This is a genomic window from Mycobacterium sp. UM_WGJ (assembly GCF_000455125.1).
GTDB lineage: Bacteria > Actinomycetota > Actinomycetes > Mycobacteriales > Mycobacteriaceae > Mycobacterium.
Map to the genome: position 1 here is coordinate 1 of NZ_AUWR01000035.1, position 57,671 is coordinate 57,671.

Consider the following 57,671-nt stretch of genomic DNA (forward strand, 5'->3'; position numbering starts at 1 on the left):
GCTAGGCGGCCGCGACAATCGTTCGAACATACGTTCGATTATAGCTGAATCCACTGACAAGATGTGGGCGAAGCAGGGCGAGGGGGTCTAGCTCAGCTCCCAGACCGCGGTGACGGTGAAGCTCACGGTCTGCTGGCCCGGCTCGACCGGGGGAGCGGCGGCCATCGCGCGGGGCATCGGCATCCCGACCGGCGTCGGCGGCGCCTCGCCGGCGATCTCGGAGATTGAGATCACCTGACCGAGCCGCAGGCCCGACAATTGGGCGTACTGCTCGGCGCGGTCCCTGGCGTCGTTGAAGGCCCGCTCCCGCGCGCCACGCACCAGCGCCGAATCGTCCTCGATGGAGTAGCTCACCCCGTTGATTCGGGTGGCGTCGCCGCCGGCTCGCACGATCACCGCCAGCACCTGGGAGGCTGAATCGCGCTCAACCTTGACCCGGATGGTGTTGGCGGCCCGGTAGCCGGTGATGTTGGCCGACCCGCTGGCGTCGGTATTGCTGTACTGCGGCTGCAGGCTCACCTGGGTGGTGCTGATGTCCTTGCGGTCCACGCCGGCATCCACCAGCGCGTCGATCACCGCTTGCTGACGCTCGCTGGTCTGGTTCATCGCGCTGGTGACATCTGCGGCGACGAACTCGATACCCGCCTCGGTGGTCAGCGTGTCGGGAACCCCCTGGACCTCGCCGGTGCCCACGACGGTCACCTGACGCGGTATGTCCGTCCCGCCACCGCCCGGCGCGGCATCGCAGCCGGCCATCGCGAGGGCGGCCACGCCGGCCAGGGCCGTCGTCATCGACCAGCGGAGAACCATCCGGGCACTGTGTGTCGGCATGCCTGGCACCCTATCGGAGTCGATGCAGACACCGGCGAAAAAGACTCATGCGGCACACTGAGGCGATGACCACCGCGCCGTCGCGAGTACTGTCCAACGCCATTGAGCCGTTCGCGGGCCAGGTGTACTTCTCCCCGGAGTGTCACCGCGGTTATGCGGCACTCGGTTTCGGCGCCAGCCCCGCAACAACCGGCGGGGTCGAAATGCCGGACGGGCCGGCCTACTTCTGTAGTCGCGGTTCCGCGCTGGGGCAGGCGCCCGGCGACGTGATCGCCGCGACATTCGGAGTGTTCAATCCGGCCGTGGTCGTTCCCGCAGTCGGCTACGGCTGGAAGCTGACCGACGCGCCGACCATTCGGGCGGCGCGCACCGAAGGCGCGGTGGCGCAGCTGCGCCGGGTCTTGGGGGCGGCCCCCGACGGCATCGAGCGCGCGGTGGAATTGCTGCGCGGCGCTACGGATGGCCTCTCGGTGGCGGGCAAGCCGCTGTTCGCCGGGCTGGTTGCCGGTGGGCTGGTCGGTGAGCCGCTGACCGATGCTTGGCTGCTGGCGGACCAGCTCCGCGAATTCCGCGGCGACGCACACATCAACGCCTGGGTCGCAGCGGGATTCGATGCGGTCGAGATCGGGCTGATCACCGAGCTCTATCGCGGATTCCCGCCGCGCACCTACGTCCGGTCCCGGGCGTGGAGTGATGAGCAACTGACCGCCGGTGAGGAGCGACTGGCCGAGCGTGGCCTGGCTCGTGACGGGGTGCTCAGCGATGCCGGGCGCGCCGCCCGCGAGGCGGTAGAGACCGCAACGGATGCGGCCTGTGCCCCCGTCGTCGCCCGTCTCGGCGACGACTTGGGCGAACTGGTCGAGCTGGTCGGCGGGTGGTCGAAGCAGCTGGTCGACGCCGGCGGCTTCCCGGCCTGAAGCCTAGGGCGTAACCAGGATCTTGCAGTGCCGGTCGGGGTCGGCCAGCTCATCGAAAGCGGTACCCACGCCGTCGAGTCCGACCTCGCCGGTGATCAGCGGAGCTACGTCGATCCGGCCCTCGGCGATGTCCCGCAGGGATGCGGCGAACTCCTCCGGCTTATAGGCCAGGACGAACTGCACGCTGATCTCCTTGGCGATGCCGAAGAACGGGTGCACGGTGTCGGGTTCCATGCACACTCCGGCCACCACCAGCCGGCTGCGCGCCGGCGCCCGCCGCAACACGTCGTCGATGATCCCCGGCACGCCGACCGCCTCGAAGATCACGTTCGGAGTGACGGCGTCGAACGGCGACCCCTGCGCAGGGTCGAGAGTGCGATGCGCGCCCATGATCGTGGCAAGGTCCCGCCGGGTGCTCGAATAATCAGCGGCCACAATGTCTTCCACCCCTGCGTTCCGCAAAGCTGCGACGATCGCCATCCCGATCGGTCCGCAGCCCAGCACCAGCGCAGTCTCGCCGGCCACGATGCCGGATCTGTTGACCGCATGCAGGCCCACGGCCATCGGCTCGGTCAGTGCGGCGTGGCGGGGATCCAGCCCGTTGGGGATCGGCACCAGCAGCGGAGCCGACAGCACCATCTTCTCGGCGTAGCCGCCCAATGTCGTGTTGGAGTAGACGATCGGTTCAATACCCTTGGCGGCCAACAAGACCGGGATGGAGGTGACCGGCGTTCCGGCGGGAAAGGTCTCGGTTCCCGGGCCGGCCTGCAGCACGGTTGCGCTGAACTCGTGGCCCATGAAGATGTCGGCGTCCAGGTCGACCGATGCCCGCGAGGACGGGCTGCCGGACATGGCCTGCGTCGCGGCCAGTACTTGCTCGCCATGTGAGGCGAAGTGCAGGTCAGACCCGCAGATGCCGCATGCCGTCACTGCGACGAGCACCTGGCCCGGACCCGGGGTCGGCTCCGGCACGTCGTCGCGGTAGATCATCCGCCCGTTGCGCAGCACCGCCGCGCGCATCACTGTGCACTATTCGTGTCGGGGGGCGCGGACTCGGCCACATGCTCGACGACGGCGTTCGTGATCGCCTCGCCGACCCGGCCGAACAACGTGTCGCGCATGCCCCGGGCCCACTCGTGTGATGCCCTGGGTGCGGTCAGTTGGCCCTTGAAGTGCGGAATCACCTTGCGGGCCAACAGCTCGTAGCTGTGATAGGTGGCCTCGGGTGAGGCCCAGTCGTGCCCCAGGAACAGCAAGGTGCCGAAGCCGCCGGAGCGCTCCAGCAGGCCGGTGATGTGTTCGATCGCGTCATCGGGGGTGCCGATGCAGCTACTCCCGGCAGAGGCGTAGGCCTCGACGAACTCGGTCGGCGTCTGCGGTGAGCCTTCGACTTCGCTGGCCAGCGGTACGAACCCGGCCGCGCCGAAGTAGTTCGCGAAATCCTGCAGCCCGTAGGTGCAGTCGGCGATCGCCTGCTCCCGGGTGTCGGCGATGTGCATGATGCTCAGCACCCGCCAGTCGTTGCGGTCCGGTTCGTCGCGCCCGGCTTTCGCGGCTTGATCGCGCACCACTTCCCAGGTGTTCTCCAGAGCCGCAAACCCGCCCGGCACCGACATCGACAGCGACAGCAGTGAGGTGCCCAGCGCGCCGGCCAACCGCGGCCCGGACGGCGAAATCATGGCGGCCGCGGACACTTCTGGGTACGGCCAGGTGTAGGGGCGAATGTGCAGGGACGCGTCACGCAGGGTGAACCAGTCCGAATGCCGGGTGATCAGCTCACCCGGCTCGGCTCGGAACAGCGCCAGGATCGCCTCCAGGGACTCCTGCATCATCCGGCGCTGTTCTACGGGATCGATGCCCATCATGTGGGCGTCGGTGGGCAGCGCGCCCGGTCCGGCGCCGAACATCACCCGGCCGCGAGTCAGGTGATCCAGCAGAACCCAACGGTCGGCCACCATCAACGGGTGGTGATACGGCAGCGAAACCACGCCGGTGCCCAGCCGGATGTGCTTGGTGCGCTCCGCGGCCGCGGCGATGAAGACCTCGGGACAGGCGATCAGTTCGTAGCCGCCCGAATGATGCTCCCCGAACCAGGCTTCATCGAAGCCTAGCCGGTCCAGCGCGACGACGCGCTCCAGGTCGTATTCCAATGCGACCGTGGGTGATTGACCCAACGCGTGAAACGGGGTGATGAAGACCCCGAAACGCAACGGCCGGGCGGTCACAGCTGCACCCCGCTCACGAATTCCAGCAGCTCCGCGTTGACCTCGTCGGGCCGCTCCTGCTGCAGCCAATGGCCGGCGCCGTCGATGATCACCTCGCGGTAGGGGCCGGTCACCAGCTCGGCGGCCCGATCGCGGCGGGTGAAGGCCAGCACCGGATCTGCCGATCCGGCGATGAACAGGGTGGGAATGTCGATGGTGGCGGCGGGTGGAGTGGTCATGATCTCCCAGTTGCGGTCGAGGTTGCGGTACCAGTTCAGTCCGCCGGTGAACCCGGTGCGGGTGAACTCGGCGACGTAGTGATCCAGTTCGTCGGCGCTGATCCAGTCCGGGCGCGCCGCCGGCTCGGCGAGTCGATCGATGAAGCCCATCGGCCCAGGCGCCGTCATCAGCAAAGCCGATTCGCGATCGCCTGGACTGAGGCTGCCCATCATCCGGCGCATGGTGCGGGCCGGATCGGAATCCAATTCCGCGTCGGCCACACCCGGCTGCTGAAAATAGAGCATGTAGAAAAAATTCTCGCCGAAGATATTGCGAAACGCCTCCGTCGGAGGAACCTGTGGGCGGGGCACCGGCGGCACACTGAGCCCCACCACGCCGGCCACCCGTTCCGGGTGCAGCTGCGCGGCGCTCCACACCACCGGGCCGCCCCAGTCGTGGCCGATCCAGATCGCACTCTGGGCGCCGACGTCGTCCAACAGCCCGACCAGGTCACCGGTGAGCAAGGCGATGTCATAGGCCGCGATTTCGTCCGGCCGTGACGAGCCGCCGTAGCCGCGCTGATCGGGGGCCAGAACGTGGAATCCCGCGTCGGCCAGCGCCGGAATCTGATGGCGCCACGAGAAGGCCAATTCGGGGAATCCGTGGGCCAGCAACACCACGGGGGCGCCACGCTCACCCGCCTCGGTGACCCGCAGGGTCACGCCATTGGTGTCGACAAAACGTTGAGTTGCTCGTTCGATTACGGGAGCCACCGTCACACCAAAGCACAACCGGGCCGCGATCGAACAGGGTTCCCGAGTCCGGCCAGGCAGGTTAACCGCAAGGGGCGGTAGCCTGAACATGCCCAGCTGCACGTATTGGAAGGATTTGGCCGCGTCCGGCCGATGTCTGATGAATCGCAAAAACGTGATCCGCACCGTAACCGCGATCGCAGTGGTGTTGCTGCTCGGTTGGTCGTTCTTCTATTTCAGCGATGACACCCGCGGATACAAGCCGGTCGACACCTCGGTGGCGGTGGCCCAGATCCACAGTGGCAACGTCAAAAGCGCGCAGCTCGACGACCGCGAGCAGCAGCTACGCCTGGTCCTGAAGACCCCGCTCACCAGCGTTGAGGCGACCGACAAAGCCGGCAAGGCGGGCAAGGCCGACAAGCCCGGCCGGTCCGAGAAGGTCGACAAGCTGATCACCAAGTACCCGACCGGGTACGCCGTTCCGCTCTATACCGCGCTGACGGCCAAGAAGGCCGAGATCAACACCGTGGTGAACCAGGGCAGCCTGCTCGGATCACTGCTGATCTACATGTTGCCGATGTTGCTGCTGATCGGCTTGTTCGTGATGTTCTCCCGGATGCAGGGCGGCGCGCGGATGGGCTTCGGTATGGGCAAATCCCGGGCCAAACAGCTGGGCAAGGACATGCCCAAGACCACCTTCGCCGACGTCGCCGGCGTGGACGAGGCGGTCGAGGAGCTCTACGAGATCAAGGACTTCCTGCAGAACCCGGGCCGCTACCAGGCACTGGGCGCCAAGATCCCCAAGGGCGTACTGCTCTACGGCCCGCCCGGTACCGGTAAGACGCTGCTGGCCCGTGCGGTTGCCGGTGAGGCGGGCGTGCCCTTCTTCACCATCTCCGGCTCGGACTTCGTGGAGATGTTCGTCGGTGTGGGCGCCTCCCGGGTGCGGGACCTGTTCGAGCAGGCCAAACAGAACAGCCCGTGCATCGTGTTCGTCGACGAGATCGACGCGGTCGGCCGCCAGCGCGGCGCCGGCATGGGCGGCGGGCACGACGAGCGTGAGCAGACCCTCAACCAGTTGCTGGTGGAGATGGACGGGTTCGGCGAGCGCGCCGGGGTCATCTTGATCGCGGCCACCAACCGGCCAGACATCCTCGACCCGGCGCTGCTGCGGCCCGGTCGGTTCGACCGTCAGATCCCGGTGACCAACCCCGACATCGCGGGGCGGCGGGCAGTGTTGCGGGTGCATTCGGCGGGCAAACCGATCGGCCCTGACGCTGATCTGGACGGGCTGGCCAAGCGCACCGTCGGCATGTCCGGCGCTGACCTGGCCAACGTGATCAACGAGGCGGCGCTGCTGACCGCTCGCGAGAACGGCACCGTGATCACCGGCGCGGCACTGGAAGAAGCGGTGGACCGGGTGATCGGCGGTCCGCGCCGTAAGAGCCGGATCATCAGCGAGCACGAGAAGAAGATCACCGCCTACCACGAGGGCGGACACACCTTGGCGGCCTGGGCGATGCCCGACATCGACCCGGTCTACAAGGTGACGATCCTGGCTCGCGGCCGCACCGGCGGGCACGCGGTGGCCGTGCCCGAGGAAGACAAGGGACTGCGCACTCGCTCGGAGATGATCGCCCAGCTGGTCTTCGCCATGGGCGGGCGCGCCGCCGAGGAACTGGTGTTCCGTGAGCCGACCACCGGTGCGGTCTCCGACATCGAGAAGGCCACCGCGGTGGCACGCGCCATGGTCACCGAGTACGGCATGAGTGCGAAGCTCGGTGCGGTTCGCTACGGCACCGACCACGGCGACCCCTTCGTCGGGCGTGCGATGGGCAGCCAGGCCGACTACTCCCACGAAGTGGCCCGCGACATCGACGACGAGGTCCGCAAACTGATCGAGGCCGCGCACACCGAGGCCTGGGAGATCCTGTCCGCATACCGTGACGTCCTCGACGTGCTCGCCGGCGAGCTGTTGGAGAAGGAGACGCTGCACCGCGCCGACCTGGAGAAGATCTTCGGCGACGTGACCAAGCGGCCCCGGCTGACGGCGTTCGACGACTTCGGTGGGCGAGTTCCATCCGACAAGCCGCCGATCAAGACCCCCGGTGAACTGGCCATCGAGCGGGGCGAGCCGTGGCCGCAGCCGAAGCCGGAGCCGGCGTTCAAGGCCGCCATCGCTCAGGCGTCGCGGGAGGCGGCGGCCCGGGCGGGTGAAAACGGCCCCAACGGCAGCAACGGTGTACCCGCCGGCGGTGAGGCGGGCACCCAGCCCGACTACGGCGCCCCGGCGGGCTGGCGCGCACCCGGTTGGCCGCCCTCGCAGCAGCAGGCGCAGCCCCCGCAACAGGGCGGCTACTGGTACCCGCCCCAGCACTGGCCGCAGGGTGGTTACCCGCCCGCCCAGCACTACCCGCCCTATCAGCACCAGCCTCAGCCGTACCCCGGCGCGGGCCAGCCGCCGGCACCGCCGGCACCGTCCGGTGAGGCAGACGGTGGTCACGGCACGGAGAACAACCGGTCCGAGCAGCCGTCGGGTGACTGAGAAAGCGGGGTCGACGATGACGTCGGCAATCTTCGATCAAGCGCGGGCCGAGGCCGCCGTGCGCGAGCTGCTGCTCGCCGTCGGCGAAGACCCCGACCGGGCGGGTCTACTCGACACCCCGGCGCGGGTCGCACGGGCCTATCAGGAGATGTTCGCCGGGCTCTACACCGACCCGGACGCGGTGCTGGAGACCACCTTCGACGAGCAGCACGAAGAGCTGGTGATCGTCAAAGAGATCCCGCTCTACTCCACCTGCGAGCACCACCTGGTGGCCTTTCACGGTGTCGCGCACGTCGGCTACATCCCCGGCTACGACGGCCGGATCACCGGTCTGTCCAAGCTGGCGCGGGTGGTCGACCTCTATGCGAAGCGCCCGCAGGTGCAGGAGCGGTTGACCGCGCAGGTCGCCGACGCCCTGATGCGCAAACTCAATCCGCGCGGAGTCATCGTGGTGGTCGAGGCCGAGCATCTCTGCATGGCAATGCGCGGAGTGCGTAAGCCCGGCGCGATCACCACCACGTCGGCGGTGCGCGGGCAGTTCAAAACCGACAGCACGTCGCGCGCTGAGGCCCTGGAACTCATTCGGCGCAAGTGAGCCCGACACGCGTGCTGGTCGTCGGGGTGGTCAACGTCACCGCCGATTCGTTCTCCGACGGCGGGCGCTACCTCAACGTCGATCGCGCCGTTGAGCACGGTCGCGAGCTCGCGGGCCAGGGTGCGGCGATCATCGACGTGGGGGGCGAATCGACCCGGCCGGGCGCGGTGCGCAGCGACCCGCGGGCGGAAGCGCGGCGAGTCATTCCAGTGGTGAAAGAACTTGCCGACCAAGGTATTACGGTCAGCATTGACACGATGAACGCCGCCGTCGCTGAAGCCGCGCTGGACGCCGGTGCCACGATCGTCAACGATGTGTCCGGCGGAGCGGCGGACCCCGCCATGGCTCCGCTGCTGGCCTCTTCGGGTGCCCGATGGGTGCTGATGCACTGGCGGCCGGTCGATCCCGACAATCCGCATCGGGTGCCGTGCTACGGCGACATCGCCGCCGAGGTTCGCCGGGATCTGCTCACCGCCGTCGACGCGGCGGTAGCCGCCGGTGTGGACCCAGCGCGGTTGATCATCGATCCCGGTCTGGGCTTCGCCAAGACCGCGCAACACAATTGGGCCCTGCTGCATGCGTTGCCGCAATTGGTCGACCTCGGCATGCCGGTGCTGGTCGGCGCGTCACGCAAGCGGTTTCTCGGTACGCTGCTGGCGAGCGCGGACGGCATGCCGCGGTCGCCCGACGAGCGCGAAACGGCGACCGCGGTGATATCGGCGTTGTCCGCGCTGCACGGCGCCTGGGGCGTGCGGGTGCACGATGTGCGGGCCTCGGTCGACGCGCTACGAGTCCTGGAAGCCTGGAGTCAAGGAGGCGCAAGCGATGACTGATCGGATCGAGTTGCGCGGCTTGAAGGTTCGCGGCAACCATGGGGTTTTCGCGCACGAGCGTGCCGACGGCCAGGACTTCGTCGTCGACATCACGGTCTGGATGGACCTCGCCGCCGCGGCGGCCAGCGACGACTTGGCCGACACCTACGACTACGGACAGCTCGCACAGCGCGCCGCGGATATCGTCGCGGGCCCGGCTCGCGATCTCATCGAGACCGTCGCCGCCGAGATCGCTGAGGAGGTGATGGGCGACGCGCGAGTGCAGGCCGTGGAGGTGACGCTGCACAAGCCGCACGCCCCGATCCCGCTCACCTTCGCCGACGTCGCGGTGGTGGCGCGGCGTTCGCGCACCGACCGGCGCGGCAAGGTGGTGCCGGCATGAGTCGCGCGGTTCTGTCGGTGGGATCCAACCTGGGGGACCGGTTGGCCCTGCTGCAGTCGGCAGTCGATGGCCTGGGCCCCGGGGTGCGCGCGGTATCGGGGGTGTACGAGACCGAAGCGTGGGGCGGAGTCGAACAGGGACCCTTCCTCAACGCCGTGCTGATCGTCGACGACCCCGCTGCCGACGGCGACGCCTGGCTGCGCCGAGCACATGAACTGGAGCAGGCCGCCGAACGCGTGCGCACTCAGCGCTGGGGGCCGCGGACCCTGGACGTCGACGTGATCAGCTGCCACGACCTGCAGGGGACGGAGGTGCTGTCCGACGACGACCGGCTGACCCTGCCCCATCCCCGAGCCCACCTGCGGGCGTTCGTACTGGTTCCCTGGCTATCGATCGAGCCGGAGGCGCGACTGACCGTAGCCGGCCGGCCGCGTGCGGTGACAGATCTGCTCGACGAGCTGGAGCCGGCGGAGCGTGCCGGAGTGGCGCTGACCGATTTGGTGCTGACGCTCTGATGGGCCCGACTCGAAAACGTGACGTGGCAGCCGCGGCGGCCGCGGTGGCCCTCATCAGCTATCTGGCGGTCCCATTGCTGTACCGATGGTTCCCGCCCATCACCGTGTGGACCGGGATATCGCTGCTGGCGGTCGCGATCGCCGAGGTGGCCTGGGGCCGCTACGTCGGGGCGAAGATCGACGACGGGCAGATCGGCGCCGGGGCCGGGCGGCTGCATCCGCTCGCGGTGGCGCGCACCGTGGTGGTTGCCAAGGCGTCGGCCTGGATGGGGGCGCTGGTGCTGGGCTTCTGGCTGGGTGTGCTCGGCTATCTGCTGCCGCGCCGGCCCACGCTGCAGGTCGCGGCCCAAGACACCGGCGGCGCAGTGGTCGCTGCGGCCAGTGCGCTGGCTCTGCTCATCGCCGCGCTGTGGCTGCAGAACCGCTGCAAGTCGCCGCACGATCCGGGCCAGCCCACCGAGCTGACCGGAAATCAACCCGGGTAAGAATCGCCGGAGCGGGGCGACACGCGGATTGACCTCGTACAGGTACAGTCGGGCAATGCGCGCCAGCAACAGTACGGGACATAGCGGCGAGGAGGGTGCGCCTCCCGCTTGCGGGGGAGAGCGGCGCAGATGAATTCGGTCCTGTCCCGCGCCCCGGGTCGGCGTGGAGTTCGCAGGCCGGGTTGGACATTGATGACGGCGCTGTTGATCCTCGCGATCGCCGCGAGTTCGGCGCTGGTGTTCACCAGTCGGGTGGAACTGCTCAAACTCGCCGTCATCATCGCGCTGTGGGCCGCGGTCGCGGCGGCGTTCGTCTCGGTGATCTACCGGCGGCAAAGCGATGTGGACCAGGCTCGGGCCCGAGACCTGAAGCTGGTCTACGACCTCCAACTGGATCGGGAGATTTCCGCACGGCGCGAATACGAGCTGACGGTGGAGTCCCAGCTGCGCCGCGAACTGGCCTCCGAACTGCGGGCACAGGCCGCCGACGAGGTCGCGGCATTGCGCGCCGAGTTGTCGGCCCTGCGCACCAACCTCGAGATCCTCTTCGACGCCGACCTGAACCATCGCCCGGCCCTCGAGCCCGAGCGCACCCCGGTCCGGGCCTACAGCGACTGGGCGCGCTCCGCTGAGCAACCCAACACCGGCGCCACCCGGGTCGCGTCGTCGACCACCACGAGCTACCCGCCGGACTCGGTCACCCAGACCGCGGAGAATCCGATCATCGACGTTCCCGAAGTGCGGATTCCGCCCGCCGGGAGTCCCTCGCCGCAGGCGCCGCAGACACCGCAGGCGCCGCACGCCGAGGGCCGTCGCGGTTCGCATCGCCGCAGCGCCGAGCCGCCCCGGCGGGCCCCCGAGGAGAACCCGCAGCCGCAACCGGCGGCCGCTCGCTGGGCGCAGCCGCCGCAGCCCTTCAGCGCGCCCGAACCGCGCCGCGAGCCGGAGCCGCCGCAGCCACCACCGGCTTCGCAGCCTCCTCCCTGGGCCGCAGCGCCGAGCCCGTCCTGGAAACCCGTTGGCGCCGAGGGCGAATGGCTTCCGCCGGGCGCACCGGGCAGCCACTGGTCCGCGGATGTTCCGGCGGATGCCGGGCGGCACGGCGTCCCCGAGCCGGGCCCCGAAGCGCCGAGCCGCCACGGTCGCCACTCCGGACCGGCCGAATCGGCCGCAGGTCCGGTGAACGGATCCGAACAGGCACGCCCCGAGGGAGGGGGTCGCCGGCGGGCGCGTTCTCGGCACGCGGCGGAGCCGGCCGGCGACCAGGTCCAGTCGACGCCGATCAGCCCGGCCCCACCGATAGTCACCGAACCGGCGGCGCAGGAGCCGGCAGCGCCGGCCCACGCCCGTTCGGACGCGGCCCGGCATTCCGCCGGCGCCGACGGGAGCGGCGACGGCCCCAGCACCGGCGGTCAGTCGGTGGCTGAACTGCTGGCCCGACTGCAGCCCGCCCCGACCGAAGGCCGTCGGCGGCGCCGCCGCGAGGACTGATCCGGGCTCAACTGCGACCAACGTCACTCGCAGCGCCGGGGCCGATCGGGATAGACTCACCGGCGACCGTCCGGTACCCGCAACGCGGGACTGGAACGAAAACCAAGAGAACCTGTGAGGTCGTCTGCATGGCGCAGTTCGACGGACTGCGGCCCGCCCGGCTCAAGGTCGGCGTCATCTCGGCCGGCCGCGTCGGCACCGCACTCGGTGTTGCGCTCGAGCGCGCCGAGCATGTCGTGGTGGCGTGCAGTGCGATCTCCGAGGAGTCGCGGCAGCGCGCCCAGCGCCGGCTGCCCGACAGCCTGATCCTGCCGGCACCCGATGTCGCCGCGGACGCGGAACTGCTGCTGCTCGCCGTCCCCGACACCGAGCTGGCCGGCATCGTGTCCGGTCTGGCTGCCACGGGCGCGGTGCGCGCCGGCACCATCGTGGTGCACACCTCCGGGGCCATCGGGGTCAGCGTGCTTGCGCCGCTGGGCGAGCAGGGGTGCCTGCCGCTGGCCATCCATCCCGCGATGACCTTCACCGGCTCGGATGAGGACATCGACCGGTTGTCGGAGAGCTGTTTCGGTATCACCGCTGCCGACGAGATCGGCTTCGCCATCGCCGAGGCACTGACCCTTGAGATCGGCGCTGAGCCGTTCCGGGTCGAGGAATCCGCCCGCACCCTCTACCATGCCGCGCTCTGCCACGGCGGAAACCACGTGGTCACCGTGATCGACGATGCCCTGGCGGCGTTGCGCGCGGCATTGCCGAGACCGCTCGGCTCGACCGTGGCCGACGACCCCGACGGCATCGCCGAGCGGGTGCTCGGACCGCTGGTGCGCGCCGCGCTGGCCAACACCCTGCGGGACGGCCGGGCCGCGCTGACCGGGCCGGTGGCCCGCGGCGACTCGGCCACCCTGGCCCGGCACCTGCGGGCGCTGGCCGCCGTGAGCCCCGACCTGGCCGAGGCCTATCGCACCAACGCACTGCGCACCGCGCACCGCGCCGGTGCCGCCGACGATGTGCTGGAGGTGCTGGCCCGATGAACTCGAACACTGGCCGGGGCCCGCAGCCCACCTTCACCGCCGGCGGGTTCAACGTCTATGAGCGGCCTGACGATGTCGCCCGGGTCAGCCGCGCGCTGCGGTCGACCGGTCGTCGGGTGATGTTGGTGCCCACCATGGGCGCCCTGCACGAGGGTCACTTGTCGCTGGTTCGCGCGGCGCAGCGGGTGCCGGGTTCAGTGGTCGCGGTGTCGATCTTCGTCAATCCGCTGCAGTTCGGTGCCGGAGAAGACCTCGACGCCTACCCGCGCACCCTGGACAGCGACCTGGCCGCGCTGCGCGCCGCCGGGGTGGACCTGGTTTTCACGCCGGCTGCCGCGGCCATGTACCCGAACGGTCCGCGCACCGCCGTGCACCCGGGACCGCTGGGCACCGAACTCGAAGGGGCCGCGCGCCCGACTCACTTCGCCGGCATGCTCACCGTGGTCGCCAAATTGCTGTCGATCGTCAACCCTGACCGGGTGTTCTTGGGGGAGAAGGACTATCAACAGCTGGTTCTGGTGCGCCAGATGGTCACCGACCTCAACCTTGGCGTGACGGTGGTGGGCGTTCCCACCGTGCGCGAAGCCGACGGTCTGGCGATGTCGTCGCGCAACCGCTACCTCGATCCCGCGCAGCGCGAAGCCGCGACGGCCCTGTCGGCCGCCCTGGCTGCCGGTGAGCGCGCGGCTGCGGCCGGCGCCCAAGCCGCCCTGGACGCCGCCGCCGCGGTGTTGTCCGCGGTGGAGGACGTCGACGTCGACTATCTGGAGGTTCGCGGCGTCGACCTCGGCCCGGCGCCCGCCGACGGGTCCGGCCGGCTGTTGATCGCCGCCCGGGTGGGCACCACCCGACTGCTCGACAACGCGGCGATCACGCTGGGAGCTCCCGCCGACGCCGAGGTGGCTTTAGCCGGTTCGGAGGCCGGTTCAGATGGATATCACGTCTCAACCCGGAGGAATTGATGTTTCGGACGATGCTCAAGTCGAAGATCCACCGCGCCACGGTCACTCATGCTGACCTGCACTATGTCGGCTCGGTGACCATCGATGCGGATCTGATGGACGCCGCGGACCTGTTCGAGGGTGAGCAGGTCACAATCGTCGACATCGACAACGGTGCCCGACTGGTCACCTACGCCATCACCGGCGAGCGGGGCAGTGGTGTCATCGGGATCAACGGTGCGGCAGCGCATCTGGTGCACCCCGGCGACCTGGTCATCCTGATCGCCTACGGCACCATGGAGGACGCCGAGGCGCGCCGCTACCGGCCCCGGATCGTGTTCGTCGACGCCGACAACAAGCAGGTGGACCTCGGTGACGACCCGGCCTTCGTGCCCGATGACGTCTCGGATCTGTCCCCCACAAGTGGGAGGTACCCCCACTCGCCCCGGATGAGGGTGCACTAACCGTGCTGCTGGCGATCGACGTCCGCAACACCCACACCGTCATCGGCCTGATCTCCGGTTCCGGTGACAACGCAAACGTTGTGCAGCAGTGGCGGATTCGGACCGAGGCGGAGATCACCGCCGACGAGCTGGCACTGACCCTGGATGGACTCATCGGCGACGACGGCGAACAACTCACCGGTGCCGCCGCGCTGTCCACCGTCCCGTCGGTACTACACGAAGTTCGGCTGATGCTCGACCAGTACTGGCCGTCGGTGCCAGCCGTGTTGATCGAGCCCGGCGTGCGCACCGGGATTCCGCTGCTGGTGGACAACCCCAAAGAAGTGGGGGCTGACCGGATCGTCAACGGGCTGGCCGCGTTTCACAAGTTCAAGACGGCGGCGATCGTCGTCGACTTCGGTTCGTCGATCTGCGTCGACGTGGTATCGGCCAAGGGGGAGTTCCTGGGCGGTGCCATCGCGCCCGGCGTCCAGATCTCATCGGACGCCGCCGCTGCCCGCTCCGCCGGCCTGCGCCGGGTCGAGCTCACCCGGCCCCGTTCGGTGATCGGCAAGAACACCGTCGAATGCATGCAGGCCGGCGCGGTCTACGGGTTCGCCGGGCTGGTCGACGGTCTGGTTCGCCGGGTTCGCGAGGAGGCGGCGGGCGCCGGCGATGACGTGACCGTGGTGGCCACCGGCCACTCCGCACCGCTGTTGCTGGCCGATCTGCAGACCGTCGACCATCACGACGCCAATCTCACCCTGGACGGGCTGCGGCTGGTGTTCGAGCGCAACCGGGACAGTCAGCGGGGCAGGCTCCGCCCGGCGCGCTGAGCGCCGCCCGGCTTTTCGTTCTGTAGCCCCTGTTCCTCTAAGCTGGCGGGTCGTGAGCTCCGCCGACGTTTCCCCCGCCACGCAGGACGAATCCGACCTCCCTGAGCAGTTCCGGATCCGCCGCGACAAGCGGGCTCGGTTGCTGGCCGAAGGCCGCGACCCCTACCCCGTGGCGGTGGACCGCACCCACTCGCTCGCCCAGATCCGGGCCGCTTACCCCGACCTGGTTGCCGACACCGCCACCGGTGACGTCGTCGGCGTCGCGGGGCGGGTGGTATTCGCCCGCAACTCGGGCAAATTGTGCTTCGCCACCCTGCAGGAGGGCGACGGCACCCAGCTTCAGGTGATGATCAGCCTCGCCAGTGTCGGGGAGCAGGAGCTTGAGGCGTGGAAGGCCGATGTCGACCTCGGTGACATCGTCTACGTGCGCGGCGAGGTGATCAGCTCCCGCCGCGGCGAGTTGTCGGTGTTGGCCGATTCCTGGCAGATGGCCTCCAAGTCATTGCGTCCGCTGCCGGTAGCGCACAAGGAGATGAGCGAGGAGTCGCGCGTTCGACAGCGCTACGTCGACCTGATCGTGCGGCCGGAGGCGCGTACGGTGGCCCGCCAGCGCATTGCGGTCATTCGCGCCGTGCGAAACGCGCTTGAGCGTCGCGGGTTTCTCGAGGTCGAAACGCCGATGCTGCAGACGTTGGCAGGTGGAGCGGCCGCCCGTCCTTTCGTAACCCATTCGAACGCCCTTGACGCGGACCTTTTCCTGAGAATCGCACCAGAACTGTTCCTGAAACGGTGCGTGGTCGGCGGGTTCGACCGGGTCTTCGAACTGAATCGGGTCTTCCGGAATGAAGGCGCCGATTCCACGCATTCGCCGGAGTTTTCGATGCTGGAGACCTACCAGGCCTACGGCACCTATGACGACTCGGCAGTGGCTACCCGCGAGATTATTCAAGAGGTCGCCGATGAGGTGATCGGAACCCGGCAACTGCCGCTGCCTGATGGCAGCATCTATGACATTGACGGCGAATGGGCGACGGTGGAAATGTATCCGTCGCTGTCGGCCGCGCTCGCCGAAGAGATCACCCCCGCGACCTCGGTGGCCGACCTGTGGGCTATCGCGGATCGACTCGGCGTGGAGATTCCCAAAGACCGCGGTTACGGTCACGGCAAACTCGTCGAAGAACTCTGGGAACATGCTGTCGGTCAGGATCTGAACGCCCCGACATTTGTTCGGGATTTCCCGGTCGAGACGACGCCGCTGACCCGCCAGCACCGCAGCATCGACGGTGTCACCGAGAAGTGGGATCTCTATATGCGCGGCGTCGAACTCGCTACCGGATATTCCGAGCTCATCGACCCGGTGGTGCAGCGCGACCGCTTCGCCGAACAGGCCCGTGCGGCAGCCGCGGGTGATGACGAGGCGATGGCGCTCGACGAGGACTTCCTGGCGGCGATGGAACATGCGATGCCGCCCTGCACCGGCACCGGAATGGGTATCGACCGCCTGTTGATGGTTTTGACGGGTCTATCAATTAGAGACACCGTTTTGTTTCCGATTGTTCGCCGTCAAGGCAACTGAACTGCGCCGTAGCCTGTTGTGTTGAAGCAGGCGTATTTTTATGGCAGATTAGTCGACGAGGTCGAATACGGCTGGCGCACCGATTGCGCGCACGAAAGCTAACCAAGGGGTACCAATGGCGAAAAAAGTGACCGTCACCTTGATCGATGATTTCGATGGTGAGGGTGCCGCCGACGAAACGGTCGAATTCGGCCTGGACGGGGTGACCTACGAGATCGACCTTTCGAGCAAGAATGCTACAAAACTTCGTGCCGAACTGAAGAAGTGGGCTGACGCGGGTCGTCGGGTCGGAGGGCGCCGGCGTGGCCGCTCCGGTGGCGGTCGCCGTGGCACCATCGACCGCGAACAGAGCGCCGCCATCCGCGAATGGGCCCGCCGTAACGGGCACAATGTGTCCACCCGCGGGCGCATCCCGGCCGACATCATCGACGCGTTTCACGCCGCCACCTAGGCCTGCTGGAACCAGTTAGGTTTCGCTGCTGGCGAACCCGGCGCCCGTCGGAACACATTCGGTGGGTCCAGACGTTGGTCCCTTGCATCCGGTGCCAGGTCTTTCGGGACGGGCCATCGGATGGTCGATTCAGTACGCACTGCAAGGCAGGTCACAGCGCGCTGCGCCGCCCACTAGAGTGGACAGCAGGCACGCCGGCCGAGCCGAGGCCGATCAAGTGCCGATCGCGAGGGAGAGCAGGTAGCCACCGATGTTCGAGAGATTTACCGACCGCGCCCGCAGGGTCGTCGTCCTGGCTCAAGAAGAGGCCCGGATGCTCAACCACAACTACATCGGGACCGAGCACATCCTGCTGGGCCTGATCCACGAGGGCGAAGGTGTAGCCGCCAAGTCGCTGGAGTCCCTGGGCATCTCTTTGGAAGGGGTGCGCAGCCAGGTCGAGGAGATCATCGGCCAGGGCCAGCAGGCGCCGTCCGGGCACATCCCGTTCACCCCGCGTGCCAAGAAGGTGCTCGAGCTGAGCCTGCGTGAGGCGCTGCAGCTCGGCCACAACTACATCGGCACCGAGCACATTCTGCTCGGCCTGATCCGCGAGGGTGAGGGCGTCGCCGCCCAGGTTCTGGTGAAGCTGGGTGCTGACCTGACCCGGGTTCGCCAGCAGGTGATTCAGCTGCTGAGTGGCTACCAGGGCAAGGAGACCGCGGAGGCCGGTACCGGCGGACGGGGCGGCGAGTCCGGTTCCCCGTCCACCTCGCTGGTGCTCGACCAGTTCGGTCGCAACCTGACGGCGGCCGCCATGGAGGGCAAGCTCGACCCCGTCATCGGCCGCGAGAAGGAAATCGAGCGGGTCATGCAGGTGTTGAGCCGGCGCACCAAGAACAACCCGGTGCTGATCGGTGAGCCCGGAGTCGGCAAGACCGCTGTGGTCGAGGGTCTGGCGCAGGCCATCGTGGCCGGCGAGGTCCCCGAGACGCTGAAGGACAAGCAGCTCTACACCCTGGATCTGGGGTCGCTGGTGGCCGGCAGCCGTTACCGCGGTGACTTCGAGGAGCGCCTGAAGAAGGTGCTCAAAGAGATCAACACTCGCGGCGACATCATCCTGTTCATCGACGAGTTGCACACCCTGGTGGGTGCCGGAGCGGCCGAGGGCGCGATCGACGCGGCCTCGATCCTCAAGCCGAAGCTGGCTCGCGGTGAACTGCAGACCATCGGCGCCACGACTCTCGACGAGTACCGCAAGTACATCGAGAAGGACGCCGCCCTGGAGCGCCGGTTCCAGCCGGTGCAGGTCGGTGAACCCACCGTCGAGCACACCATAGAGATCCTCAAGGGTCTGCGGGACCGCTACGAGGCCCACCACCGGGTCTCGATCAGCGACTCGGCGATCGTGGCGGCGGCCACCCTGGCCGACCGCTACATCAACGACCGGTTCCTGCCGGACAAGGCGATCGACCTGATCGACGAGGCCGGCGCCCGGATGCGAATCCGCCGGATGACCGCGCCGCCGGACCTGCGTGAGTTCGACGAGAAGATCGCCGACGCACGCCGCGAGAAGGAGTCCGCGATCGACGCGCAGGACTTCGAGAAGGCGGCCAGCCTGCGCGACCGGGAGAAGCAGCTCGTCGCGCAGCGCGCTGAGCGGGAAAAGCAGTGGCGCTCCGGGGATCTGGACGTGGTGGCCGAGGTCGACGATGAGCAGATCGCCGAGGTGCTGGGCAACTGGACCGGTATCCCGGTGTTCAAGCTCACCGAGGCCGAGACCACTCGCCTGCTGCGCATGGAAGACGAGCTGCACAAGCGGATCATCGGCCAGGGGGACGCCGTCAAGGCGGTCTCGAGGGCGATCCGGCGTACTCGCGCCGGGTTGAAGGACCCCAAGCGGCCGTCGGGCTCGTTCATCTTCGCCGGCCCGTCCGGTGTCGGTAAGACCGAGCTGTCCAAGGCGCTGGCCGAGTTCCTGTTCGGCGACGACGACGCGCTCATCCAGATCGACATGGGCGAGTTCCACGACCGATTCACCGCCTCAAGGCTGTTCGGTGCCCCTCCGGGCTACGTCGGCTACGAAGAGGGCGGTCAGCTGACCGAGAAGGTGCGGCGCAAGCCGTTCTCGGTGGTGCTGTTCGACGAGATCGAGAAGGCCCACGCCGAGATCTACAACAGCCTGTTGCAGGTTCTCGAGGACGGTCGGCTCACCGACGGGCAGGGTCGCACGGTGGACTTCAAGAACTGCGTGTTGATCTTCACCTCCAACCTGGGCACCTCCGACATCTCCAAGGCGGTCGGACTGGGCTTCACCCAGGGCGGCGGGGACAACAATTACGAGCGGATGAAGCTCAAGGTCAACGACGAGCTCAAGAAGCACTTCCGCCCGGAGTTCCTGAACCGCATCGATGACATCATCGTCTTCCACCAGCTCAGCAAGGAAGAGATCATCGAGATGGTCGATCTGATGATCGGTCGGGTGGCCAAGCAGCTCAAGGCCAAGGACATGGACATCGCGCTGACCGACAGGGCCAAGTCACTGCTGGCCAAGCGCGGCTTCGACCCGGTGCTGGGGGCGCGCCCGCTGCGGCGCACCATCCAGCGCGAGATCGAAGACCAGCTCTCGGAGAAGATCCTGTTCGAAGAGTTGGGTCCTGGTCAGCTGGTCACCGTCGATGTGGAGAACTGGGACGGCGAGGGTGCGCATGAGAACGCGGTGTTCACCTTCGCCGGCAGCCAGAAGCCGGCTGAGGAGTCGGCCGACCTGGCCAAGGCCGGCGCACCGACCGCGGAATAATTGCCGAGTAGTCGCGAAAGCCCGCCTTTTCCGTAAGGAATTGGGGGCTTTCGCGACTGCCCGCTGCTAGTGCTGCGTTGGCAGCAGGCCGAACGCCTGCTTGGCGACCTGCAGCATCCAGCTGCCGACGCTCTTGCCGTGATCACGCGGCCAATTGAGCTGGAAGCTGACCACCCACGGCTGACCGCCTCGGTCGACGGCGTACCAGCTGAAGGTCAGATCGCCAGGAAGGCCGCCGGCTTTGGCGCCGATATAGGGCCAGTCGGCACGCGGCAGATCGATGCCACGTACCGCCGACAGGATCTCCCGGACCGGTGCTGCCTTGCCCACCGCAGCGCTCTGCAGGGCGACATGTACCCGGCAGATGTCCTCGGCGCTGCCGTACCACTCGGCGCCGTAGGCGGACGCCGGGATGTGCGCGCGAATCGGGTCCGGCTCATAGGGCCGGGAATCGGCTTGCTTCAGCAGCTTTGCCCGTTCCTGCGGTGAGCCGTGCTGCCACTGCTCGCGCAGATCGGGCTTGCCCCAGCCCACCGAGAACAGTTCGTACATGGTGGGAAACGGCGTCATGCTGGCCGGGTCGTGGTGACCGGCCGCGGCCAGGGCACGCTCGACCGCTCGGGTGCCCACCCGGCCGATGAGCAGATCGGTGGCCATGTTGTCGCTGGTGGCGATCATCTTCTCGGCCGCCCTGCGCACCGAGACATGGGCGCCGTCGGGCAGCTCCTCCAAGCCGGACGAGCCGACCGCCTTGGCCCGGGCGGTGATGGTCAGCGGGTCGTCCCACGACAACGTCCCGGCCGTCACCTCGTTGGCCACCGCCAACAGCACATACAACTTGAAGATCGATGCCAGCGGCAGGGATTGGGTGGTGTTGGCGCCGGCGATCGGCTCACAGAGGCCACCTTCGATCCGCGACGCCTGGTAGGAGTAGCGTGCGCCGGTCTTGTTCAGCACCGCATCGAGGTCGTGCCAGGAGCCGATGGTCGGAGCCTCGGTGGTCGGTTTGAACAGGTCCACCATGCCGTTGTCGTCGGTGCGAAGCCTGATGTCTTGGCGGGCACCGTACGAGGTGGTCAGGTGCAGGGTCGCCGCGCCGGCTCGAATGTCGACGCTGTCGAGGTGAAACGGCCGGTCCCACCACAGCGATTCCATGGTCGCGACCACCTGCTCGACCTTGTCCGGTGCGGCCAGGGTCGCCACCCCGATCGGACCGATCGGCCAATCGGAGTTCAGCATGTCCATGGTCTGCTTAGCGCGCAGGCCCGGCGGAGTCTTGGTCGAAATCGTCACGCCGCTGTCGGAACCGGCGTCGGCGGGAGATGCCGGTGAAGGAGCGCAGCCGGCGGCTGCACCGGCGGCAAGGGGAACCAGGGTCAGTGCGGTCGTCCATGCCGCCAGGTGGCGCCACACGGGGCTATGCCTGTGCGGCGGTTCCGGCGACGTCAAGCACGACCTCGAACTCCAGCAACGATGCTCCGGTCGCCACCGGCTTGGCCCGCTGCCCGGCGTGAGCCTCGACGGCTGGTCCCTGTGCCCAGGCCTGGAACGCTTCGTCGGACTCCCAGTGCGTCACGACGAAGTAGCGGTCGTCGCCCTTGACGGGGCGCAGCAGCTGGAAGCCAAGAAAACCGGGCTGGTTCTCCACCGCGTGCGCGCGATTTGCGAACCGTTTCTCCAGTTCGGGCCCGGCGTCGGCGGGCACCTCGATTGCATTGATCTTCACCACTGACATGGGCCTAGGCTACCGTGCCCCGGGTGGGGATCGCGTCGACGGAGCTGCTGACCTACCGCGGGGGACACGGGGCGCCGCTGGTGCTGGTCCACGGATTGATGGGCCGTGGCACCACCTGGCCGCGGCAACTGCCGTGGCTGACCAGGCTGGGTGCCGTCTACACCTACGACGCCCCCTGGCATCGCGGTCGTGAGGTCGCCGACCCACATCCGATCTCCACCGAACGCTTCGTCGCCGACCTGGCCGTCGCCGTCGAGCAGTTGCCCGGCCCGGTGCGGCTGATCGGTCATTCGATGGGCGGATTGCACTCGTGGTGCCTGGCCGCCCGGCATCCCGAGCTCATCTCCGCGCTGGTGGTCGAGGACATGGCGCCGGACTTCCGGGGCCGCACCACCGGTCCGTGGGAGCCGTGGGTGCATGCCCTGCCCATCGAGTTCCCCAGTGCCGAGCAGGTGGTCGCCGAATTCGGTGATATCGCCGGGCGGTACTTCCTGGAAGCCTTCGACCGCACCGAGACCGGGTGGCGGCTGCACGGCCGGCCTGAGTGGTGGTTGCGGATCGCCGCCGAGTGGGGCACTCGCGACTACTGGGAGCAGTGGCTGAACGTGCGCTGCGAAACGTTGTTGATCGAGGCCGGCAACTCGGTGACCCCGCCGGGGCAGATGCGCGAAATGCACCGTCTCGGGGTCGACAGCACCTATCTGCACGTCCCCGATGCGGGCCACCTGGTGCACGACGAGGCGCCCCAGATCTACCGCGAAGCCGTCGAGTCGTTCCTGTCCTGACCGGGCAGCGCGAAGCGGCCGTCGGCGAGCTGCTCCACCAGGCCGTCGCCCAGCAGTGAGGTCAGGGCGCGTTCGCGTTGCACCGCGTCTACCGGCCAAGCCAGGTCAAGGTCGGCGCGTGTCACCGCAACGGCGTTGTCCCGCAAGACATCCAGTAGTCGCCCGCGGGCCTGACGATCGGTGCCGGCATAGCGTTGAGCCGGCCTTTTGGGGCCGGTGCCTGGCGGCGAACCGGCAAGCCGCCAGCTGCAGCTGTGTTGCAGCGGGCAGCCGTCACAGCGTGGCGATCGCGCGGTGCACACGATGGCGCCCAACTCCATCAGCGCCGCGGAAAACCTGGCGGCCCGGTCGGGCTCGGGCAGCAGGGCGGCCACATCGGCGTTGTCGCGCTTGGTCGAGGGGGCTGCGGCGTCAGCCTGACCGTGTACGGCGCGCGCCACCACCCGGCGCACATTGGTGTCCACCACCGGAACGGGCTTTCGGTAGGCGAAGCAGGCGACGGCGCGTGCCGTGTAGTTGCCGATCCCGGGTAGCTGCTCCAGGGTGTCGACGTCGTCGGGGACCGTATCGGCGAAGTCGCGGGCGATCACGGTGGCGCATTCGTGGAGCCGTTTGGCGCGGCGGGGGTAACCGAGCTTGCCCCAGGCCCGCAGTACATCGGCCTGAGTCGCGGCAGCCGTGGTCGATGGCGTGGGCCAGCGTGCTACCCAGTCCGGCCAGATCGGCAGCACTCGCGAAACCGGGGTCTGTTGCAGCATGAACTCACTGACCAGGATCTGCCACGGCGTGACATCGCCTGCCCGCCAGGGCAGATCACGTTCAGCGGCCGCGAACCAGTTGAACAGCTGGTGAAATTCGATCCTGGGGGCGCTCTGCGAGCGATTCACAGGCAGAATGTCGGGCATGCCCAATTCAAACCCGATCTCAGCGTGGAAAGCACTCAAGGAGGGTAACGAGCGCTTCGTCGCGGGCGAGCCCAGCCATCCCAGCCAGGATGTCGCGCGGCGCGCTGCCCTGGCCGGCGGCCAGAAGCCCACTGCGGTGGTGTTCGGCTGCGGGGACAGCCGGGTGGCCGCCGAGATCATCTTCGACCAGGGGCTCGGCGACATGTTCGTGGTCCGCACCGCCGGCCACGTCATCGACTCGGCGGTGCTGGGCTCGATCGAGTTCGGTGTGGCGGTGCTCGACGTACCGCTGATCGTCGTCCTGGGCCACGACAGCTGCGGTGCGGTCAAGGCCACTTTGACCGCCCTCGACGAAGGCGTGGTGCCGGGCGGCTATCTGCGTGACATCGTCGAACGGGTGACGCCGTCGATCTTGGTGGGCCGCCGCGATGGCCTCACCAGTGTCGACGAGTTCGAGACCCGCCACGTCAACGAGACCGTGACGCAATTGGCTGCGCGCTCGACGGTCATCGCCGACCAGATCAAGGCAGGGACGTTGGCGATCGTCGGCGCCACCTACCACCTGGCCGACGGCCGAGTGCAGGCCCGCGAGCACCTCGGCGATATCGGCGATTACGGCGCCGAATAGTCCCCGAAGGTCACAACGCGGCTACGACACGCCGGGACGGGTCGAACAACTCGCGGTGAGGTCGTCCTACCGTGGATGCGTGCTCGATTTGGAACCGCAGGGTCCGCTGCCTTCGCAGATCTACTGGCGACGACGTGGCCTCGCGCTGGGCATTGCGCTCATCGTGATTGCAGTCGTGTCGGCCATCATTTTCGGCGTCGTTCACGGCAGCAACGCCGGTGCCGACAATGCCGACGGGAAGAAGTCCACCGCCGCGCAGCACGCCAAGCCACAGAACCCCTCGCCTGAAGAGGTCAAGACGCCTGTGGTGGCTCCTGCGGAGCAGGCGCCACCACAGGTGCCGACCCCGACCGCCGCGGTGACGCCACCGCCGGTGCTCAAGGAAGGCGACGACTGTCCCGACTCGACCCTGGCGGTCAAGGGTCTGACCGGCCCGCAGTACACGGTGGGTGAGCAGCCGCAGTTCACCATGGTGGTCACCAACATCGGCTTGGTGGCCTGCAAGCGGGACGTGGGTGCCGCGGTATTGGCTGCCTACGTCTACTCGCTGGACAACCAGCGGCTGTGGTCGAACCTGGACTGCGCGCCGTCCAACGAGACCCTGGTGAAGACCTTCGACCCCGGCGAGCAGGTCACCACCACGGTGACCTGGACCGGAATGGGCTCGGCACCGCAGTGCCCGTTGCCGCGGCAACCGATCGGACCGGGGACCTACAACCTCGTCGTCCAACTCGGCAACCTGAGATCCGCGACGGTTCCGTTCATGCTTATCGAGCCCTCGCAGGACGTCCCGCCGCCGGGGCAGGACGTGCCCCCGCCGGACGCGCCGCCGCCGGGTAACTAGACCGCCGTCAGGCCCGGTCCAGTAGCTGCGGCGGTGCCACATGACCGCCGCGCCGGTCGGCGATCTGGACCAGGTGGTGCAGCGCGGCAACGATGTTGGCGGCCGGCACCGTACGCAGGCCACCCACGGTTGCCGGAGCACCCGGGGGAGTCAACGCGGTGGTGAATCCGAGCCGGGCCGCCTCGGCGAGCCGCCGGTCCATCCCGCTGACCGGGCGCAGGTCACCTGCGAGGCCTACTTCGCCCAGCACCACGGTGGTCGCCGGCAGCGGCAGATCCGCATAGGCCGATGCCAGCGCGATGGCGACAGCCAGATCCGTAGACGGATCAGTCAAACGCATACCGCCCACCGTGGACAGGTAGATGTCGCCGGCCGCGATCGGAAGCTCGGCGTGTTTGTCCAGCACGGCGGTGATCATCGCGGCCCGGGCGTGGTCGATGCCGCTGACTGCCCGGCGCGGCGAGCCGCCCGCCGGTTTGGCCAGCAGCGCCTGCACTTCGCCGATCAGCGGGCGCTTGCCGTCCAGTGCGACGGTGATCGCGGTGCCGGGCACCGGCTCGCTGCGCTGCTCCAGGAACAGCCCGGACGGGTCGGCGATTCCCTCGATGCCGTCATCACGGAGCAGGAAACAGCCCACCTCGTCGGTAGCGCCGAAACGATTCTTGACCGCCCGCACCATCCGCAGCACCGAGTTGCGGTCACCCTCGAAGTGCAGCACCACGTCGACGAGGTGCTCCAGTGAACGTGGGCCCGCGATCGCGCCGTCCTTGGTCACGTGCCCGACCAGGACCAGCGCCACATCGGCGCTCTTGGCGGCCGCGGTCAGCGCGGCCGTCACGGCCCGCACCTGGGTGACCCCGCCCGCCACGCCGTCGGTGTCAGCGGCAGCCACAGTCTGCACCGAATCGACCACCACCAGGGTGGGCCGTACCGCCTCGATGTGGCCCAGCACCGTCTGCAGGTCAGATTCGGAGGCCAGGTAGATCTCGTCGTGGGTGCATCCGGTGCGCTCGGCGCGCAGCCGGATCTGCCCCGCGGACTCCTCCCCGGAGACGTACAGCGCCCGGCGCCCGGCCAGCGCCCAGCGGTGAACAACCTCAAGCAGCAGTGTCGATTTGCCGACCCCGGGATCGCCGGCCAAGAGGGTGACCGAGCCGGGGACCACCCCGCCGCCCAACACCCGGTCGAGTTCGGTGACGCCGGTCGGCGCCGGTCGTGCGCGACCGGCCTCGATGGAGCTGATCGGCACCGCCGGCCGGGCCGGTGTCGCCGGCCGTAGCCCACCTGCCGGTGCTGCCGCTTCGCCTACCGGGTCGATGCCGCCCCAGCTGCCGCACTCCGGACAGCGGCCCAGCCACTTGGCGGTGGTGTTGCCGCATTCCGAACAGCGAAAGAGCGAACGTGCCTTGGCCACTCGGCGACCGTATCGCCTGGGTCCGACAGTGCCTGCCGCGAGGGTTGCGTCAGTGGTGCGACAGCGGGCCGGCCGAGATCGGCACGTCCACGCGCACCTCACCGGCCTTCTTGAAGTCGAAGGTGAAGTCGTAGGTGAGCCCGTTGCGGATCGCCTTGTCCAGGGTCACCGTCGCAGTGGCGGTGTTGGCGTTAGCCACCTCGGGCAGCGCCTTGGCGGCGGGTGCCGTCGGCAGGTCGGGGCCGGCCGGGGCGCTGACCACCAGGACGCCGCCGACGGGCACGGTCTTGCTGCCGGTCGGTGACACCTTGCCGATCGAGGTCCTGATGTCGCTCAGCTCGTCATTGGAGTCGGGCGACTGGTTGCTGACCACGAACACCAGGTCGACGGTCTGGCCAGGCTCCAACGCGTCGCCGGTCTGGGTCGCCTGGATGCGTACGTCGCGCAGAGCCAGATCGCCGACGTCGGCTGAGGCGCCATTGACCGCGGACGCCTGGTCAGCGGTCTGAGAGATCTGACCGGTACCGCAACCGGCCAGCGCCGCTGCCGCGATCAGCGCGATCGCAGCCTTGTTGAAGGCCCTGTTGAACGAGTTCACGTGTGGTCTCCTGCTCGGCTGTCGCGACTTGTGACTATGCACTGTAGTAGCAACCATCTGCCGGCGGTAGCGCAGGGTTACCGGTCGCCCACGACCCCCGTCGACCAGCCCTGATCAGGCTCCGATCAGGTTCGACCCAGCACGCTTCCGCCGTGATGTCAACCCCCCTCCCGGGGCCGCAGTGCCCCTGACCTGCACCGTTGGTGGTCGGGTGTTGGGGCGCCGTGTTAGTATGGGGTAGCGAAAGGGGCTCAAATCAGATGATCTTTAAGGTCGGAGACACCGTCGTATATCCACACCACGGTGCAGCGTTGATCGAGGCGATTGAAACCCGGGCCATCAAAGGCGAGCAAAAGGACTATCTGGTCCTCAAAGTGGCGCAGGGCGATCTCACTGTTCGAGTTCCCGCTGAAAATGCCGAATATGTCGGTGTGCGTGACGTTGTCGGCCAGGAAGGTCTGGACAAGGTCTTCCAGGTGTTGCGGGCCCCGCACACCGAAGAGCCGACCAACTGGTCGCGGCGGTACAAGGCCAACCTGGAGAAGCTCGCCTCCGGCGATGTGCACAAGGTAGCCGAGGTTGTTCGTGACCTGTGGCGGCGTGACCAGGAGCGTGGCCTGTCCGCCGGTGAGAAGCGGATGCTGGCCAAGGCACGCCAGATCCTGGTCGGTGAGCTGGCCCTGGCCGAGAACACCGATGACGCCAAGGCGGAGACCATCCTCGACGAGGTGCTGGCCGCAGCGTCCTGAACCGCAGTGTCCTTACCGCGTCGTTCTGAGCGACCGGGGGTCCGGTGCCAAGCACAGTAGCCGTGGTGCCGGCCGCCGGTTCGGGTCGGCGGCTGGGTGCGGGAATACCGAAGGCATTCTTCCTGCTGGGCGGCGTGACGCTGGTTGAGCGCGCCGTGGCAGGCCTGCGCGAGTCCGGGGTGATCGACCAGGTCGTGGTCGCCGTGCCGCCGGATCGCACTGACGAGGCCAAGCTGATCCTCGGTGGCACCGTGACCGTGGTCGCCGGCGGTGCCGACCGCGTCGATTCCGTTCGGCTGGCGCTGGCCGCCACCGGAGAGCCCGATTTCGTGCTGGTCCACGATGCCGCACGTCCGTTGACTCCGCCCGGACTGGTGGTCCGAGTGGTCGAGGCGCTGCATGCCGGGTACCGCGCTGTCGTTCCGGCATTGCCGGTCGCCGACACCATCAAGGCGGTCGACGCGAACGGAACGGTCCTGGGCACGCCCGAGCGGGCCGGCCTGCGGGCCGTGCAGACCCCACAGGGTTTCGCCGCCGACCTGCTTCTGCGGGCCTACCAGCAAGCCGGTGCGGGCACGCAGTTCACCGACGACGCCGCGATGGTCGAGAACGTCGGCGGCCAAGTGCAGACGGTCGAAGGCGATCCGTTGGCCTTCAAGATCACCACCGCGTTGGACGCGGTACTGGCCGAGGCGGTGGTCAATCGGTGAGTGCGCTGCCGCGGGTCGGCTTGGGCACTGACGTGCACCCGATCGAGCCGGGCCGACCGTGCTGGCTGTTGGGGCTGCTGTTTCCCGACGCCGACGGCTGCGCCGGGCACTCCGACGGCGATGTGGCCGCACACGCCCTGTGTGACGCGCTGCTGTCGGCGGCAGGGTTGGGGGACCTCGGGGCGGTGTTCGGCGTCGACGAGCCGCGCTGGGCCCACGTAACCGGTGCTGTGATGCTCGGCCACGTGCGCGAGCTGCTCACCGAGAGCGGGTTCGTGATCGGGAACGCCGCGGTGCAGGTCATCGGCAACCGGCCGAAGGTGGGGCCGCGCCGTGCCGAAGCGCAGCAGCTGCTGTCGGAATTGCTGGGCGCACCGGTTTCGGTGTCGGCGACCACCACCGACGGCCTGGGGCTCACCGGACGAGGTGAGGGACTGGCCGCGGTGGCTACCGCGTTGGTGGTGCCTAAGTAGTCAGCTCGGTGGCTTTAGCAGCCGAAGCCGAAGATCGCGCCGATGATGCCACACGGAACCTCGGTGGCCACCGCCGTACCAATCTGAACGCCGGCGTCCGCGCCGGCGTTGGCGGCTTCGGCGCCCATGTCGGCGCCAAGCTCAGGCAGGGTGTCGAGCAGCGCACCGGAAGTGGTGATCGCGGTGTCGCCAGCGGCGTCGACTAGGGCGTTACCGATGGCGTCCCCGGTCGGCCCCAGCACCAAGTCGGGATCCACGGTGGACAAGAAGTCGATATTGCCCAGGTCAAAAGGCAGATCCGCGGCGGAGGGAGCACTGAAGAGGTCGGTCGCCGCGGCTGAGCCGATTTCCGGGGCTCCCAAGTTCAAGGCGTCGGTCGCCGCGGCCGAACCGGCGTCGGCAAGCGCGTTCGCACCGTTGTTCGCGCCGGAGTTGGCGAGACCGGTCAGTCCGGTGGTCAGCAGGGGGGCGGCCAGCGAAGGCACCATCATGGCCACCATCGGCGCCATCATGGCCATGGACATACCGATCTGGGGACCCATCGCAGCCATGCTGGCGGTGCTGGCGCCGGCGGTGGTGGCGGACTGACCCATCTGGTCGGCCTGCTGCTCGGCCTGCTGGCGCTGCTGTTCGGCCTGGGCGTCCTGCAGCATCTCCTGCTGGCCCGGCGCGAGCTCTTCGGCGGCCGGCGCGATCTCCGGCTGGGCCGGCGCGGGCTGGACCGGCGCAGACACCAACTCGGCGGGCTGAGGCTGGGGCTGGTTGTTGTTCGGCTCATCGGCGTATGCCGTCGCGCTACCTGCAAATGCGACCGCAGCCAAGAGTGCTCCCGAGACTGCCACCAGACGTTTACTCACTGCCGCAATATATGCCACGTCACACCACCTGTCCACCGATGCGGGCATCGGTACCCCAGCCTGGGAAGCCCCTGCTAGCGGCGCGTGGCCGATCGCGAACCCAGCGCCCGGTAAGCTGGCCCGTCGTGACCGATCGCCCCAGCCTGCGGCTGCACGACACGGCAACCGGCGCCGTGCGTGAATTTGCCCCGCTGCGGCCCGGTCATGTGTCCATCTATCTCTGCGGCGCCACCGTCCAGGCGGCACCGCATATCGGCCATGTCCGCAGCGGCGTGGCCTTCGATGTATTGCGCCGGTGGCTCACCGCCCGCGGCTACGACGTCGCCTTCGTGCGCAACGTGACCGACATCGACGACAAGATCCTGACCAAGGCCGCGGCGGCGGGCCGACCGTGGTGGGAGTGGGCCGCCACCCACGAGCGGGAGTTCACCGCCGCCTATGAGGCGCTGGGTGTGCTGCCGCCGTCGGCCGAACCGCGCGCCACCGGGCACATCACGCAGATGGTCGAGCTGATCGAGCGGCTGATCGAGCGCGGCCACGCCTATGCCGGCGGCGGCGACGTCTACTTCGACGTACTCAGCTACCCCGACTACGGCCAGCTGTCCGGTCACCGCATCGACGACGTGCACCAGGGTGAGGGAGTCGCCACCGGTAAACGCGACCCGCGCGACTTCACGCTGTGGAAGGGCGCCAAGCCCGGTGAGCCCAGTTGGCCCACGCCGTGGGGCCCGGGCCGTCCGGGCTGGCACCTGGAGTGTTCGGCGATGGCCCGTGCCTACCTCGGTGCCGAATTCGACATCCACTGCGGCGGGATGGATCTGGTCTTCCCGCACCATGAGAACGAGATCGCTCAGAGTCGCGCCGCCGGAGACGGATTCGCGAACTACTGGCTGCACAACGGCTGGGTCACCCTCGGTGGCGAGAAGATGAGCAAGTCACTGGGCAACGTGCTGTCGATGTCGGCGGTGCTGCAACGAGTCCGGCCGGCCGAGCTGCGCTACTACCTGGGCAGTGCGCACTACCGGTCGATGCTCGAGTTCTCCGAAACCGCGCTGCGCGACGCCGTCAACGCCTACGTCGGCATCGAGGACTTCCTGCACCGGGTGCGCAGCCGGGCGGGCGCGGTGGTTCCCACCACCTGGACGGACCGTTTCGCCGCAGCCCTCGACGACGACCTGTCGGTGCCGATCGCCCTGGCCGAGGTACACCGGACGCGCGCGGAGGGCAACCGGGCGCTGGACTCCGGCGACCACGAGGGCGCGCTGGCCGCAGCCGGTGCGATCCGGGCGATGATGGACGTGCTCGGCTGCGACCCGCTCAACGAGCGCTGGGAATCGCGCGATGAGACCTCGGCGGCGCTGGCTGCTGTCGACGTCTTAGTGCGCGCCGAGTTGGAACGCCGGGAAACCGCTCGCGCGGAACGGGATTGGCAATTGGCCGATGAGATCCGCTGCAGACTCAAGGACGCCGGCATCGACGTCACCGACACCGGGGATGGTCCGCAATGGTCACTGCTGGTGGAGGGGTCTGAGTAGATGGCCGGAAATTCCAAGCGCAAGGGTGCGGTGCGCAAGCCCGGCACCAAGAAGGGGCCGACGGTCGGCTCCGGTGGCCAGCGCCGCCGCGGGCTCGAAGGCCGCGGCGCCACCCCGCCCGCGCACCAGCGGGAATACCACCCGGCGGCCAAGGCAGCCAAGCGTGCGGCAAAACAGCGCGCGTACCGGACCGCCAAGCGCACCGACGAGAACGAGACCGTGCTGGGGCGCAACCCGGTTCTGGAGTGCCTGCGTGCCGGAATCCCGGCCACCGCGCTGTATGTGGCGCTGGGCGCCGAGGCCGATGAGCGGCTGACCGAATCAGTTACTCGGGCAGCCGATTCCGGCTTGCCCATCCTGGAGGTCCCGCGGTCCGATCTGGACAAGATGACCACCAACGGCCTGCATCAGGGCATCGCGCTTCAGGTTCCGCCCTACAACTACGCGCATCCCGACGACCTGATCGCCGCCGCGCGCCGCGATGTCGCGCCGCCGCTGCTGGTCGCACTGGACAACATCTCTGATCCGCGCAATCTCGGCGCCATCGTGCGGTCGGTCGCGGCATTCGGCGGACACGGTGTGGTGATCCCGCAGCGTCGGTCGGCCTCGGTCACCGCGGTGGCCTGGCGAACCAGTGCCGGTGCGGCTGCCCGAGTTCCGATCGCGCGGGCGCCCAACCTGAACCAAACCTTGAAGGCATGGGCAGATCGCGGCCTGCAGATCGTCGGGTTGGACGCCGGCGGAGACACCGTGGTCGATGAGTTGGACGGCACCAGCCCGATGGTGCTGGTCGTCGGTTCCGAGGGCAAGGGATTGTCCCGCCTGGTCCGGCAGAACTGCGACGCCATCGTGTCGATTCCGATGTCCGGGCCCACCGAGTCGCTCAACGCATCGGTGGCCGCCGGGGTGGTGCTGGCCGAGATCGCCCGTCAGCGGCGGTGATTCGCCGTGCACTCATAGCGGCGGTGCTGATGGCCGCGGTGGTGAACCCTTCGGCAACGGCGGCCGCGCAGCGGTCGACGTTTGATCTGCAGGCGCATCGTGGCGGCCGGGGCGAGACCACCGAGGAATCGCTGCGTGCCTTCGCGAAATCGCTCGCGTTAGGCGTCAGCACCCTGGAGTTGGACATCGTGCTGACCCGCGACGCGCAGCCGCTGGTGTGGCACGACCCGGTGATCGAGCCGGCGAAGTGCGCCGACACCGCACCGGCGTTCGCCGGCGATCCCGATTTCCCGTATGTGGGCAAGCGGGTAGCCGATCTCAGCCTCGCCCAGATCCGAACCCTGGACTGCGGACACCTGTTGCCGGAATTTCCGGATGCGGAAGTGGTGCCGGGCAACGTCATCGCCACCTTGCCGGAGGTCTTCGCGCTCGCAGGTCACACGGGCGTCCGCTACAACATCGAGACCAAGGTCGACGGCGAGAACCAGCGGCAGCTCGTCGACGTGATTCTGGCGGCGGTGCGGGCCGCCGGCCAGCTCGACGCCGTCGAGATCCAGAGTTTCGACTGGCGCACCCTGCCGTTGGTGCGCGCCGCCGAACCGGGCATCCCGTTGGTCGTGCTCGCCGAGCAGGGGCCTGACCCGATCCCCGGGGCGGTGGCGGTCGGCGCCGACATCGTGTCCCCGGACTACTCGATGGTCGATCGAGCGTTCGTTCAACGCGCACATGCGGCTGGGCTGCGGGTGATCCCGTGGACGGTCAATGATGCCGATGCCATGCGGCAACAGATTGCCGCCGGCGTCGACGGGCTCATCACCGACTATCCGAGCCGGCTGCGTGCCGTCATGGCCGACCTCGGCATGTCGCTGCCACGGGCTTACCCGGCGGGCTAGCAGCCCGCACCGCTAGACCCCCAGCAGTTGCGCGCTGGCCCACAGTGCCAGTACGGCCACCAGCAGCGTGGCCGGCACCGTGCACAGCCCCAGACGGGTGTATTCGCCGACTCCGGCCGCGACGTCGTAGCGGCGCAACACCCGGCGCCACAGCAGGTTTGACAGCGAGCCGGTATAGCTGAGGTTGGGGCCGATGTTGACTCCGATCAACACCGCCAGCACCGCGAGCGGGCCACTCGATGCCACCAATGGCACCAGCAACAGCGTGGCGGGCAGGTTATTGACAACGTTGGCCAACACCGCGGCGACCGCCGCGATGCCCAGCAGCGCCGCCAGGCCAGATCCCGCCGGCAGCACCGCGGACATCTGGGCGCCCAGGCCGTTGTCGACGACGGCCCGCACCACCACGCCGAGGGCCAGCACGAACACCAGGAAGCCGGGGTTGGCGGCCCGCAGAATGCCGGCGGGGGTGCTGCGCCGCTGCGCCAGTCCACGGGTGGCCAACACGGCCGCACCAGCGACCGCGGCCCACGCTGCCGGCAACCCGAACGTCTCGGCGACCACGAAGCCGGCCAGCGTCAGCCCCAGCACCACCAGCACGAACACCGGGATCGGCGGCGGTGGCCCGGCGTGCTGGTGCACCGGCGTGGCCCGCAGATCGGCCCGAAAGAACCAGCGGAAGATCAGGTAGACGACCGCGGTGGTGGCCAGCCACGGCGCGGCCATCAGCGCGGTGAACCTGACGAACGACAGGCCGGCCTGGTTGAACGCCAACAGATTGGTCAGGTTCGACACCGGCAGCAGCAGTGACGCCGTGTTGGCCAGATGCGCTGTCGCATACGCGTGTGGTCGCATCGGGGCGTGGCGGCGGCGGGCCATCATCAGCACCACCGGGGTCAGCAGCACCACCGTCGCATCCAGGCTCAGCACCGCGGTCAGACCGGCGGCGATGACGAACACGCGGCGCAGCAGATGATGCGGCGGACCGACGTCGGCCCGTGCCATCGCCGCACCGGCCGCCTCGAACAGGCCCTCGTCGTCACAGAGCTGCGCCAGGACCAGCACCGCGCCCAGGAACGCGACGACGTGCAGCAGAGTAGCGGCTTCGGTGACTGCGTCGTGCATCGAGATCGCGCCGGTGGCAACAAGAACGGCCGCGGCCGGCACCGCAGCGAACATCTCCGGCCAGCCCCGCGGGCGGGCCACCGCGAACCCCAGCACCACGGCAAGCAGCAGCAGCGCCAGTGCCAGATTCAGGCCCACGGATCCTCACGACGCCACACCGTGGGCAGGTGAAGTCCGACCCCGTCGGACTCGGCCAACTCGGACAGAACCCGCATCGTGACGTTGAGGTCGTCGCCGGCGTAGGGCAAGGCGCGCAGCGGCTTTGACAAGGGCAGGAAGAAGTCGTCCCAGTGGGTCAACACCACCGTCGAAGCGCCGACGGTGCGGACCGTCTCATTCCAGTAGTCGACCAGGTATTGCCGGGGTTGAACGCCGAGCTGGCCGATGCCCAGGTAGACCACCTCGGCGCTGCGGCCGGCCAAGGCACCCGGGATGAAGCCGGCGCTGCCCAGGATCAGCAGATTGCGCCCCGAGGGGCGGTGGGCCACCAACGCCGACCAGGCCTCACCGCACTTGTAGGCAGATGCCCGCACCGGTGGAACCACCGCGGCGCTGATCACGCCGGGGAAGCGGTCCGGGGGGCAGTGTCGGGACTCGAGCAGGGTGACGTCGTAGGCGCCCAACGCAAGAGGAGCGCCGGGCGTCGCGACGATCAGGCGATCGGCCGAAAGTCCCTGACCCCGGCCGACATTGGCCGTCGACTCGCCACCCACCAGCGTCGCACCGGTACGTTCGGCCACCACCGCGGAGTCCAGCGCGTGATCGATGTGTGAGTGCAGCGGGATCACCGCCGCCAGCTTCTGCACGCCGGCCCGGGCCAGGCAGGCGTCGATGCGAGCGGCCGACGGCGAAACCTTGCCCAGCGCCACCCGAGCCAGACGGGGACGAGAGAAATAGCCGTCGGTCATCAGCGCCGACGACCCGTCGTCGATCAGCATGCTGGTCACGCCGAGCCACGTCACCGACAGCGGTGCGCCCGGCGGCGCGGGTGTGACGTCGAACCGGTCGGCGTACCGGCCGATGTCGGGGCGGCCGAGCTTGAGGCGCATCCGCTCAGGCTAACGGGGGACGGTGGCGCCCACGCCGCAGGCCGGCGTGACGGTCCTAGACCTTGGGGCTGTCGTCGTCGCCGATCAGCAACCGGACCGCCAGGTCCAGTCGGGTGCTGAAATCGGTGGCCGACGCCCGGCGGGTCAGCCAGGCCAGCAGGTTGGACAGCCACACATCCGAGATCACCCGGGAGATGTGGTACTGCTCCTCGGTCGGCTCGCCGTCGCTCATGGCCCCGGCGAACATCGAGTCGATCAATTTCTGGACGTGGTCGACTTCGCCGGCCGCCGAGGCGTCGGCGAAGACATACGCCCGCGTCATCGCCTCGGTGAGCAGTGGGTTGCGCTGCATGGCGCGGTTGAGTTTGTTGACCACCAGGTTCAGTCGCTGGTGGCGGGTGGTTGCGGCGAACGTTGCCGGGTCCGTCTTGGTGTCCACCCGCGCGATCTCTCGGCCCATCGCCGAGACCAGCAGGTGAACCTTCGACGGGAAGTAGCGGTACAAGGTGCCGACAGCCACGTCCGCGCGGTCGGCGACGGCGCGCATCTGCACCGCGTCGTAGCCGCCCTTGGAGGCGATCGCCAGCGTCGCGTCCAGGATGCGCTTGCGGCGTTCGCGCTGCGCCTCGGAGCCCAGGTCGGATTCGGTCAGCACAGCGACGTTGACCACCTCGCGCGGTTGGCTTGCCGATCCGCGGCCTGCGGTGCCCTCAGCTGACGACATGTGCTGCGCGGCTCCCTCCGTCGGTCTCCTGGCCCATAACGATACGCATCGCGTAGTTGAGTTTTGTGCTTCCCGGCATCGGCCGGACCCAACGTGTCCAGCCATTACGGTTCGACTTGACGCTCGGACGCTGGCACTATTAGAACACGTTCTAGTGGTTGGTGGGGGTGTTCGTGACCCGCCTCTCTCAAGCCCGTCTCGACCCGGAGGAGCCCAGCGTGTCCGTGACCATCAACGACGAACAGCTCGCAGCCCGCGAGCTGGTCCGCGACTGGGCCGCCGCCGCGGGCACCGCCGAAGCGATTCGCGCGGCGGAATTGGGTGAAACCGATTCCTGGCGAGCTGTTTTCGCGCGGCTGGCCGACCTGGGCCTGTTCGGTGTGGCGGTGCCCGAGGAGTCCGGCGGGGCCGGTGGGCGCCTCGAAGACCTCTGCGCGATGGTCGATGAGGCCGCCAGGGCCCTGGTTCCCGGGCCGGTTGCGACCACCGCGCTGGCCACCCTGGTGGTCACCGATCCGGCTTCGGTTGAAGCCCTGGCAGCCGGCGAGCGGACTGCCGGCGTGGTCACCGACCCGTCCGCGGCGGCGGTGAGCTTCGACGCCGCAGCAGGGCAGGCCTCCGGCACCGCTGAGCGGGTGCTCGGCGCCACCGCCGACGGACTGCTGCTGTTGCCGGCCGGCCAGGACTGGATCCTGGTGGACGCCGGCGCGAACGGGGTGAATGTCGAGCCCCTGGCCGCCACCGACTTCTCCCGACCGCTGGCCAAGGTGACGTTGACGGCAGCGCCGGCAGTGGTCCTGGAGGCCGGTCACCGGGTGGAGAACCTGGTGGTCACGGTGCTGGCCGCCGAGGCCGCCGGGGTCGCCCGCTGGGCGCTGGACACCGCGGTCGAATACGCCAAGGTGCGTGAACAGTTCGGTAAGCCGATCGGCAGCTTCCAGGCCATCAAGCACCTGTGCGCGGAGATGCTGTGCCGGGCCGATCAGGCCGCGGTGGCGGCCAGCGACGTGGCCCGCGCCGCTGCCGATTCCGATGACCAGCAGTTCGCGATCGCGGCCGCAGTCGCCGCCGCGATCTGCATCGACGCCGCCAAGGCCAACGCCAAGGACTGCATCCAGGTACTCGGCGGAATCGGCATCACCTGGGAGCACGACGCACACCTGTACCTGCGCCGGGCCTACGGCATCGGGCAGGCGCTGGGCGGACCCCAACGGTGGCTGCGCCGCACCGCCGCACTGACCCGCGACGGCCTGCGGCGCCGGTTGGAGGTCGACCTCGGTGAGGCCACCGACGTCCGGCCCGAGATCGCCGCGGAGGTGGCGCGCATCGCAGCGCTGCCCGCCGACCAGCACCAAGTGGCGCTGGCCGAATCCGGGCTGCTGGCGCCGCACTGGCCGGTTCCCTACGGACGCGCGGCCGGCCCCGCCGAGCAGCTGGTGATCGACCAGGAACTGGCCGCCGCCGGCGTCGGGCGTCCGGACCTGGTGGTCGGCTGGTGGGCAGCCCCGACCATTCTCGAGCACGGCACGCCCGAGCAGATCGAGCGCTTCATCCCGGCCACGCTGACCGGCGAGGTGTTCTGGTGTCAGCTGTTCTCCGAGCCCGGCGCCGGCTCGGACCTGGCGGCGCTACGCACCAAGGCGGTGAAGGTCGACGGCGGCTGGCGGCTGACCGGTCAGAAGGTGTGGACGTCGCGAGCCCACGACTCGCAGTGGGGCGTCTGCCTGGCCAGAACCGATGCCGAAGCTCCGAAACACAAGGGCATCACCTACTTCCTGGTCGACATGGCCGCTGAGGGCATCGACATCCGGCCGCTGCGGGAGATCACCGGTGAGGCCCTGTTCAACGAGGTCTTCCTCGATGACGTCTTCGTTCCCGACGAGCAGGTGGTCGGCGGCGTCAACGACGGCTGGCGCCTGGCCCGCACCACCTTGGCCAACGAGCGCGTCGCGATCGCCGGCGGCACCGCGCTGGGCAACCCGATGGAGGAGCTGCTGAAAACCCTGGCGGATTCCGAACCCGACACCGCCACCGCCGAGCGTCTGGCCCGGCTGATCATCGCCGCGCAGGCGGGTTCGCTGCTGGATCAACGCATCGCCCAGCTCGCGGTGGGCGGCCAAGACCCGGGCTCGGAGTCCTCGGTGCGCAAGCTCATCGGGGTGCGCTACCGCCAGGAGCTGGCCGAGTTCCGGATGGATGTGGCCGAGGGGGGCGGCGCGGTGGCCGGCCGCGAAGTGCACGACTTCCTCAACACCCGGTGCCTGTCCATCGCCGGAGGCACCGAGCAGATCCTGTTGACACTGGCCGCTGAGCGGCTGCTGGGCCTGCCGCGCGGCTAGCTCGCCGCTGTCGCGCCGGTCGTCGCCGAGCGTAGCTTTCCGTCGCCGGGGGTACCCACTGTCGGAATCGCCGCCGACGAATGGAGTGCTGTGTGCCGGGCCGAATCGAAGTCGATGGCGTTACGCCGGTTGTGTCCTGCGGCCGGCAACCCGCCAAGGCAGTGGTCGGGGAGACCGTGCCGGTCCGCGCCGCGGTGTGGCGTGACGGACACGAAGTGGTCGCGGCGACCTTGGTCGTGCGCTACCTCGGCTGCGAGTCTCCACCGGGGTCGCAGACGCGTCTCGACGAGCAGGAAACGGCTGTTCCAGCGCCTCGAACAAAGCCGGCGCTGCTTCCAATGCGGGAGGGCGGCGAGCCGTACGTCTTCCACGGTGAATTCGTTCCCGACCAGACCGGGATGTGGGCTTTCCGGGTCGACGGGTGGACCGATTCGATCCGCACCTGGCGTGACGCGGTGGTCGCCAAGCTGGACGCCGGCCAGGACGAGGCCGAACTATCCAACGATCTGTTGATCGGTGCCGACCTGCTGGAGCGTGCCGCCGCGGCGATGCCCCGCAGCCGGCGTGAACCCGTCGTGGCAGCGGCTGCGGCATTGCGCCATCCCGGCGACCCGATCGTTCGCTCGGCGCCGGCATTGTCCGACGAGATCTCCCAGCTGCTCACCTGCTACCCGCTGCGCGACCTGCTCACCCGCGGACAGCAGTATCGGGTCTGGGTGGATCGGCCACTGGCCCGCTTCAGCTCCTGGTACGAGATGTTTCCGCGCTCCACCGGCGGATGGGACTCAGCGGGCGCTCCGGTGCACGGCACGCTGGCCACCGCCGCGTCGGCGCTACCGCGGATCGCCGAGATGGGATTCGACGTGGTCTATCTCCCGCCGATCCACCCGATCGGAAAGGTGCACCGAAAGGGTCGCAACAACAGCGCGGTGGCCGAACCCGGCGATGTCGGGTCACCATGGGCGATCGGCAGCGACGAGGGCGGCCACGATGCGGTGCACCCCGACTTGGGAGCAGTCGATGATTTCGACCAATTCGTTGCCAGGGCACGCGAACTCGGTCTGGAGGTCGCCTTGGATCTGGCGTTGCAGTGCGCTCCTGATCACCCGTGGGTGCGCCAACACCGTCAGTGGTTCACCGAGTTGCCGGACGGGACGATCGCCTACGCGGAGAATCCGCCGAAGAAATACCAGGATATCTACCCATTGAATTTCGACAATGATCCCGCCGGCCTGTATGCCGAGGTCCACCGCGTGGTGCAGTTCTGGATCTCACACGGGGTCAAAGTATTCCGGGTCGACAACCCGCATACCAAGCCACCCGGGTTCTGGGCATGGTTGATCACGAAAGTGAAGGCCGCCGAACCCGATGTGCTGTTCCTCTCGGAGGCGTTCACCCCGCCGGCACGACAGTACGGCCTGGCCAAGCTCGGTTTCACCCAGTCCTACACCTACTTCACCTGGCGAACTTCCAAGGCCGAACTCGTCGAATTCGGCGAAGAGATAGCCGAATTCGCGGATTTTCGCCGCCCCAATCTGTTCGTCAACACACCGGACATCCTGCACGCCAGTCTGCAACATCACGGCCCCGGTATGTTCGCCATCCGCGCGGTGCTGGCCGCGACGATGGGCCCCTCCTGGGGCGTGTATTCCGGCTATGAATTGTTCGAGCACGAGGCGCTGCACGAGGGAAGCGAAGAATACCTTCATTCGGAGAAATACGAGCTGCGTCCCCGCGATTACGCCGCCGCGCGCCGCGAGGGCAGATCGCTGGAGCCGTTCATCGCTGCGCTCAACGCCATTCGCCGGCGGCACCCTGCCCTGCAGCAACTGCGCACCCTGCATTTCCATCACGTCGACAACGACGCGCTGCTGGCCTACAGCAAATTCGACCCGGCCAGCGGTGACACGGTGCTGGTGGTGGTGACCTTGAACGCATTCGGTGCCGAGGAAGCGACGTTGTCGCTCGACCTGACGACGCTGGGCATGGCGCCCTACGAGCGGTTCTGGGTGCGTGACGAAATCACCGGGGAGGAATACCAATGGGGGCAAGACAATTATGTGCGACTCGATCCGAGCCGAGCGGTCGCCCACATCATCAATATGCCGGTGATGAGTGCCCAGGCGCGAACCGACCTGCTGCATCGGAGGTGAAGACCCGATGACCCGAATCAAAAACCAGCCCGGCGGGCTCGAGGTGAACCGCGAGGATCTCGATCGGCTGATGTCCGGCGTGCACTACGACCCGCACTCGATCCTGGGCGCCCACGACAACGGCCAACACACCGTGATCCGGGCCTTGCGCCCGGGCGCGAGCGCGGTGGCGGTTGTGGTGGGCGGTGACCGGGTCCCGATGCAACACCTGGGCAACGGATTGTTCGCCGTGGTGCTGCCGTTCGCCGACCTGATCGACTATCGGCTGCAGATCGACTATCCCGGCGTCGCCGAACCGCAGATCGTGGCCGACGGGTATCGCTTCCTGCCGACGCTGGGCGAGGTCGACCTGCACCTGTTCGGTGAGGGCCGACACGAACAGCTTTGGGAGGTTCTGGGCGCTCATCCGCGCACGTTCACCACTGCGGACGGGCCGGTGACGGGCGTGTCGTTCGCGGTGTGGGCGCCCAACGCCAAGGGAATCGGGTTGATCAGTGACAGCACCGGCTGGGACGGCATCGGCGCACCCATGCGGGCACTGGGCTCATCCGGTGTGTGGGAACTGTTCTGGCCGGGGTTTCCGCTCGACGGGCTGTACAAGTTTCGTGTGCACGGCGCAGACGATGTGGTCACCGAGCGGGCTGACCCAATGGCGTTCGCCGCCGAGACCCCGCCGCACACCGCGTCGCGTGTCGCCACCAATCGCTACACCTGGAGTGACGGCGACTGGATGGATCGGCGGGCCACCGCAAACCCGGCGTTCGAGGCCATGAGCGTCTACGAAGTGCACCTCGGATCGTGGCGGCCTGGGTTGAGCTACCGCCAGCTTGCCGCCGAGTTGACGGATTACGTTGTGGAGCAAGGGTTCACTCACGTCGAACTGCTGCCGGTCGCGGAGCATCCGTTCGGCGGATCGTGGGGATATCAGGTCACCTCGTACTACGCGCCGACCGCGCGTTTCGGCACGCCCGACGACTTCCGCTTCCTGGTGGACGCGCTGCATCGTGCCGGCATCGGAGTCATTGTGGACTGGGTGCCGGCGCACTTCCCGAAAGATGCCTGGGCGCTGGGCCGGTTCGACGGCACTCCGCTGTATGAGCACGCTGATCCGCGGCGCGGTGAGCAGCTCGACTGGGGAACCTATGTGTTCGATTTCGGTCGCCCTGAGGTGCGCAACTTTCTGGTGGCCAATGCGCTGTACTGGCTGTTGGAGTTTCACATCGACGGACTACGAGTGGACGCCGTGGCGTCGATGCTCTACCTGGACTACTCGCGACCTCAGGGCGGCTGGACGCCCAACGTCTACGGCGGCCGAGAGAACCTGGAGGCGGTGCAGTTCCTCCAGGAGATGAACGCCACGGCACACAAATCGGCGCCCGGGATCGTCACGATCGCCGAAGAATCGACCTCGTGGCCCGGAGTGTCGAGACCGACCAGCCTTGGTGGACTGGGCTTTTCGATGAAGTGGAACATGGGCTGGATGCACGACACCCTGTCCTATCTCGGTCACGACCCGGTGCACCGCTCCTACCATCACCACGAGATGACCTTCTCGATGCTCTATGCCTACAGCGAGAATTTCGTGCTGCCGATCAGCCATGACGAAGTGGTGCACGGCAAGGGCACGCTGTGGAGCCGGATGCCCGGTGACGACCACGCCAAGGCGGCCGGGGTGCGCAGTCTGCTGGCCTACCAGTGGGCGCATCCGGGAAAGCAACTGCTGTTCATGGGCCAGGAGTTCGGCCAGCGTGCCGAGTGGTCCGAGGAACGCGGGCTGGACTGGTTCCAGCTCGACTCACCCGGCGAGCAGGACGGGTTCTCTGCGGGAATCCAGTGCTTGACCCGCGATCTCAACTCCGTCTATCGCAGCCGCCCCGCGCTGTGGAGCGAGGACACCAACCCGGCCGGCTATTCCTGGATCGATGCCAACGACTCCGCCAACAATGTGCTGAGCTTCCTGCGTTATGCGACAGACGGATCGGTGCTGGCGGCGGTATTCAACTTCTCCGGTGTGGTGCATACCGACTACCACCTCGGACTGCCGTTCGCGGGCCGGTGGCGCGAGATACTCAACACCGACGCCGTCGACTACAACGGCGGCGGTGCAGGAAATTTCGGTGGTGTGGATGCCGTCGACGAACCTCGGCACGGGCGTCCTGCTTCCGCGGTACTGGTGCTGCCCCCGCTGTCGGCGTTGTGGCTGGAACCCGCCGCGCAAGCGATCACCGCTCGCTGAGTCGACTCAGCGCTCGCAGCGGAATGGGTAGCCAGGCGGGCCGGTGGCGGGCCTCGTATCCGGCCTCATAGACCGCCTTGTCCAGTTCGTAGGCGGCCAATAGCGCTGCGCTATCCCGCGGGTCGGTGCCGGACTCCGCGCCATAGCCTTCGCAGAAGGCGCTGCGACAGCGGTCCAGCCACTCCCGGGCTCGGGTGGCCAGTTGCCGGGCCTGGCCGTCGCGCGACAGGTCGGCCAGTTTGCCGTACGCGGCGTACTCGTAGGACCGCAGTACGCCGGCGACATCGCGCAGCGGAGAGTCCGGCCTCCGACGTTCCGGCAGCGGTGCGCCGGGCTCGCCTTCGAAGTCGATCAGCAGCCAGCCGTTCGGGGTGCGCAGCACCTGACCCAGATGTAGGTCGCCGTGGACTCGTTGCACCGTGATCGTCTCGCCGGCGAGTGCGGCGAAGCGCTCTTCGATAGCGGTTAGGTGGGGGCGTATTTCGGGCACGCTCTCCGCGGTCGCCGCCAACCGCGACAGCAGCGCCTCGGCCGGGAAGAGCGACTGCGAAGTCCCCAGCGTGTCGGCCAGTGTCCGGTGCACCGATGCGACAGCCTCACCGAGGCGGTACGACTCACCGGCGAAGTCGCCGCCCACTTCGTAGGCGTACAGATCGGCTTCGGCGAACAGGTCGCGCACGCTCGCGGTCGCCATCGCCCAGCCTTCGGCCGAGTTCAACGCGTATTCGCTGACCATTCCCAGCGCATAGGGCAACACGCCAGAGTCGCCCGGCAACTCGATCTGGTAGGAGCCGAACAGTCGTGGCACGTGGGGATTGGCGGCTCGGCCCAGCGCTGCGTTGAGCTCGATGTCCGGATTGATCCCATCTCTGATCCGCCGGAACACCTTGAGGACCACTTTTTCCTCGACGATGACGCTGGTGTTGCTCTGCTCGGCTTCCGATACGCGGGACTCGGCGCGAACCGGCAGCGTGACCCCCGGCTCCGGTGTGAACGTGACGTCACCCCGCCGGGCTGCCGAATCGATCAGTGACAACAAGACTCGGGTTGCCGCGGCGTCGTAGAGAGCGTCGGAGGCGGTGTGCCCGCCATGGGTTCCGATCGTCGCGACCTGGGCGTACTCCGGCGCCAGGTCCACGTCCCAGGCGACTATCACCTGGTAGCGATCGGCGGTGCCGTCGGTGTAGCCGACGTCGATCAGCACCAGCTGCAGGTCGCCGCCCAACTCCACCACCAGGAAGGGATCTGCCTGGGCCAATTGCTTATTCCGCCCCGCGTACCAGCGTCGGGTTGGTAGCCATTCCGCCCACGGCAGGCCCGCTGGTTCGCCGGTGCCACCGGTCATGACATGTCCTCCTTCGACTCGCGTGGCTCGCACAGCTGAAACCAGTAGAAGCCGTGGCCGGGAAGTGTGAGCAGGTATGGCAGTTTTCCGATTCGGGGAAACTCCACCGAACCGGTGAGTTCCACCGGTATGTGGCCGTCCCAGTGCTGCAGGTTCAGTTCGATCGGCTGGGGAAACCGGGACAGGTTGTTGACGCACAAGACCGTGTTCCCGTCGTCACCCGAGATCTCCCGCACGAAGGCCAGCACCGACGGATTGGAGCCGCCCAGTTCGCGGAATTCGCCGAGGGCGAAGGCGTCATACCGGCGTCGAATGGCCAGCATGGTGCGAGTCCAGTTGAGCAACGACGTGGAGGTGTCGCGTTGCGATTCGACGTTGACGGACTGATGACCGTAGACCGCGTCCTGAATGGGCGGCAGGTACAGGCGGCCGGGGTTGGCGGTGGAGAAGCCCGCGTTGCGGTCGGGTGTCCACTGCATCGGGGTGCGCACCGCGTCGCGGTCGCCCAGCCAGATGATGTCACCCATCCCGATCTCGTCACCGTAGTAGAGGATCGGGGAGCCGGGCAGCGACAGCAACAGGGCGGTGAACAGTTCGATCTGGTTGCGGTCCTTGTCCAGCAGCGGGGCAAGCCGGCGCCGGATCCCCACATTCGCCTTCATCCGCGGGTCTTTGGCGTATTCGGCGTACATGTAGTCGCGCTCGTCGTCGGTGACCATCTCCAAGGTCAACTCGTCATGGTTGCGCAAGAAGATTCCCCATTGCGCCATATGGGGTATCGGTGGCGTCTGCGCCAGGATCTCCGAGATCGGGAAGCGTGACTCTCGGCGTACCGCCATGAAAATGCGTGGCATCAGCGGGAAGTGGAATGCCATGTGGCATTCATCACCGCCGGTGTCCGGGTTGCCGAAATACTCGACCACGTCCGTCGGCCACTGATTGGCCTCGGCCAGCAGAACTCTGCCGGGAAACTCGTCGTCGACCACCTTGCGGCAGCGCTTCAGGAAGTCATGTGTCTCAGGCAGGTTTTCGCAGTTGGTTCCCTCCCTCTCGAACAGGTACGGCACCGCGTCCAACCGAAACCCATCGATGCCGAGGTTGAGCCAGAACCGCAGCACATCGATCATGGCTTCCTGCACCGCCGGGTTGTCATAGTTCAGATCCGGCTGGTGGGAGAAGAATCGGTGCCAATAGAACTGCTTGCGCACCGCGTCGAACGTCCAGTTGGACTCCTCGGTGTCGACGAAGATGATCCGGGCATCGGCGTACCGTTCGCTGGTGTCACTCCACACGTAGTAGTCGCCATGGGGACCGTCGGGGTCTTGCCGCGACTGTTGAAACCACGGGTGACTGTCGGAGGTGTGGTTCATCACCAGATCGGTGATCACCCGAATACCGCGCCGGTGGGCGGCGTCGAGCAGTTCGACGAAATCGTCGACCGTGCCGAACTCCGGCAACACCTTGTAGAAATCCCGGATGTCATAGCCGCCGTCGCGCAACGGCGAGTCGTAGAACGGCGGCAACCACAGACAGTCGACGCCGAGCCACTGCAGGTAGTCCAGCTGCTCGGTCAGGCCCCGCAGGTCCCCGATCCCGTCCCCGTTGGAGTCGTAGAACGCCCGGACCAGTACCTCGTAGAACACCGCTCGCTTGAACCAGACCGGGTCCGCCGGCAGGGCCGCGGCGTCGCCGAAATCGTCCGCGCTCGGGTGCTCGACGATGCCGTCCTCGACATGGCTGCCCGCCCCGGGGTCTGCTACGTCCTGACCAAGTTCGTCGTCCGCGTCGAAGGCCATATCTCGACATGTACCCCATTCCGGTCGTGATTACCTGGCAGGCGATTGGTCATCGTGATCGTGCGAGAACAACGCGGCGGTGCGGGCGATCCGCGGATCGGCCTGCAACTGTTCGAGAGGCGCGGACAGCGGCAGACGCCAATTCGGATACTGATCCACGGTGCCGGGCAGGTTGGGCTGACAAGGCTCGGCCAGCACGTCGTAGGGGGAGACCAGTTTCAGCCGGCTCGGGGTGGCCGCCAGAAAGCGGTGCATGGCGTCGATGATCCGCGGCTCATCCGGAGCCATCTCGTCATGCTCAAGAAACCCTTCGGTACGCAGTAGCTCAAGCCATTCGGCTCGTTCCTGCTCGGCGGCGGACTGTGCGGCCGCCACGTCGTCGAGCAGACCCCGCTCGGCGCGTGCCCGCACATGCTCGGCGCGGAAGAATCCGGCGGCGGTGGGCAGGTCGTGGGTAGAGATGCTGGCAGCCACCCGCGACGGCCACTTCGCGGACGGAAGCAACGGCTGGCCGGGGGCCGATTCATCGCGAGTGAACCAGGAGACCGCGCACCCCAGCATTTCATTGCCGGCCAGCGCGCGGGTGACTTCCGGTTCGACGGTTCCCAGGTCCTCGCCGATGACGACAGCGTTGGCGCGATGCGCCTCCAGTGCCAGCACCGCGAGCATGACGTCGGCGTCGTAGTGGACATAGGTGCCGCGGTCGGGGCTTTCGCCAGGGGGGATCCACCACAGCCGCCACAATCCGGCGACGTGATCGATGCGTACGCCGTCCGCGTGGGCCAGGACGGCCCGCAGCATGTCGCGCACCGCGCGGTAGCCGGTGGCCGCCAAGCGGTCCGGTCGCCATGGCGGCAGACACCAGTCCTGCCCACGAGGGCTGAACGTATCCGGAGGCGCGCCGACGCTGGCATCAACGGCCAGCACGTCGGCCAGGGCCCACGCATCGGCGCCATCGCCGTCGACGCCGACTGCCAGGTCGTGCAGCACGCCCAGCGCCATGCCCGCGTTCTTGGCGGCACTCTGCACCGCCAGCAGCTGCTCCGTGCAGCGCTGCTGCACCCAAGCATGAAACGCCACCCTCGGCGCGAGCTCCCGCCGTGCGGCGGCCACCGCGGCGCCGGTCGCGTCGTGTAGGGGCGCAGGCCAGCGGGACCACCGGCTGCCATGGCGTTCGGCCAGCGCGCAGTAGGTCGCCCAGTCACGCAACGCCCGAGTCCGCGACGACTCGTCGAGCGGGCAGGGGCGCCCTTCAGAACGCCAGAGCAACTCCAGGGCCGCGCGCTTGGCGGCCCAGACGAGGTCGTAGTCGATTCGTGCGGTGTCCGCAGCGACCCGCAGCGCGTCGACTTCTGCCCGGGTGGCCGAGTCGGCGCGCTGGTAGGCGGCGAGGTCAGCGATGCACAGGGCGAGCGGGTTGGCGAACTGCCGGCTCGAAGGCGTATACGGCGACGGCTGCACCGGATACGTCGGTCCCGGTGCGTGCAGCGGATTGAGCAGCACCGCCCCGGCGCCGTGCTCGGCGGCTGTCCACCTCACCCAGTCCCGCAGGTCCGCCAAGTCCCCGATGCCCCAGGAGCGCGCGGATCGCAACGCGTAGAGCTGCAGCATCCATCCCCAGGTGAGCGGTGCCCGCGGCACCCGGGCGGGAGCCGCCACCAGCGTGACTTCCTGGCCATCGCGCAGCTGAAGCTGATACCAGCCGGGCGACAGATCGGCGGGCAGTTCATCGCGCACTGCGGTGCGCTCGCCGCCCTCGCTCACCAGTGCGGCGGCTCCGGAAAACGGTAGGGGGCGTCCGGTCACCCGCACAGCGGCTGTCGGAGGCGAAACGCCCGCACGCTCGCGTTCATCCAGCCTGGCCAACTCATGGCGGCGGTCGGCCGCACTGCGCGCCTCGACCTCGAGCAGCCGAAGAACCCGGACCACCACGTCTTCGTCCACCTGCACCATCTCGCGCCGTTCGTTGCGGTAGGCGGTGGCTACGCCGTGCGCGGTCGCCAGCCGGCGTAGGTCATCGGGCGCCACACCACGCCTATACCCGCCTGAGGTGCATTTCAACAGCCAGCACCGAACCGGTCCGTAGGGTCGGAGACGGCGATAGTTTGACCGGCCGGCAGGCGGGTAGCCACAACCCGGTCGGCGCCGCAGCATCGAAGTATCGAAATTCCTGACGAAATTGGGTGAGCATGGGCAGTACCCGAAATCCGGCGACGGGGACCGCAGCGGTCAGTGATCCAGCCGAGAACCCGCCGGCCTCGCGCACCGTCTGGCCGGGCGCCAGCGCGCCGCTCGGGGCCAGCTACGACGGCGGCGGAACCAACTTCGCCCTGTTCTCGGAGATCGCCGAGCGAGTCGATCTGTGCCTGATCGACGAAGACGGCGCGCAGACGTGCGTACCGCTCGAAGAGGTGGACGGCTACGTTTGGCACGCCTACCTGCCGACGGTGTCACCGGGACAGAACTACGGCTTTCGGGTACACGGGCCCTTCGACCCGCCGGCCGGACATCGCTGTGATCCCAGCAAACTGTTGCTGGACCCGTACGGCAGGGCGTTCACCGGCGACTTCGACTTCGAGCAGGCGCTTTTCTCCTACGACATGGCAGCCGGAGACGACCCGCCGCGGGCCGAGACTCTGCCCAGAGTCGACTCGCTCGGGCACACCATGACCAGCGTGGTGATCAACCCGTACTTCGACTGGGCAACCGATCGACCGCCGAAGACCCCGTACAACGAGACGATCATCTACGAGACCCACGTCAAGGGTATGACGCAGACCCATCCCGCTATCCCCGAGGAACTGCGCGGCACCTATGCCGGTCTGGCTCACCCGGTCGTCATCGACCACCTGCAGTCGCTCAATGTCACCGCTGTCGAGCTGATGCCGGTACACCAGTTCATGCACGACGACCGCTTGCTGCGGATGGGTCTGCGGAACTATTGGGGCTACAACACATTCGGGTTCTTCGCCCCGCACAGCCAATACGCGGCAAGCCGGCAGCCGGGGGCAGCGGTCGCGGAATTCAAGACCATGGTGCGCACCCTGCACGAAGCCGGCATCGAAGTGATCCTCGACGTGGTTTACAACCACACTGCCGAGGGCAACCACCTCGGGCCGACCATCAACTTCCGCGGAATCGACAATGCCGCCTACTACCGGCTTGTCGACGACGACCGAAGCATGTACATGGACTACACCGGCACCGGCAACAGCCTCAACGCGCGCCATCCGCACGCACTGCAGCTGATCATGGACTCACTGCGCTACTGGGTGACCGAGATGCACGTCGATGGGTTCCGCTTCGACCTGGCGTCGACCTTGGCCCGCGAATTCTATGATGTGGACCGCCTTTCGGCGTTCTTCGACCTGATTCAGCAGGACCCGGTGGTCAGCCAGGTCAAGTTGATCGCCGAGCCGTGGGACGTCGGCGAGGGCGGTTATCAGGTCGGCAATTTTCCCGGCCTGTGGACCGAGTGGAATGGAAAGTACCGCGACACCGTGCGCGACTATTGGCGTGGCGAACCGGAGACGTTGGGAGAGTTCGCCTCGCGGCTCACCGGCTCATCAGATCTCTACGAGGCCACCGGGCGCCGGCCGGGTGCCAGCATCAACTTCGTCGTCGCCCACGACGGATTCACCTTGCACGATCTGGTCTCCTACAACGAAAAACACAATGAGGCCAACGGCGACGACAACACCGATGGCGAGAGCCACAACCGGTCGTGGAACTGCGGTGTCGAAGGCCCCACCGATGATCCGGACGTCCAGGAACTACGGGCCCGTCAGATGCGCAACATCCTGGCCACCCTGCTGCTGTCCCAAGGCACACCGATGATCGCGCACGGCGATGAGCTGGGGCGCACTCAGCAGGGGAACAACAACACTTACTGTCAGGACTCCGAACTCTCCTGGATGGACTGGTCGCTGGCCGAGACCAATGCCGATCTGCTGGCCTTCACTCGCCGGGTGACGCAGCTTCGCAAAGAACATCCGGTGTTTCGCCGTCGCCGGTTCTTCGAGGGCCGCCCGGTACGCCACGACGGCGAGATCGGCGACATCGCCTGGTTCACCCCCGCCGGCCAGGAGATGAGTCAAGACGACTGGGACAACGGCTTCGACAAGTGCATCATGGTCTTTCTCAACGGAGAGGCGATCCGCGAGCCTGACATGCGCGGGCAGCGAGTGGTGGATGACTCGTTCCTGCTGTGCTTCAATGCGCACGAGGAGACGGTCGAGTTCGTCGTTCCCGGAAAGGATTACGCCCAAGAATGGACCACCGAATTGGACACCGCGGAGCCGGCACCCCCGGCTGAGCAGGCCGTGCAGCCTGGGGGCGAGCTGCCCGTCCCGGGGCGTTCGCTGCTCGTCCTGCGGAAAGTGCGCTGACGCATGGCCAGCCCGGTGCTGTCCACCTACCGGTTGCAGCTGCGGGGCGCAGAAAGCGGGTTCACGTTCACCTTCGCGGACGCCGAGAATCTACTCGACTATTTCGATGCACTTGGCATTTCGCACCTTTACCTCTCGCCGATCATGACGGCGGTGCGCGGATCGACACACGGCTACGACGTCGTCGATCCGACCACCGTCTCTGCGGAACTGGGTGGCGCGCAGGGGCTGGCGCGGCTGTCAGCGGCCGCGCGTGCCCGCGGCATCGGCCTGATCGTCGATATCGTGCCCAATCACGTCGGGGTACAACGGCCGGAGCAGAACCCATGGTGGTGGGACGTGCTGAAGCACGGCCGATCCTCCCGGTACGCCGCGTTCTTCGACATCGATTGGGGCCTCGGTGACGGCCGAATCATTCTGCCGGTACTGGGCTCTGACGGCGATACTGCCGACCTGACCGTGGATGGCGAGTCCCTACGCCTGGGTGACCTGGTGTTTCCGATCGCACCCGGAACCGGCGCCGGCAGCGGCGCCGAAGTCCACGATCGCCAGCACTATCGACTGGTCGGCTGGCGCAGCGGTAGCTGTGGCTACCGCCGCTTCTTTTCGATCACGTCGTTGGCCGGCCTGCGTCAGGAGGATCGAGCGGTTTTCGACGCCTGGCACGCCGAGCCGGCGCGCTGGTTCGACGCTCAGCTCATCGATGGCGTGCGGGTCGATCACCCGGATGGCCTGTCGGATCCGCAGGGATATCTGCACCGGCTGCGCGCGCTGATCGGACCGGATGCCTGGATCGTCGTCGAAAAGATTCTGGCCGTTGACGAGGCGCTCGATCCCAGCCTGCCGGTCGCCGGCTCCACCGGTTACGACGCACTACGGGAGATCGGTGGGTTGTTCATCGACCCCAACGGTGAGCCGGCGCTGACCGAGCTGTGTGAAACCGCCGGTGTCGACTACCGCGCGATGCCGAACCTGCTGGCCGAGCAGAAGGAGCTCGCGGCTGCCGAGACGCTGGGCAGCGAGCTGGCGCGGCTATGTCGTTGTGTGGTGAGCGCTACCGGCGCCGAGCATCCGCTGTTGTCCGATGCCATCGTGGCCTTGCTCGGTCACATCGGGGTGTATCGCAGCGACTATCCCGGGTTGGCGACGATAGTGCCGGTGGCGCTAGCACATACGCTGGCGCAGCAGCCAGAACTCGACGAGCCGCTTGCACTGCTCGCGGCTGCGCTGGCCGACGGTGGGGAAGCAGCGGTGCGGCTGCAACAGCTGTGCGGAGCGGTGACCGCCAAGGCGACCGAAGACTGCCTGTTCTACCGGGATGCCAGGCTGGTGTCGCTCAACGAAGTCGGCGGCAGCCCGCAGTATTTCGGTGTGGGCTCGGCCGAGTTTCATCATCGGGCCGCCACGCGGGCTCGGCACTGGCCGCACACGATGACCACGCTGTCCACCCACGACACCAAACGCGGCGAGGATGTCAGGGCACGCATCGGCGTGTTGTCGCAGGTGCCGTCGTTGTGGGCGGAGTTCGTCGCTCGTTGGGAATCGAGGGCTCCCTCACCCGATCTGGCCACCGGGCTCTTCCTGTGGCAGAACATCTTCGGGGTGTGGCCACTCGACGGTCGAGTGAGCACGGCAGTGCGCGAGCGACTGCATGCCTATGCCGAAAAGGCGGTTCGCGAGGCGGACCGGCGGACATCGTGGCACGATCCCGACGCAGCGTTCGAGGGCGCGCTGCACCAGTGGCTCGACGACATCCTCGATGGTCCTATCGCGCAGGAACTGACCGAGTTCGTCGCCGAACTCGCTCCGCACATCGACAGCGACATCCTGGGGCAGAAACTGCTGTCCTTGACCGTCCCCGGCGTCCCGGACGTCTATCAGGGCACCGAGCTCTGCGATGACAGCTTGGTCGACCCGGACAATCGGCGGCCGGTCGACTACGGTGCACGCCGCGCAGCGCTGGAGGCCTTGCATCACCCGAAAATGCGGGTGGTCGTTGCGGCACTGCGAATGCGGCGAGCCCGTCCCGACAGCTTCCTGCGCGGCGGCTACCACCCGGTGCAGGCGTCAGGACCGGCGTCAGAACATCTCGTGGCCTTTCGCCGGGGCGACGACGTGGTGGTGGCGGTCAGCCGTTGGACGGTGCGCCTGCAGGGCACCGGATGGGGCGATACGGCTCTCCCGCTGCCCCCCGGGACGTGGTCTGACGCGCTCTCCGGCGCCAGCCACAACGGAATGGTGCGAGCAGTCGAGCTGTTCGCCGAACTGCCGGTTGTGCTGCTGGAGCGTGTCGATGACTGAGTTCGCCGTCTGGGCACCAACCCCGGCAGTCGTGGGTCTCGATGTCGACGGGGTAGCGCATCCGATGGACCGTTCCGACGGTGGGTGGTGGCGGGCGAGGCTCGACGTGGCGCCCGATGCCCGCTACGGGTTTCTGCTCGATGACGACCCGCAGGTTCTCCCCGATCCGCGGTCGGCCCGCCAGCCCGACGGCGTGCACGCGCGCTCGGCGGTGTGGGACGAGGAGAGCCTGACCTGGACCGACCACGACTGGGCGGGACGGCCCGTCGAAGGTGCGGTGATCTATGAAATGCACGTCGGCACTTTCACGCCCGCCGGCACCTTCGATTCCGCCGTCGCCAAACTGGATCACCTGGTCGACCTGGGTGTCGACTTCGTCGAACTCATGCCGGTCAACGCCTTTTCCGGCACGCACGGCTGGGGCTATGACGGGGTGCTGTGGTACGCCGTGCATGAGCCCTACGGCGGCCCGAACGGCTTGGCGCGCTTTGTCGATGCCTGCCACGGCCGGGGCCTGGGGGTACTGATCGACGTCGTCTTCAACCACCTGGGTCCGTCCGGCAACTACCTTCCCCGCTTCGGGCCGTATCTGTCGGGGGCACATAACCCGTGGGGCAATGCCATCAACATCGATGGCCCGGATTCCGACGAAGTGCGCCGCTACATCATCGACTGTGCGCTGCGCTGGATGCGGGTGTTCCGCGTCGATGGCCTACGGCTGGATGCCGTACACGCGCTGGTGGACACCACAGCCATCAATATTCTCGAAGAGCTGGCGGCCGAAACCGATGCGCTTGCCGCGCGGTTGGGGCGTCCGCTGTCACTCATCGCGGAAAGTGACCGCAACGATCCGCGCACCGTCACCCGCCGCGAAGACGGTGGCTACGGGATCACCGCGCAATGGGATGACGACATCCACCACGCCATCCACACCGCGGTATCCGGTGAGCGGCAAGGCTATTACGCCGATTTCGGCAGCATGGCCACTTTGGCGACCACCCTGCGTAACGGCTTTTTCCATGCGGCCACGTACTCCTCGTTTCGCCGCCGGCGGCACGGGCGTCCGCTGCCGATCTCGCAGATTCCGGCCACCCGCCTGTTGGCCTATACGTGCACCCACGATCAGGTCGGCAACCGAGCGCTCGGCGACCGTCCGTCGCAGAACCTGACGGCCGGGCAACTCGCGGTAAAGGCTGCACTGGTACTGCTGTCGCCCTACACCGCAATGCTTTTCATGGGAGAGGAGTGGGGCGCGCGTACCCCTTTTCAGTTCTTCACCGCACATGAGGACCCGCAGGTGGCACGCGCCACCGCCGAGGGCCGCAAAGCCGAATTCGCCGAGCACGGCTGGGATGCCGACGACATCCCCGACCCGCAGGATCCCGAAACCTACCAGCGGTCCAAGCTGGCCTGGCGCGAGCTCGAGGAGCAACACCACCTGCGGCTGTTGCGCCTCTACAGGTCGCTGATCGGACTTCGCGCTGAAGTCGGTCCGGCCGGACCTTGGTTGAGCCAGCTGGTGATCGACTACGACGAGGGCCGGCGATGGCTCGTCATGCACCGCGGTCCGCTCCTGGTGGCGTGCAATCTCAGCGAGGACACGGTGAGCGTGCCGGTCCACGGCGAGCTGGTACTGGCGTGGGGATCACCGGCGGTCGGGCCTGAGACCACCCGACTGCCCGGGCATTCGTTCGCGGTCCTGCGACCGGCTCCATGAGCTCCCTACCGACGCTGTAGGGCCCGCAACTCGTTCCTGCGCAGCATTGTGGCCGCTGTCACGTAGTGCTTCGCTCGGCGGATCGGACCTGGTCAGCGAAGGTGGCCGGCGATACTGCAGGAATATCGCAACGCGTGGTAATGGTGACGAAATGATCTTGAAACCTGCGGGCGGCAGGGTGACGACGAGGCTCGCAACCGCAGGAGGTGACCTTCCATGCCCGCGCAAAACGACTCCCAGCATGCAGAGGTCGTCTCCACGCTGTGTGCCTACTGCGGGGTCGGATGCGGCCTGGTGCTGCAGGTCGAGACCGACGCGGTCACCGGGCGCCGCCGGGTAGTCAAATCCAGCGGTGACCCATCCCACCCGACCAACTCCGGCCGGCTGTGCACCAAGGGTGCCACCACCGCGGATCTGCTCGCCGCGCCCGGCCGACTGGCGTCCGCGTTCATGCGGCCCGGCCGCGACGAGCCCGTCGAACCGACTGACATCGATACCGCCATCACCCACTGCGCCGGCCGGTTGCGGGCGATCATCGACGAGCAAGGACCCGACGCCGTAGCGCTCTACGTTTCCGGGCAGATGTCCACCGAGGCGCAGTACCTGGCGAACAAGCTCGCCAAGGGCTTTATCGGCACCAACCAGATCGAGTCCAACTCGCGACTGTGTATGGCCAGCGCCGGCAGCGGCTACAAGCAGTCACTCGGCGCCGACGGGCCGCCCGGCTCCTATCAGGACTTCGATCACGCCGACGTGTTCCTCGTGATCGGCGCGAATATGGCCGACTGCCACCCGATTCTGTTCCTGCGGATGATGGACCGCGTCAAGGCCGGCGCCAAGCTGATCGTCGTCGATCCACGTCGCAGTGCCACCGCGGAGAAGGCCGACCTGTACTTGCAGATCGCACCCGGAACCGATCTGGCGCTGCTCAATGGGCTGCTGCATCTGATCGTCGCGAATGGCCACACCGACGACGAGTTTATCGCCGAGCACACGCAGGGCTGGGAGGTCATGCCCAGCTTCCTTGAGCAGTTCACGCCGGAGGCGGTGGCTGAGCTCACCGGACTCTCCGAAGCTGACATTCGCACTGCCGCAGCATGGATCGGCGAGGCGGACAACTGGATGAGTTGCTGGACGATGGGACTCAACCAGAGCACCCATGGAACCTGGAACACCAACGCCATCTGCAATCTGCACCTGGCCACCGGGGCGATCTGCAAGACGGGCAGCGGACCGTTCTCCCTGACCGGTCAGCCCAACGCGATGGGTGGCCGAGAAATGGGCTACCTGGGCCCAGGACTGCCAGGCCAGCGCAGCGTCGTCTCGGCCGACGACCGAGAATTCGTCGAGGACATCTGGGATATCCCACGCGGCTCGCTGCGCGCCGAGCTGGGCACCGGCACCATCGACATGTTCTCGCGGATGGCCGACGGCCAGATCAAGGCGTGCTGGATCATCTGCACCAACCCGGTTGCGACGGTGGCGAATCGGAAGACCGTGCTGGAAGGGCTGGAACGGGCCGAGCTGGTGATCGCCCAGGATGCCTTCGCCGACAACGAGACTGCCGCCTACGCCGACGTGCTGTTGCCGGCTGCGCTGTGGAGTGAGTGTGACGGAGTGATGGTCAACTCCGAGCGCAATCTCACGCTCTTTCAAAAGGCGGTCGACCCGGTCGGCCAATCGCTGCCGGACTGGCAGATCATCGCCCGCATCGCGGCAGAGATGGGATACGCCAAGGCGTTCGACTACTCGAGCGCTGAGGAGGTGTTCGAAGAGATCAAACTATTCGCCAACCCCAAGACCGGCTACGACCTACGCGGCATCAGCTACGAGCGATTGCGCCGGACGCCGATTCAGTGGCCCTGCCCGCCGGAGAGTACGCGAGATCGCCACCCCATCCGCTATCTCAACGACGGGGCGAGTCAGACGCGGCTGGTCCGCGAAGACGGCAGCGTGCCGCGGTTGGCTTTCGCGACCGAGTCCGGCCGCGCGGTCTTCTGCGCCCGCCCGCATCTGCTGCCCGCCGAGATGCCCGATGACGACTATCCGTACCTGCTCAACACCGGACGGCTGCCGCATCAGTGGCACACCATGACCAAGACCGGAAAGGTCGCCAAGCTCAACAAGCTCAATCCGGGCCCGTTCGTGGAGATCCACCCCGACGACGCCGTCCGGCTGGGCATCGTCGACGACGACCCGGTGGAGATCGCCTCGCGCCGGGGCCGGGCCGTGCTGCCGGCGGTGGTCACCGACCGGGTGCGTCCGGGGAACTGCTTCGCGCCGTTTCACTGGAATGACGTCTTCGGTGAGTACCTGTCGATCAACGCCGTCACCAATGACGCCGTTGACCCGACATCGCAACAGCCTGAGTACAAGGCATGTGCGGTGACCTTGGCCAAGGTGGTGGTCGAATCGCCGCGCGAGCTGGAAGCACCCCCTACGTCGCAGGCCGGCCAGGTCAGCTTGGACCGGGTGGACACCCTCATCGAATTATTCGGGCTCAGTGGGGAATCGGTGACCACCGTGCCCTCATTCGCTCCCATGGAGCGCATCTATCTGAGTGGGTTGCTGACCGCGCTCCGGACCGAGGCGGGGCGCAGCGCAACCGGTGTGCCGACGGTGCCGGCCAATGCCCCGCTGGAGCCGGCCACCCGCATGTGGGTCGACGGCCTGCTGGCCGGGCTGTACTCCCGGCACCCAACGCCGGCGAGCCTGCCGGCCGAGGGGTTGCGCCCAGAGTCGATCGTGGTGCTGTGGGCCTCGCAGACCGGCAACGCCGAAGAGGTGGCCGCCCGCTGCGCGGCCCACCTCGGCGAGGCCGGACTGCCGGTCGCCTTGCACACGATGAACGACTTCCCGGTGACCGGCCTGTCGGCAACCCGACAGCTGATCGTGGTCTCCAGCACCACCGGTGACGGTGACCCGCCCGACAACGGCGCTGCCCTGTGGGAAGAGCTGTCCGGTGACGGGACACCACAACTCACCGACACGCGCTACGCCGTGTTGGCGCTGGGTGACTCCAACTACGACGACTTCTGTGGTTATGGACGCAAACTCGACACCCGGCTGGCCGAACTCGGCGCCACCCGAATCCTGGACCGTGTCGACTGCGAGCCGGATTACGACGACGCCGTGGACGAATGGTTCAGAACGCTGCGCGGGGCGCTGAGCGCCGCGCCGACTCCGGCTGTGACGCAGGGTGCGACGCCCGTGGCTGCCCGCTCGTTGAGGGCACCGGGCCGGTACAGCAGGAAGAACCCGCTGCTCACCAGGCTGATGCGCAACACCGTGCTCAGCGGCCCGGGTTCGACGAAGGAGGTGCGGCAGCTGGTGTTCGCACTCCCGGAAAAGACGCTGAGCTATCAGGCCGGTGATGCACTCGGGGTGTGGCCACGCAACAGCACCGCGCTGGTAGAAGAATGGCTGACGGTGACCGGCGTCGACGGCACGCACGTCGTCGAAGTCGCCGGCCACGGTTCGATGCCGTTGCGGCAGGCGCTGGTCGAACGATTCGAAATCGCCCGTATCACCGGTGATTTGCTGCGGTTCGTGGCGCAGCACAGCCAAGATCGCGAGCTCGCCGACCTGTTGCGGCCGGAGAACA

Annotated in this window: 47 protein-coding genes (1 of these 47 running past the window's edge); 31 read left to right on the forward strand and 16 right to left on the reverse strand. The window is 67.7% G+C overall.

All coding sequences use genetic code 11. The features are described from left to right. Window positions 1-87: 87 nt before the first annotated feature. Window positions 88-831 carry an SIMPL domain-containing protein gene (locus N416_RS0112005; protein ID WP_024442349.1) on the reverse strand — a complete coding sequence of 248 codons (744 nt, stop codon included), beginning with the start codon at window positions 829-831 and terminating at the stop codon, window positions 88-90. Between the two features lie 65 nt (window positions 832-896). Between N416_RS0112005 and N416_RS0112010 the strand changes: the two genes are divergently transcribed. Beyond that, window positions 897-1,748 carry a hypothetical protein gene (locus N416_RS0112010; protein WP_024442350.1) on the forward strand — a complete coding sequence of 284 codons (852 nt, stop codon included), beginning with the start codon at window positions 897-899 and terminating at the stop codon, window positions 1,746-1,748. 3 nt (window positions 1,749-1,751) lie between these two features. Here the strand turns inward: N416_RS0112010 and N416_RS0112015 are convergent, their stop codons facing one another. From N416_RS0112015 to N416_RS0112025, 3 genes are read right to left on the reverse strand one after another with little or no spacing between them, the layout of a single operon-like run. After that, window positions 1,752-2,768 (reverse strand): zinc-binding dehydrogenase, encoded by a 1,017-nt coding sequence (locus N416_RS0112015; RefSeq protein ID WP_024442351.1) that lies wholly within the window; start codon window positions 2,766-2,768, stop codon window positions 1,752-1,754. Beyond that, entirely contained in the window at window positions 2,768-3,973 is a 1,206-nt protein-coding gene (locus N416_RS0112020; RefSeq protein ID WP_024442352.1) for an LLM class flavin-dependent oxidoreductase, read from the reverse strand. Before N416_RS0112020 ends, N416_RS0112015 begins: the two co-directional genes overlap by 1 nt. Continuing rightward, a complete protein-coding gene (locus N416_RS0112025) occupies window positions 3,970-4,944 on the reverse strand; it encodes an alpha/beta fold hydrolase (RefSeq protein WP_036457819.1) in 975 nt (324 codons plus the stop codon). The genes N416_RS0112020 and N416_RS0112025 overlap by 4 nt, the downstream gene beginning before the upstream one ends. Window positions 4,945-5,083: 139 nt before the next feature. Here N416_RS0112025 and ftsH point away from each other — a divergent pair, with 139 nt between their 5' ends. The 14 genes from ftsH to clpC1 all read left to right on the forward strand — a co-directional run bounded on the left by ftsH (window position 5,084) and on the right by clpC1 (window position 19,826). Next, a complete protein-coding gene (gene ftsH, locus N416_RS0112030; RefSeq protein ID WP_024442354.1) occupies window positions 5,084-7,468 on the forward strand; it encodes an ATP-dependent zinc metalloprotease FtsH in 2,385 nt (794 codons plus the stop codon). 16 nt (window positions 7,469-7,484) lie between these two features. Further along, window positions 7,485-8,063, forward strand: a complete 579-nt coding sequence (gene folE / locus N416_RS0112035; RefSeq protein WP_036457797.1) for a GTP cyclohydrolase I FolE — start codon at window positions 7,485-7,487, stop codon at window positions 8,061-8,063. After that, complete coding sequence (gene folP / locus N416_RS0112040; RefSeq protein WP_024442356.1) at window positions 8,060-8,896, forward strand: dihydropteroate synthase; 837 nt, start codon at window positions 8,060-8,062, stop codon at window positions 8,894-8,896. The genes folE and folP overlap by 4 nt, the downstream gene beginning before the upstream one ends. After that, a complete protein-coding gene (gene folB / locus N416_RS0112045) occupies window positions 8,889-9,278 on the forward strand; it encodes a dihydroneopterin aldolase (protein WP_024442357.1) in 390 nt (129 codons plus the stop codon). The genes folP and folB overlap by 8 nt, the downstream gene beginning before the upstream one ends. Further along, a complete protein-coding gene (gene folK / locus N416_RS0112050; protein ID WP_024442358.1) occupies window positions 9,275-9,793 on the forward strand; it encodes a 2-amino-4-hydroxy-6-hydroxymethyldihydropteridine diphosphokinase in 519 nt (172 codons plus the stop codon). Before folB ends, folK begins: the two co-directional genes overlap by 4 nt. Then, window positions 9,793-10,278, forward strand: coding sequence for a DUF3180 domain-containing protein (locus tag N416_RS0112055; protein WP_024442359.1), 486 nt, complete (start codon window positions 9,793-9,795; stop codon window positions 10,276-10,278). The genes folK and N416_RS0112055 overlap by 1 nt, the downstream gene beginning before the upstream one ends. A 192-nt stretch (window positions 10,279-10,470) precedes the next feature. Continuing rightward, on the forward strand, window positions 10,471-11,769 hold the full coding sequence (locus N416_RS0112060) for a DUF6779 domain-containing protein (RefSeq protein ID WP_024442360.1): 1,299 nt from the start codon (window positions 10,471-10,473) through the stop codon (window positions 11,767-11,769). A 128-nt stretch (window positions 11,770-11,897) separates the two neighbouring features. Further along, window positions 11,898-12,800, forward strand: a complete 903-nt coding sequence (locus tag N416_RS0112065) for a Rossmann-like and DUF2520 domain-containing protein (RefSeq protein WP_024442361.1) — start codon at window positions 11,898-11,900, stop codon at window positions 12,798-12,800. Continuing rightward, the gene (gene panC / locus N416_RS0112070) at window positions 12,797-13,762 is read left to right on the forward strand and encodes a pantoate--beta-alanine ligase (protein WP_024442362.1); all 966 of its coding nucleotides are present in this window, start codon (window positions 12,797-12,799) and stop codon (window positions 13,760-13,762) included. Before N416_RS0112065 ends, panC begins: the two co-directional genes overlap by 4 nt. Continuing rightward, window positions 13,762-14,205, forward strand: coding sequence for an aspartate 1-decarboxylase (gene panD / locus N416_RS0112075; protein ID WP_024442363.1), 444 nt, complete (start codon window positions 13,762-13,764; stop codon window positions 14,203-14,205). The genes panC and panD overlap by 1 nt, the downstream gene beginning before the upstream one ends. Before the next feature lie 2 nt (window positions 14,206-14,207). Next, the gene (locus N416_RS0112080) at window positions 14,208-15,020 is read left to right on the forward strand and encodes a type III pantothenate kinase (protein WP_024442364.1); all 813 of its coding nucleotides are present in this window, start codon (window positions 14,208-14,210) and stop codon (window positions 15,018-15,020) included. Window positions 15,021-15,072: 52 nt separating this feature from the next. Next, on the forward strand, window positions 15,073-16,596 hold the full coding sequence (lysS, locus tag N416_RS0112085) for a lysine--tRNA ligase (protein ID WP_024442365.1): 1,524 nt from the start codon (window positions 15,073-15,075) through the stop codon (window positions 16,594-16,596). A 115-nt stretch (window positions 16,597-16,711) separates the two neighbouring features. Next, on the forward strand, window positions 16,712-17,047 hold the full coding sequence (gene lsr2 / locus N416_RS0112090; protein WP_024442366.1) for a histone-like nucleoid-structuring protein Lsr2: 336 nt from the start codon (window positions 16,712-16,714) through the stop codon (window positions 17,045-17,047). 250 nt (window positions 17,048-17,297) lie between these two features. Beyond that, window positions 17,298-19,826, forward strand: coding sequence for an ATP-dependent protease ATP-binding subunit ClpC (clpC1, locus tag N416_RS0112095; RefSeq protein ID WP_024442367.1), 2,529 nt, complete (start codon window positions 17,298-17,300; stop codon window positions 19,824-19,826). 66 nt (window positions 19,827-19,892) lie between these two features. Here the strand turns inward: clpC1 and N416_RS0112100 are convergent, their stop codons facing one another. Together N416_RS0112100 and mhuD are read right to left on the reverse strand one after the other, a co-directional pair. Next, window positions 19,893-21,275 carry a serine hydrolase gene (locus N416_RS0112100; RefSeq protein ID WP_369797600.1) on the reverse strand — a complete coding sequence of 461 codons (1,383 nt, stop codon included), beginning with the start codon at window positions 21,273-21,275 and terminating at the stop codon, window positions 19,893-19,895. Further along, window positions 21,244-21,561 carry a mycobilin-forming heme oxygenase MhuD gene (gene mhuD, locus N416_RS0112105; RefSeq protein WP_024442369.1) on the reverse strand — a complete coding sequence of 106 codons (318 nt, stop codon included), beginning with the start codon at window positions 21,559-21,561 and terminating at the stop codon, window positions 21,244-21,246. The genes N416_RS0112100 and mhuD overlap by 32 nt, the downstream gene beginning before the upstream one ends. A gap of 23 nt (window positions 21,562-21,584) precedes the next feature. Here mhuD and N416_RS0112110 point away from each other — a divergent pair, with 23 nt between their 5' ends. Next, window positions 21,585-22,346 carry an alpha/beta fold hydrolase gene (locus tag N416_RS0112110; RefSeq protein ID WP_255341883.1) on the forward strand — a complete coding sequence of 254 codons (762 nt, stop codon included), beginning with the start codon at window positions 21,585-21,587 and terminating at the stop codon, window positions 22,344-22,346. Here N416_RS0112110 and N416_RS0112115 read toward each other — a convergent pair. Beyond that, window positions 22,313-23,251 carry an A/G-specific adenine glycosylase gene (locus N416_RS0112115; protein WP_024442371.1) on the reverse strand — a complete coding sequence of 313 codons (939 nt, stop codon included), beginning with the start codon at window positions 23,249-23,251 and terminating at the stop codon, window positions 22,313-22,315. The two genes, N416_RS0112110 and N416_RS0112115, sit on opposite strands and share 34 nt — an antisense overlap. Between N416_RS0112115 and N416_RS0112120 the strand changes: the two genes are divergently transcribed. Continuing rightward, window positions 23,250-23,879, forward strand: coding sequence for a carbonic anhydrase (locus N416_RS0112120; protein ID WP_024442372.1), 630 nt, complete (start codon window positions 23,250-23,252; stop codon window positions 23,877-23,879). The genes N416_RS0112115 and N416_RS0112120 overlap by 2 nt on opposite strands. A gap of 79 nt (window positions 23,880-23,958) precedes the next feature. Beyond that, on the forward strand, window positions 23,959-24,723 hold the full coding sequence (locus tag N416_RS0112125; RefSeq protein WP_024442373.1) for a hypothetical protein: 765 nt from the start codon (window positions 23,959-23,961) through the stop codon (window positions 24,721-24,723). Window positions 24,724-24,730: 7 nt separating this feature from the next. Here N416_RS0112125 and radA read toward each other — a convergent pair whose 3' ends face one another. Together radA and N416_RS0112135 are read right to left on the reverse strand one after the other, a co-directional pair. Beyond that, complete coding sequence (radA, locus tag N416_RS0112130) at window positions 24,731-26,137, reverse strand: DNA repair protein RadA (protein ID WP_024442374.1); 1,407 nt, start codon at window positions 26,135-26,137, stop codon at window positions 24,731-24,733. Window positions 26,138-26,186: 49 nt separating this feature from the next. Next, window positions 26,187-26,735: a hypothetical protein gene (locus N416_RS0112135; RefSeq protein WP_024442375.1), complete on the reverse strand. Its 549-nt coding sequence runs from the start codon at window positions 26,733-26,735 to the stop codon at window positions 26,187-26,189. A 260-nt stretch (window positions 26,736-26,995) separates the two neighbouring features. Here N416_RS0112135 and carD point away from each other — a divergent pair, with 260 nt between their 5' ends. Genes carD through ispF form a run of 3 tightly spaced genes read left to right on the forward strand, consistent with a single transcriptional unit; the run spans window position 26,996 to window position 28,667 of the window. Then, window positions 26,996-27,484 carry an RNA polymerase-binding transcription factor CarD gene (gene carD, locus N416_RS0112140; protein WP_024442376.1) on the forward strand — a complete coding sequence of 163 codons (489 nt, stop codon included), beginning with the start codon at window positions 26,996-26,998 and terminating at the stop codon, window positions 27,482-27,484. Window positions 27,485-27,528: 44 nt separating this feature from the next. Next, window positions 27,529-28,194: a 2-C-methyl-D-erythritol 4-phosphate cytidylyltransferase gene (ispD, locus tag N416_RS0112145; RefSeq protein ID WP_024442377.1), complete on the forward strand. Its 666-nt coding sequence runs from the start codon at window positions 27,529-27,531 to the stop codon at window positions 28,192-28,194. After that, window positions 28,191-28,667, forward strand: coding sequence for a 2-C-methyl-D-erythritol 2,4-cyclodiphosphate synthase (gene ispF / locus N416_RS0112150; RefSeq protein ID WP_024442378.1), 477 nt, complete (start codon window positions 28,191-28,193; stop codon window positions 28,665-28,667). The genes ispD and ispF overlap by 4 nt, the downstream gene beginning before the upstream one ends. A 14-nt stretch (window positions 28,668-28,681) precedes the next feature. On the opposite strand, the gene N416_RS0112155 is transcribed toward ispF, so the two are convergent. Further along, window positions 28,682-29,524 (reverse strand): hypothetical protein, encoded by an 843-nt coding sequence (locus tag N416_RS0112155; RefSeq protein WP_024442379.1) that lies wholly within the window; start codon window positions 29,522-29,524, stop codon window positions 28,682-28,684. A 125-nt stretch (window positions 29,525-29,649) separates the two neighbouring features. On the opposite strand from N416_RS0112155, the gene cysS reads away from it, so the two are divergent. Genes cysS through N416_RS0112170 form a run of 3 tightly spaced genes read left to right on the forward strand, consistent with a single transcriptional unit; the run spans window position 29,650 to window position 32,894 of the window. Further along, complete coding sequence (gene cysS, locus N416_RS0112160; protein ID WP_024442380.1) at window positions 29,650-31,059, forward strand: cysteine--tRNA ligase; 1,410 nt, start codon at window positions 29,650-29,652, stop codon at window positions 31,057-31,059. Further along, window positions 31,060-32,001, forward strand: a complete 942-nt coding sequence (gene rlmB, locus N416_RS0112165; protein WP_024442381.1) for a 23S rRNA (guanosine(2251)-2'-O)-methyltransferase RlmB — start codon at window positions 31,060-31,062, stop codon at window positions 31,999-32,001. Window positions 32,002-32,030: 29 nt separating this feature from the next. Then, window positions 32,031-32,894 (forward strand): glycerophosphodiester phosphodiesterase family protein, encoded by an 864-nt coding sequence (locus tag N416_RS0112170; RefSeq protein ID WP_036457826.1) that lies wholly within the window; start codon window positions 32,031-32,033, stop codon window positions 32,892-32,894. Window positions 32,895-32,906: 12 nt separating this feature from the next. Here the strand turns inward: N416_RS0112170 and N416_RS0112175 are convergent, their stop codons facing one another. Genes N416_RS0112175 through kstR form a run of 3 tightly spaced genes read right to left on the reverse strand, consistent with a single transcriptional unit; the run spans window position 32,907 to window position 35,792 of the window. Next, a complete protein-coding gene (locus N416_RS0112175) occupies window positions 32,907-34,151 on the reverse strand; it encodes an SLC13 family permease (protein WP_024442383.1) in 1,245 nt (414 codons plus the stop codon). After that, on the reverse strand, window positions 34,148-35,068 hold the full coding sequence (locus N416_RS0112180; protein WP_024442384.1) for an MBL fold metallo-hydrolase: 921 nt from the start codon (window positions 35,066-35,068) through the stop codon (window positions 34,148-34,150). The genes N416_RS0112175 and N416_RS0112180 overlap by 4 nt, the downstream gene beginning before the upstream one ends. A gap of 55 nt (window positions 35,069-35,123) precedes the next feature. After that, window positions 35,124-35,792, reverse strand: a complete 669-nt coding sequence (gene kstR / locus N416_RS0112185; protein ID WP_024442385.1) for a cholesterol catabolism transcriptional regulator KstR — start codon at window positions 35,790-35,792, stop codon at window positions 35,124-35,126. A 218-nt stretch (window positions 35,793-36,010) separates the two neighbouring features. On the opposite strand from kstR, the gene N416_RS0112190 reads away from it, so the two are divergent. The 3 genes from N416_RS0112190 to glgB all read left to right on the forward strand — a co-directional run bounded on the left by N416_RS0112190 (window position 36,011) and on the right by glgB (window position 42,520). Beyond that, window positions 36,011-38,131, forward strand: coding sequence for an acyl-CoA dehydrogenase (locus N416_RS0112190; protein ID WP_024442386.1), 2,121 nt, complete (start codon window positions 36,011-36,013; stop codon window positions 38,129-38,131). Between the two features lie 80 nt (window positions 38,132-38,211). Beyond that, entirely contained in the window at window positions 38,212-40,284 is a 2,073-nt protein-coding gene (locus N416_RS0112195; protein WP_036457809.1) for an alpha-1,4-glucan--maltose-1-phosphate maltosyltransferase, read from the forward strand. Between the two features lie 70 nt (window positions 40,285-40,354). After that, window positions 40,355-42,520, forward strand: a complete 2,166-nt coding sequence (gene glgB / locus N416_RS0112200; protein ID WP_369797602.1) for a 1,4-alpha-glucan branching protein GlgB — start codon at window positions 40,355-40,357, stop codon at window positions 42,518-42,520. On the opposite strand, the gene N416_RS0112205 is transcribed toward glgB, so the two are convergent. The 3 genes from N416_RS0112205 to malQ are packed head-to-tail and all read right to left on the reverse strand — an operon-like array spanning window position 42,507 to window position 47,689. Continuing rightward, entirely contained in the window at window positions 42,507-43,865 is a 1,359-nt protein-coding gene (locus N416_RS0112205) for a phosphotransferase (protein ID WP_024442389.1), read from the reverse strand. The genes glgB and N416_RS0112205 overlap by 14 nt on opposite strands. Then, window positions 43,862-45,661: a maltose alpha-D-glucosyltransferase gene (treS, locus tag N416_RS0112210; protein ID WP_024442390.1), complete on the reverse strand. Its 1,800-nt coding sequence runs from the start codon at window positions 45,659-45,661 to the stop codon at window positions 43,862-43,864. The genes N416_RS0112205 and treS overlap by 4 nt, the downstream gene beginning before the upstream one ends. A gap of 30 nt (window positions 45,662-45,691) precedes the next feature. Further along, window positions 45,692-47,689: a 4-alpha-glucanotransferase gene (malQ, locus tag N416_RS0112215; protein WP_024442391.1), complete on the reverse strand. Its 1,998-nt coding sequence runs from the start codon at window positions 47,687-47,689 to the stop codon at window positions 45,692-45,694. 161 nt (window positions 47,690-47,850) lie between these two features. On the opposite strand from malQ, the gene glgX reads away from it, so the two are divergent. The 4 genes from glgX to N416_RS24360 all read left to right on the forward strand — a co-directional run. Then, window positions 47,851-50,049 carry a glycogen debranching protein GlgX gene (gene glgX, locus N416_RS0112220; protein ID WP_024442392.1) on the forward strand — a complete coding sequence of 733 codons (2,199 nt, stop codon included), beginning with the start codon at window positions 47,851-47,853 and terminating at the stop codon, window positions 50,047-50,049. A gap of 3 nt (window positions 50,050-50,052) precedes the next feature. Further along, a complete protein-coding gene (treY, locus tag N416_RS0112225) occupies window positions 50,053-52,350 on the forward strand; it encodes a malto-oligosyltrehalose synthase (protein WP_024442393.1) in 2,298 nt (765 codons plus the stop codon). Beyond that, window positions 52,343-54,067 carry a malto-oligosyltrehalose trehalohydrolase gene (gene treZ, locus N416_RS0112230; RefSeq protein WP_024442394.1) on the forward strand — a complete coding sequence of 575 codons (1,725 nt, stop codon included), beginning with the start codon at window positions 52,343-52,345 and terminating at the stop codon, window positions 54,065-54,067. The genes treY and treZ overlap by 8 nt, the downstream gene beginning before the upstream one ends. 216 nt (window positions 54,068-54,283) lie before the next feature. Next, on the forward strand, window positions 54,284-57,671 hold the 5' portion of the coding sequence (locus N416_RS24360) for a bifunctional nitrate reductase/sulfite reductase flavoprotein subunit alpha (protein ID WP_024442395.1). The gene runs 755 nt beyond the window's last position; the window shows 3,388 of its 4,143 coding nt (coding positions 1-3,388); it begins with the start codon at window positions 54,284-54,286; the stop codon falls past the right edge of the window.

Coding starts and splice junctions, on each gene's coding strand:
- N416_RS0112195 (WP_036457809.1), top strand. CDS start 38,212: ATGGAGTGCTGTGTGCCGGGCCGAATCGAAGTCGATGGCGTTACGCCG.
- N416_RS0112015 (WP_024442351.1), bottom strand. CDS start 2,768: ATGCGCGCGGCGGTGCTGCGCAACGGGCGGATGATCTACCGCGACGAC.
- N416_RS0112180 (WP_024442384.1), bottom strand. CDS start 35,068: ATGCGCCTCAAGCTCGGCCGCCCCGACATCGGCCGGTACGCCGACCGG.
- N416_RS0112055 (WP_024442359.1), top strand. CDS start 9,793: ATGGGCCCGACTCGAAAACGTGACGTGGCAGCCGCGGCGGCCGCGGTG.
- treS (WP_024442390.1), bottom strand. CDS start 45,661: ATGGCCTTCGACGCGGACGACGAACTTGGTCAGGACGTAGCAGACCCC.
- mhuD (WP_024442369.1), bottom strand. CDS start 21,561: ATGTCAGTGGTGAAGATCAATGCAATCGAGGTGCCCGCCGACGCCGGG.
- folB (WP_024442357.1), top strand. CDS start 8,889: ATGACTGATCGGATCGAGTTGCGCGGCTTGAAGGTTCGCGGCAACCAT.
- clpC1 (WP_024442367.1), top strand. CDS start 17,298: ATGTTCGAGAGATTTACCGACCGCGCCCGCAGGGTCGTCGTCCTGGCT.
- rlmB (WP_024442381.1), top strand. CDS start 31,060: ATGGCCGGAAATTCCAAGCGCAAGGGTGCGGTGCGCAAGCCCGGCACC.
- panC (WP_024442362.1), top strand. CDS start 12,797: ATGAACTCGAACACTGGCCGGGGCCCGCAGCCCACCTTCACCGCCGGC.
- N416_RS0112170 (WP_036457826.1), top strand. CDS start 32,031: ATGGCCGCGGTGGTGAACCCTTCGGCAACGGCGGCCGCGCAGCGGTCG.
- panD (WP_024442363.1), top strand. CDS start 13,762: ATGTTTCGGACGATGCTCAAGTCGAAGATCCACCGCGCCACGGTCACT.
- folE (WP_036457797.1), top strand. CDS start 7,485: ATGACGTCGGCAATCTTCGATCAAGCGCGGGCCGAGGCCGCCGTGCGC.
- treZ (WP_024442394.1), top strand. CDS start 52,343: ATGACTGAGTTCGCCGTCTGGGCACCAACCCCGGCAGTCGTGGGTCTC.
- N416_RS0112205 (WP_024442389.1), bottom strand. CDS start 43,865: ATGACCGGTGGCACCGGCGAACCAGCGGGCCTGCCGTGGGCGGAATGG.
- folK (WP_024442358.1), top strand. CDS start 9,275: ATGAGTCGCGCGGTTCTGTCGGTGGGATCCAACCTGGGGGACCGGTTG.
- lsr2 (WP_024442366.1), top strand. CDS start 16,712: ATGGCGAAAAAAGTGACCGTCACCTTGATCGATGATTTCGATGGTGAG.
- N416_RS0112065 (WP_024442361.1), top strand. CDS start 11,898: ATGGCGCAGTTCGACGGACTGCGGCCCGCCCGGCTCAAGGTCGGCGTC.
- carD (WP_024442376.1), top strand. CDS start 26,996: ATGATCTTTAAGGTCGGAGACACCGTCGTATATCCACACCACGGTGCA.
- N416_RS0112120 (WP_024442372.1), top strand. CDS start 23,250: ATGCCCAATTCAAACCCGATCTCAGCGTGGAAAGCACTCAAGGAGGGT.
- N416_RS0112115 (WP_024442371.1), bottom strand. CDS start 23,251: ATGCCCGACATTCTGCCTGTGAATCGCTCGCAGAGCGCCCCCAGGATC.
- N416_RS0112010 (WP_024442350.1), top strand. CDS start 897: ATGACCACCGCGCCGTCGCGAGTACTGTCCAACGCCATTGAGCCGTTC.
- treY (WP_024442393.1), top strand. CDS start 50,053: ATGGCCAGCCCGGTGCTGTCCACCTACCGGTTGCAGCTGCGGGGCGCA.
- glgB (WP_369797602.1), top strand. CDS start 40,355: ATGTCCGGCGTGCACTACGACCCGCACTCGATCCTGGGCGCCCACGAC.
- N416_RS0112060 (WP_024442360.1), top strand. CDS start 10,471: ATGACGGCGCTGTTGATCCTCGCGATCGCCGCGAGTTCGGCGCTGGTG.
- ftsH (WP_024442354.1), top strand. CDS start 5,084: ATGAATCGCAAAAACGTGATCCGCACCGTAACCGCGATCGCAGTGGTG.
- kstR (WP_024442385.1), bottom strand. CDS start 35,792: ATGTCGTCAGCTGAGGGCACCGCAGGCCGCGGATCGGCAAGCCAACCG.
- glgX (WP_024442392.1), top strand. CDS start 47,851: ATGGGCAGTACCCGAAATCCGGCGACGGGGACCGCAGCGGTCAGTGAT.
- N416_RS0112005 (WP_024442349.1), bottom strand. CDS start 831: ATGCCGACACACAGTGCCCGGATGGTTCTCCGCTGGTCGATGACGACG.